Origin of the sequence: Psychroserpens sp. XS_ASV72, from assembly GCF_041224425.1 — a bacterium.
Taxonomy (GTDB): Bacteria; Bacteroidota; Bacteroidia; order Flavobacteriales; family Flavobacteriaceae; genus Psychroserpens.
In genome coordinates, this window is record NZ_JBGFGL010000071.1 from 230,686 (window position 1) to 288,356 (window position 57,671).

Genomic DNA, 57,671 nt, shown 5'->3' on the forward strand with positions numbered 1-57,671 from the left:
GCTTAGCATCAATATCCAGTATCACTTGTTCTGGAGTATTTTCACGAAGAGATAAAAAATGTGCCACATCGTCAACTTTTACCTTTTCCTCAAATAATTGAGGGTCTAAGACGCCTTCCGTATTTTGAATGTGTTGTTTTAAGGCATCATCGATAGTGACACTTTTGTTGACAGAAATATCATCCAAGTCCTTAACTTCAATATTTTTGAGATGTTCGGAATTTTGTTTAATAAGATCAGAAATCTCATTTTGATTAAAAATCTCTGAAGTTATGTAATCAAATAGAATACTGCGATCGGTCGTATAGGCTGCCGTTGTTTTTAATTCTTGATTGTACTTGTAACTTTCCTTGTTCTTTAAACCTTTTAGATACAGAGCTCTTACAGATTGTGCATAGGGAAACTCATTCACAAGCTGTTTGAGTGTTTCTGTCTGTTCAGCTGTGATATGCTGCGGATTTTGAAGTATGTATGTATAATCAGTTGTATTCAAATTGCATTACCATTTTGCTAAAGTAGCATTAAAAACATCTTGGGTGATGCGTTCAAAAATTTCCGCTATAGCAGTGTCTTTTTGTGCGCCAATCAATTGTGCGCTTCCTTGATAATCGTAAAAAAATGAAAACCGTTGTTCAAACTCTTCATCAGGAAGATTTTTGTCATAAAATCGAACATTCACACTTATGGTCAAACGGTTTTGTGCTGCTGTACTATTGGCTTGCGCTGTTGTTGGTGAAATTCGGTATTCGGTAATTTCGCCATCGTATACCAAGTCACCACCTGAATTCACCAAACTTAAATTGGTTTGGTTTTGGATTAGATCTTGTAAAGCTAGAGTGAAGTCTCTATCCAATCCAGGTTCTACCAATGCAGAGGTATTTTGAAAATAATTAACCTGAAAGGTTTCAATATTGTCTGCAATGGATGTTCCAGTGAAAGAATATGGGCCACAACTCGTAAGAATTAGCGGTAAGCAAAGCACAATAAATCTAAGTCCTATTTTTTTTCTCATTTGTATGTTGGTGGTTTTACTTTCATGCTATTGACATGAACGTGCATTGAAATCTCAATATTTTGCTAGCCATCATAAACTTGTCTTAAAGGTCATATTGTTTTATCTTACGATAAAGAGTTCTTTCACTAATACCCAATTCTTGTGCAGCTAACTTACGTTTGCCATTATGACGCTCTAGTGATTTTTTTATGAGTTCCAATTCCTTATCTTGTAAAGATAGGGTTTCTTCCTCTTCAATTTCCTCAGCAAAGTGATATTTGTCCTGACTGGTATCTTCAGAAGTTTCTACAAAATCGTTCTTTTCAGGAATTGATAAAACCTCAAGGTCTTCATAGTCGTTGTTTAAAGCTTCTGTATCGTTTTCACCATAAATTTTTTGGATCAAATGCTCATTGTCCTTTTGAACCTGATTAGCATTACCGCTTTTCATCAATTCCATTGTAAGCTTCTTTAAGTCATTTAAGTCGCTTTTCATATCAAAAAGCACTTTGTAAAGAATCTCACGTTCATTACTGAAATCACTTTCACTCTTGGAGCTGTTAACCACAGCAGGTAAATTATTGGCTTGAGTAGGTAAGTAGCTTCTCAAGGTGTCTGCTGAAATGCTTCTATTTTGCTCCAATACTGAAATTTGCTCAGCCACGTTACGCAATTGTCGGATATTTCCATTCCACCTGTGTTTTTGAAGCACTTGAACAGCATCATCATTGAGCTTAATGGTTGGCATTTTATATTTTAAGGCAAAGTCGCTCGCAAATTTTCTAAACAATAAATGAATATCGTCTTGTCGATCTCTAAGAGGAGGCAAATGGATTTCTATTGTACTTAACCTGTAGTAAAGATCTTCTCTAAACTTTTCTTTTTTTATGGCTTCGAACATATTGACATTCGTTGCGGCAACGATACGCACGTTGGTTTTTTGAACCTTACTTGAACCCACTTTAATAAACTCACCATTTTCAAGTACACGTAGTAAACGTACTTGAGTAGTTAAAGGTAATTCGCCAACTTCATCCAGAAAAATAGTACCACCATCGGCGACTTCAAAATAACCAGAACGTGTTTGGGTTGCACCAGTAAAGGCGCCTTTTTCATGACCAAACAATTCACTGTCGATCGTTCCTTCAGGAATCGCACCGCAATTCACAGCAATATATTTACCGTGTTTCCGATGTGATAACTGGTGTATAATTTTAGGGATGCTCTCTTTACCAACACCACTTTCACCAGTGACTAATACCGAAATGTCGGTAGCAGCAACTTGAATCGCTTTTTCTATGGCGCGATTGAGTTTTGCGTCGTTTCCTATAATTCCGAAACGTTGTTTTATGGCTTGTACTGATTCCATTGATTAATTTTCATAATGTACTTCATAGCTTGCTCCTCCTTCAATATGTCCCCATCCTAATTTAGATGGAAGTTCATTAGACTCTGTAAAGTGCGCTCCATATAAATATCCATAATCAATGGTTCCATCTAGAGTTGAGCCGTTATATAAATAACGAGTTTCAAAATCTGTACTCGTAGCACCTAAATTAGGGAAGAATGTGTGTTGTAATAATGGAGAAGGGTTGGGTAGCAAAAAAATGTTGTTTATTATATTTTGATAAGGGTTGAAAAATATATTTACTAAGTTTTCGCCTTGGTAACTATAGGAGTAATCTTTGGATATTTCAGTATACCAACTGTAACTAAAAGTTTCACCCGTCTCAGGGTTGTAACCTAAAGATTCAGAGAATGATGATAACAAGTTTTCTGAATTAGCATCATAGTCATAGGTTTCTATAACCACATCTACACTGGACAGAAATGTTTGTTTATGAATTAGTTTATTTTGATTATTGAAAGTGAATTTTATTGTATATAAACCTGGTGGTTGATTTCCATCATATGCATACACAATATTTCCATCATGGACTAAAGAATAGCTATAAATGTCACCTTCGTCATCGATGGTAATTTGAGTTATTTCATTGTTAGCATTATAATCGTAAGTAATAGAATAGTTATCTGTATTATTGATATACGTAACAAGCCTATTTTGGTAATCATATTGAAAATCTACAATAATATTATCATTAGAGTCGAATACTTTGTCGAACAAAGTCCCGTCATTTAAAAATGTATATTTTTCGGTATAATTGGATTTTGTGCCTTTATAGATTTCTTTTAAAATTGTGCCAGCACCATCAAAATCTGTTGGATCCAAAAGATCGGTTCCGTCATTCAATTCCCTGCTATTTGTTCTACCATCATTATCACAATCTTCTTCCAGCCAATAGTCAAAAGGTTCTAAATCCTGACTTTCGGTAATAAAATCACAGCCGTCCAATACATTTGTGTTATCAATTTCTTCCTGGCCATTTGAAACAAAGTCAGAGTCACAATTAAGGGATTTCCATTCATCTGTAGGCTCTAAAGTTCGGTCACTCAAAACAAAACTACATCCAACGAGAGGAGAAGTACCGTTGTTATTAACAGTGTTGTCGCCATCAGGATCCAATTCCTTCCAATTGGTAACTCCGTCGCCATCGCAATCGAGAGCTTTCCATGCGTTGGAAATAGATGGATAATATTGGCTAGATTGTCTGAAGTCACAAGGATCGTCAGGGCTTGTATTATCAACAACCTCTTGTTGGTTGGTCACACCATCGCCATCAATATCATTTGGATTGACCTGCTCGGTTTCCTCTTCTTGTGTGTCATCATTGCTAGCACATTGATAAGCAAGTAAAAAGATAAAAAACAGGAATAGAATTTTTTTCATTTTTTAATTGTTGTCGGAAAGGCCAACGGCTTTTCCAATTAAAGTAGCACTTGTACAATCTTCAACATACACATTTACAAATTCGCCGACCTTGTAATGTTCCTTAGGAAACACAACCATGGTATTTTGCTCATTACGACCTGCCCAATGTTCTGAAGATTTTTTAGATTCTTTTTCAATAAGAACTTCAACGATTTGATTCAAAAATTGTTCGGTATTGAACTTACTGTGTTCTTGTTGTAGATCAACAATTTCAGCAAGACGTCTTTTTTTGATAGCTTCTGGAATATCATCTTCCAATTTGCGTTCAGCTAAGGTTCCAGGGCGTTCCGAATAAGCAAACATATATCCAAAGGCATACTTGACTCTTTCCATTAAACTTAATGTATCTTGATGGTCTTCTTCTGTTTCCGTAGGAAAACCAGTAATCATATCATGGGAAATGGCACAGTCTGGAAGGATGCGTTTGATATTATCAATAAGATCAAAGTATTCTTCTCTTGTATGCTGTCTGTTCATGGCTTTCAAAATACGATTACTGCCACTTTGCACAGGAAGGTGAATGTAATTACAGATATTATTGAACTTCGCCATGGTTTCCACCACATCAAGTGTCATGTCTTGAGGGTTTGATGTTGAAAAGCGAATGCGCATTTTGGGTTGTGCTTTTGCGCAAAGCTCCAACAATTGAGAAAAGTTCACTGCAGTTGCTTTTTGCATGTCACTGGCTTTGTCAAAATCTTTTTTGAGTCCGCCACCATACCATAAATAACTATCCACATTCTGACCCAATAAAGTGATTTCCTTATAGCCTTTACTCCATAATTCATTCACCTCTTCAATTATGCTTTGAGGATCACGGCTGCGTTCTCTACCGCGTGTAAAAGGTACAACACAGAAGGTGCACATGTTGTCGCATCCACGTGTTATGGACACAAAAGCGGTCACACCGTTGCTGTTCAATCTTACAGGAGAAATATCGCCATAGGTTTCTTCCTTAGAAAGAATGACGTTAATAGCGTCTCGGCCTTCTTCAACTTCAGATAAGAGATTTGGAAGGTCTTTGTAAGCATCAGGACCGACAACTAGGTCTACGATTTTCTCTTCTTCAAGGAATTTCGTTTTTAAGCGTTCAGCCATACAGCCAAGAACACCAACCTTCATTTTAGGGTTGATACGTTTAACAGCATTGTATTTTTGCAAACGTTTTCTAACAGTTTGTTCGGCTTTATCTCGAATGGAACAGGTATTGACCAAGACCAAGTCGGCTTCTTCCAGTGATTGGGTTGTGTTGAACCCTTCTTCAGACAATATGGAAGCCACAATCTCACTGTCACTAAAATTCATGGCACAACCATAGCTTTCGATAAAAAGCTTGCGTGTATTGCCCTTTTTCTCTTCAAGTACTAGAGATTGTCCTTGTTTGCTCTCGTCTATAGTTTTCTCCATAAGTGCTTTTTGCAATAACGAAATTGTCGTTGACTTTGTGTTTCAATTAGCATGCAAAGATAGCATATTTTAAAGAAATATGACAAAGTGTCAGAATTAATTTTGCTTTGAAACTACGAATTAATTTGCGTTCTTTGATAGACTAACCATCTAAATAATTAGAATTATGTTAATGTCAGAAATTCAACAAAAAATACAACATGCCATTGCACTTGATTTTGGAGAGATTTTTAATGAAAGTATAGAGTTGTTTAAAAAATCTTGGGTTCAAGGTTTGATTATTGTCTTGTTAACATTTGCGCTATCCATTCCTTTTATTGCTGTTATTTATATTCCCATGATAGCATTTGGTATTCTTGGTGAAAGTAATCCAAATGTGTTTGAAGACGTTGCGCCTTTAATTATGATTGTGTTCTTTGTGATTTTTATTTTGATGATGCTTTTTCTAATTGTAATCTCCTTAGGTCTAAAAGCGGCATTTTTTAGAATTTTATACAAATTCGATATGAATACAAATGAAAAAGAAGATTATTTTTTCTTTTTAAGACGCCCTTATTTGATGAAGACCATTAACTTGTCATTGGCCTACTTAGGAATCACACTTTTGGCTGCTATCTTGTGCTATCTGCCATTGTTTTATGTGTTGGTACCGCTAAATTTACTTCTGGTTGTTTATGCGTTTAACCCAGATTTAACAGTTTCAAATCTAGTTAAGTTAAGTTTTGAATTAGGGAACAAAAAATGGCTCATCACCTTTGGGTTGATTTTCGTTTGTAGTTTCTTGGCTCAAATAGTAGGCTTTTTAATGTGTGGTGTGGGTATTCTTGTTACTGCTTCATTTGTTTCGATACCACTATATTTCATTTATAAAAAGGTTATTGGTTTCGAACCGCCAGAATATACTCAAATACAAGGCAATCAGAATTTTTGACGCAACCATTTGATTGCTATTGCATCTAAATGATAAATAGGTATCTATGAAGTGTTTGAGGAATTTAATGTTTTTGGTTTGTATGCCATTATTGCTCATGAATACACAATGCGATGATGATGACATGCAAGTGAGTAACTGTGGCCAGCCTGCTGTTATCGACAGTGCTTTTTTTGATAATGCCGTTTCAGCTGAATTTAATTTAGTGGATTTTGACTTAAATGATGATTGTCTCACGGTTGAAATAGGAGCAAGCGGTTGTGATGGAAGTACTTGGAGTTTGGTTCTGGTAGATTCAGGTGCTGTAGCAGAATCGTCTCCAGAGCAGCGCTTTCTGAAATTGGTTTTTACTAATGATGAGTCCTGTTTGGCGGTATTTACGCAAACAAGGGTTTTCAACCTATCGAATTTGCGTGTGGAAGGATCAAATCAAATAGTACTTCACATTGAAGGTCTTCCCGAATCTCTTGATTATATGTATCCATAAAGACTATAAATAAGTTATTAAAGCTCGATTTTATCGGGCTTTTTTTATGTTTTGTCGTATATTTTATTGTGAATTTTTCTTATCGAAATTTTAAAAATTAGGGAGATAAATTTTTTTTCATATACATTTGTAGCCTGAAAAAATCAAATATGCCGAAGAATTTAGTTATTGTAGAGTCACCAGCAAAAGCCAAAACCATTGAGAAATTTTTAGGAAAGGATTTCAAGGTAGAATCGAGTTTTGGACATATTGCCGATTTGCCTTCAAAAGAATTGGGAGTAGACGTAGATGGTGATTTTAAACCTAAATATCAAGTTTCAAAAGACAAGAAAGAGGTCGTAAAAAAACTAAAGGCTTTAGCAAAGCAAGCTGAAATTGTATGGCTAGCTAGTGATGAGGATCGTGAAGGAGAGGCAATAGCATGGCATCTTGCTGAAACATTGGGTTTAGATAAGTCTAAAACCAAGCGTATTGTTTTTCATGAGATTACAAAATCAGCTATCAAAAAAGCCATTGAAAATCCGAGAGGTATTGATTATGATCTTGTTGATGCACAGCAAGCACGTCGTGTTCTAGATCGTATTGTTGGGTATGAGTTGTCTCCAGTATTATGGAGAAAGGTCAAAGGTGGCTTATCTGCTGGTCGTGTACAATCGGTTTCAGTACGTTTAATAGTTGAGCGCGAACGTGAGATTCAAGACTTTAAGCCAGAAGTGTCTTACAGAATCGATGCTGAATTTTCAAATGAAGATGGCCAAAGCTTTAAAGCGAAACTTCCAAAGAATTTTTCTTCAAAGGAAGAGGCGTACGCTTTTTTGGAAGATAATATCAACGCAAACTTTAAAGTAGCAGATCTGACCAAAAAGCCGGCAAAAAAATCGCCAGCGGCACCATTTACAACTTCTACGCTACAACAGGAGGCTTCAAGAAAACTTGGGTTTTCTGTGAGTAGAACGATGGCAAATGCGCAACGACTTTACGAGGCAGGTTTGATTACATACATGAGAACTGATAGTGTGAACCTTTCAGATGAAGCTAGAAAAGGAGCAGAGGCTGAGATTGTAAATGCCTACGGTTCAGAATTCAGTAAGCCTAGAAATTATAAAGGGAAAACCAAGGGAGCTCAAGAAGCTCACGAAGCGATTCGTCCAACCGATTTCACAAAGCACTCTTTAAATGCAGAGCGTGATCAAGCCAGATTATACGATTTAATTTGGAAGCGTGCCATTGCATCGCAAATGAGCGAGGCCGAATTAGAGCGTACCAATGTTAAAATTGAGGCTTCAACGCATGGTGAAACCTTTACGGCTAATGGTGAGGTCATCACTTTTGAAGGATTTTTGAAAGTCTATCTTGAAGGGACAGATGATGAAGATTTAGAGCAAGATGGGATGTTGCCAGCAATGCGTGTCAATGAGACTTTACTCAATAAATATATTACTGCAACCGAACGTTTCTCGCGTCCACCTTATCGTTATACTGAAGCGTCATTGGTAAAACAATTGGAAGAATTGGGTATTGGTAGACCTTCTACTTACGCGCCTACAATTTCTACCATTCAGAATAGAAATTATGTTGAAAAAGGATCTAATGAAGGTGAAGAGCGAAATTATACACAACTTACTTTAGAAACTGGAAAGATTTCAGATGTCACCCTTACCGAGAAAGTGAATAGTGATAAAGGAAAACTCGTTCCAACAGATATTGGAATGATTGTGACCGATTTTTTAGTAAATCACTTTGGAAACATTTTAGATTATAATTTTACAGCTAAGGTAGAAGCTGATTTTGATGAAATTGCTGAAGGCAAGGAAGATTGGACCCAGATGATGAAGGAGTTTTACGGTAATTTCCATCCGAAGGTTGAGGATGTTGCTGAGAATGCCGAGCGTGAATCTGGTGAACGTATTTTAGGAACCGATCCGAAAACAGGAAAACAAGTAAGTGTTCGTTTAGGCAAATTCGGACCTATGGTTCAAATAGGAACAGTTGACGATGAAGAAAAACCTCAGTTTGCAAGTTTGTCTCCAGATCAGCAATTAACAACCATTACTTATGAAGAAGCAATGGAGTTGTTCAAGCTTCCTAAAGAATTAGGAACCTATGAAGGTGAAACTATAGAGGTTAATAATGGACGTTATGGACCTTATGTGAAATTCGGAAAGAAATTCGTATCCCTTCCAGCAGGAACGAATCCGTTGGATGTAGAATTAGATCAAGCCATTGAACTGATCAAGGAGAAACAAAAAGCTGACGCTCCTATATATATGTATAAAGATTTACCTGTTCAAAAAGGGAAAGGTAGATTTGGTCCTTACATAAAATGGAATAATATGTTTATCAATGTTAATAAGAAATACGATTGGGATCATTTATCCGAAAGTGACATTGAGGAATTAATTGAAGATAAAATCCAAAAAGAAAAGGATAAGCTCATCCATAATTGGGAAGATGAAGGTATACGTGTTGAAAAGGCGCGTTGGGGAAGACACAGAATTATAAAGGGTAAAACCAAAGTTGAGCTTCCAAAAACAATTGACGTTTCAGATATGTCATTAGAAGAAGCAAAATCGTATCTTGCGGAAAAAGCACCTAAGAAAAAAGCGGCTGCTAAAAAAAGAACTACTAAAAAGAAAACGACTTCTAAAAAATAATACGAATGAATTTTAGTTTCCTGTCTCCTGTTTCAGATGATGTTTTAGCTCACAATGAACTACTATCTGAACAAGCGCTGGGCAAAAAAATTAAGATTCACTCTGCACAAAATGGTATTCCAGATTTAGATGGTGTTGAGTTGGTAATCATTGGAGTGAAAGAAAATCGCAATGATGTTAACTATATGGGAGAAGAATTAAACTTTGGTACCATTCGTACAGCATTGTATTCTTTGTTTCCTGGAAATTGGCATACAAATATTGCAGACTTAGGTGATATTCCTTCAGGAGCCACAGTTGAAGATTCGTATTATGCCGTCAAAACAATTATATCAGTTTTACTTGAGAAAAAAATCATTCCTATTATTATAGGTGGAAGTCAAGATTTGACCTATCCAAACTATAGAGCTTACGATACCATGGCTCCAATGGTCAATATAGTGAACGTTGACAGTAACTTCGATCTGGGAGACGCCTCAGTTGAAATGAAGAACAATAGTTTCCTCGGAAAGATCATATTGGAAAAGCCCTATAACCTATTTAATTATTCAGCTATAGGCTATCAAACCTATTTTAATTCGCAAGAGGAAATCGATTTAATGGAAAAGCTCTATTTTGAAGCTTATCGTTTAGGTGAAGTTACCTCTCATATCAATATGGTGGAACCTGTAATGCGTGATGCGCATATCGTTACTATGGATTTGAAATCTATTCGAGCAGCTGAAGTAGGAGCCAAACAGAAGTTTTCACCTAATGGTTTTAGCGGAAAAGAGATTTGTGCTATATCAAGATATGCAGGAATAAGCAATAAAGTATCATCGTTCGGTATTTACGAGTTTAAGTCAACTACTGAATTAGATGCAACACCAATGTTGATATCACAAATTATATGGTATTTTATCGAAGGCGTCAATTGTAGAATTAATGATGATGATTTCACCGACGAAAAGAGTTATCAAAAGTTCAATGTTTTGATTGAAGATGACGAGCTTATTTTTTATAAAAGTATAAAGACTGGGCGTTGGTGGATTGAGATTCCTTTTTTGCCAGATGTTAATAATAAATTAAAAAAGCATACGTTATTACCATGCATGCATGAGGATTATGTTGAGGCAAGTCAAGGAAAAATACCTGAAAGATGGTATAAAGCGTACAAAAAAAACAGTTTTTAGGTGTTTTTCTCCGTAAAAGTTTAACGTTTTTTTAATCGACGAAATGTTAACTTTACAGGATGAAATGCAAAAAAACTGTAAAAAAAATTGTTTTTTACAAAATATATAAATATGTTTACTGCCTTAAAAAAAATAAACCCTTTTCTAAGGTGTAATTTAACAACTAAAATAATTTAACCTCGAGTTTCTATGAATATTAAGAAGTTTGCTTTATTAACCGCTGTTTTAGCTCTATTGGTCAGTTGTGGCTCTGGTGACAGAGGAGAACTGGTAGGAGTTAAAGGAAAGAAATGGCATCCTGAAAAACCTTATGGTATGGCACTTGTTCCAGGTGGAGCATTTATCATGGGTAAATCGGATGATGATCTAGCAGGTGTACAAGATGCACCAACAAAAACAGTTACTGTAAGAGCGTTCTATATGGACGAAACCGAAATAACAAATAGTGAGTACCGCGAGTTTGTATATTGGGTTAGAGACTCCATTTTAAGAACCAAATTGGCAATCTTGGCCGATGAGATTGGTGAAACTCCTGGTAATGGAGGTATTGGAGAATTTGCGTTCAACGATGCGGATCCAGAAAACATGACTGTGTATGAAAAATACATGTACGATAACTATAGCGGACTTGGACCTACAGGATACGAAGGTAGAAAGTTAAATCACGATGTGGATTTGATTTTTGATACTGAAGATTATCCAGATGAGTATTACGCTGAGGTTATGGATACCATGTATCTTCCTATTGAAGAGTCTTACAATGGACAACGTACTTGGGATGTGAAGAAATTCAAGTTCCAATATAAGTATATGGATATTCAAAAAGCTGCTAAAGATAGAAGCTTAAGACGTAGAGATGTGATTGTAACTGAAGAAGTTGAAGTGTATCCAGATACAACGGCTTGGATTCGTGATTTCTCATATTCTTACAACGAGCCAATGCACAATGATTATTTCTGGCATGATGCTTATGGAGATTATCCTGTAGTTGGTGTGTCTTGGAAACAAGCTAATGCGTTCTGTCAGTGGAGAACTCTTAAAAAGAATGCTTATCAAAAAAGTAAAGGAAAACCTTTTGTGAATAAATTTAGATTGCCTTCTGAAGCAGAATGGGAATACGCAGCAAGAGGTGGATTACAAGGAGCAACTTATCCTTGGGGTGGACCTTATGCCAAAAATGACAGAGGTTGTTTTATGGCTAACTTCAAACCTCTTAGAGGTGATTACGCTGCCGATCAAGCATTATATACAGTAGAAGCTGACGCTTATGAGCCAAATGACTTTGATCTGTACAATATGGCTGGTAATGTTTCAGAATGGGTACATGGATCTTACGATCCTGCATCTTATGAATATTCAGCAACTTTTAATCCAACCGTTAATGATCCAGATAACGAGCGTAAAGTTGTTCGTGGTGGTTCTTGGAAAGATGTTGCTTACTTCTTGCAGGTAAGTTCAAGAGATTATGAGTATGCTGATTCAGCAAGAAGCTATATCGGATTTAGAACGGTTCAAGATTATATGGGAACTGAAGTTACTAAAAACGCAGCTACAAACTAAGCAATTAATTAACTAAACTAAATATTTAATCTACTAAGTTCAAGCAACTTAATTAAAACTAAAAAACAGAAATTATGGCACAGAATGGAAAGATAACCTTGACTAATATGATCTACGGATTAGGAGCGGCAATTGTAATCGTAGGAGCTCTATTTAAAATCCAACATTGGCCTTTCGGATCAGAAATCCTTACTCTTGGGATGATTGTTGAGGCATTGGTATTTACGTATTCCGCTTTTGAAAGACAACAATCAGAATTGGATTGGTCTTTAGTATATCCTGAATTAGCAGGTGGAGCATCAACAGGGAAAAAGGCTAAAGAAGAGCCTAAGGATGCTGAAGGTTTATTATCTAAAAAGTTAGATAACTTATTAAAAGAAGCTAAAATCGATGGTGCTTTAATGTCAAGCTTAGGCGAAAGCATCAAAAATTTTGAAGGAGCTGCTAAAGGAATTAGTCCAACTGTTGACGCTATGGCTGCTCAAAAGAAATACAGCGAAGAAATGTCTTTGGCAGCAGCTCAAATGGAATCTTTGAACAGTCTTTACAAAGTTCAGATGGAAAGTGCTAATCGCCAAGCTGCAATCAACGAAGAAGCTGTTGAAAATGCAACTAAATTGAAAGAACAAATGCAATCATTGGCATCAAACCTATCGTCACTTAACGGTGTTTACGGTGGTATGCTTTCTGCAATGAATAAAAGTTAATTAGTTTTTTAAGACTAATCTGATACTAATCTATTAACAACTAAAAAAACTAATTTAAAATGGCAGGAGGAAAATTATCTGCAAGGCAGAAAATGATTAACTTAATGTACTTGGTATTTATCGCGATGATGGCGATGAATATGTCAAAAGAAGTACTGTCCGCTTTCGGATTAATGGAAAAAAAGTTTTCTGATGCAAATGAAGTAACGACTGATATGAATGAGAAGTTACTTGCAAATCTTGAAACGAAAGCCGAAGAAAAGCCAGCTGAATTTGCTGTAGCTGCAAACAAGGCCAAGGAAATCAGCAGAACATCTGAAGATTTTTATAAGTATATTGAAACTCTTAAGGCAGACTTGATCAAGCAAGGACAATACGAAATTGATCCTGAAACTGGTAAATTGCCTTTTGAAGCAATGGACAAAACCGATATTCTTGATGAAGCTTGGTTTACGGGTGACCGTTTAACTAAAAAAGGTCAGGAAGTGATGTCTAAGATTCAAGAATACAAAAGCCAGATCAAAGAAATCATTGGTGAAGATGTAAAGTACACAAAAGCAATTGAGAACTTTGAAAAGCGTTTCAGCACAGAGCCTGTTGAAAACAAAGATGGAAAGAAAATCGATTGGTTAGATTACCACTTTAAGGGATTCCCAGCGATTGCTTCTTACACAAAGTTAACAGCGATGCAAAATGATGTTAAAGTAACTGAAGCGAACATGTTTAATGTTTTCTTGGGTAATACTTTAGATGAAGCGGTTTCACTTAAAAACTACCAAGCTATCGTTATTGCTGACAAATCAGCATTCTTTGCTGGTGAAAAATTCCAAGGTAAAGTTGTTCTTGGAAAATACGCTAATGTAACACCAACAGGATTAAGTATTTCTGGATCTGCAGTTGATTTAGAAAATGCTATCGATTCAACTGGAGCTGCACGTTTGGAATTTAACGTTGGTGGTGTTGGTGAGCATGAAATCGATGGTAACTTTACCTTCTTAGAAGATGGTAAGCCATTAGAAATTCCAATTAAAGGAAACTATGTCGTGGTTCCAAGGCCAAATTCAGCAACGATTTCTGCGGATAAAATGAACGTTGTCTATCGTGGTGTTGTAAATCCAATGACAATCTCATTTGCTGGTGTTCCAGATAACAAAGTATCTGCTTCAGCTGCTGGACTTAAAAGAGCATCAGGAATGGGCAAATATACTATGGTTCCAACTTCCGGTAGAGAAGTTACTATAAATGTAACAGCAACTTTAGACGATGGTTCTAAAGTAAGTGATAAAGCTGTTTTTAGAATCAAGGATATTCCAAAGCCAGCTGGACAGATGGCAGGTCAGATAGGTACTGCTAAATTACCAAGAAATAACGTAGAAATTGGTCGTGTTGAAGCTGTTCTAGAAGATTTCGATTTTGATTTACCGTTAACTGTAACAGGATTTAAAATCAAAGTTGAAGGAAAACCTTCTGTAACTTGTTCTGGAAATAGACTGAATGGTGCAGCGAAAACTGCTTTAAGAAGTGCTAAAAGAGGCTCTCAAGTTCAAATTTTTGATATCAAATCAAGAAGTAATGGTCCTGCTATTAAACCAGCAACACCACTTGTAATTGAGTTGACTAACTAAAACAACCTGCTTTTAGATTAAACCCAAATTAATATTGAGAAAAGATGAATTTTAAATTTTTATTATCAATTTTTGCTACTGTTGGATTCACATTGTGTGTGTCTGCTCAAGCTAATATTTTGAATGCCAAAACGCCAAAAGAGATTGGTGTCAAAACTGAAGCACAGTTGGCACTAGATAACGATAAGCCTTTAGAATATGGCTACGTTGACGATAGAGATATCTTATTCTCAAAAATGACTTGGGAAAAGGTTGTTTTGGATGAACGTGTGAATTTTCCGCTATATTTTCCGGTTGATACCAATAATATTGGAAAAGAAAGACGTTCACTTTATCACACTTTGATAAAAGCAGTGAAAGAAGGTAAAATAAAAAATGTTTACAATGATTCTTATTTTACAGTAAAACGTACACAGAAGGAACTACAAGATATCACTACTAAAATAGATACTTTAGATATTGGTTACGACCAATTAAATGCTGATGGCTATGTTGATCCTGAATACATTACTGTTACGAATATTGAAGCATTCCACATTAGTGCCTACTTAATCAAAGGACTTTGGTATTTTGATAAGCGTCATGGAGAATTGAAGTACAGAATATTAGGGATTGCTCCAGCAGCACCAGATGTTAACTTCTTAGATTCTGAAGATGAATCTTTAAAGACACCTAATGCGTTATTTTGGGTGTTCTTTCCAGAAGCTAGAGAAATACTGCATGAAGCCAAAGCATTTAACAATAAGAACAGTTCGATGCCTATTTCATTTGATCACTTGTTAAACTCTAGACGTTTTAATGGGTATATGTACAAAGAGGAAAATGTATATGGCGATCGTGAAGTAAAAGAATATGTTGCTGATAATGCTTTAATGCAATTGTTGGAATCTGATCGTATTAAAGAAAAGATTCGCAATTTCGAACAAGATATGTGGTCTTACTAAATAAAATTAAATGATAAGAAAACGCTCACTTTTACAGTGGGCGTTTTTTGTTTGTATTCCCTTAACTTTGGAACATGAAACATGTAGATTATATTGTTGTCGGTTGCGGATTGGCAGGTATAGCTTTTTGTGAGCGGTTGTATGCACATCAAAAGTCTTTTATAGTATTTGATAATGCGTCACAGCAATCTTCTAGAGTTGCTGCGGGTTTATATAATCCCGTTGTGCTTAAACGCTTCACTAAGGTCTGGAATGCCAAATCGCAACTAGAATTGGCTATGCCTAAATACAAAGAATTGGAGGAGCGGTTGGAAACAACCTTAAACCATAACATACCTGTGTATAGAAGATTTACTTCTATTGAGGAACAAAACGATTGGTTTACGGCTTCTGATCAACCAGTGTTATGTGATTTTCTTTCCACTCAAATAAAATCGAATTCTAATCCAACTATTAATGCTGAGTTTGGTTTTGGTGAGGTTTTGCACTCTGGACGAATCAATACAACCCAACTTGTAAAATCGTATACAGATGACCTTCAAAAAAACAATCAATACCGTCATGAAGCTTTTCAATATGATAGTCTACAGATTGATGAAGCCGAAGTATCTTATAAAGATCTAAGATCGAAATATATTGTCTTTGCTGAAGGTTTTGGGCTCAAATACAATCCTTTTTTTTCGCATTTGCCACTAAACGGAACCAAAGGAGAAATGTTGACGATAAAAGCGCCTGAACTAAAAATGGATTTTATTTTGAAATCTTCAGTTTTTGTGGTGCCATTAGGACATGATCTGTATTGGATTGGTTCTACTTATGAATGGGACGATAAAACACACAATACCACCGAGGAAGCAAAACAAGAACTGATTCAGAAAGTACAAAAAGTGATTACCTGCGATTTTGAAGTAGTAGATCAAGTAGCTGGTATTCGACCAACCACTAAGGACAGAAGACCTTTGGTTGGAGTCCATTCAAAATACGACCAATTATTCGTTCTTAACGGATTGGGGACAAGAGGAGTCATGATATCACATTATGTTGCCGAACAATTATTTAACTTCATTGAAAATAAGCTGCCTTTGGATGAAGAAATCGATATCAACCGATTTATGGACTAATAATGCCTATTTTTTAACTAGATTTTTATCGTAACTCATAAACATATTGATCCAGATATTTCTAGATAATCGCATAATAATAGGACCTAAAAGAATCATGGTTCCAACAATAGCCATAAAAGCAGTAAACAAGCTACTTCCTAAAAATAAATAGCTTATTACAAAAGCGGCTACGGCAAAGGCAATACCAACAGCATAACTCACATACATCGATCCATAGAAGAAAGAAGGCTCTAAACGATACTTTGTGCCACAATAAGAACATTTTTCATTGATTTTAAGAACATCGGAAAGAGCATAAGGATTTTTGTTCTCATACATTGATTCTTGTTGGCATTTCGGACAAGTGCCAGTAAAAATGCTGTAAATTTTAGTGCCTTTCAACATGATATAAATTTGATTACTTTTACGCTTTGTATTCCATGCAAATTTACGGTTAATTGCACAAAACATTGTAACATAAGTAACAAATGCTCAACATTCATAACCTTTCTATTTCCTTTCAAGGTGAATACTTGTTTCAAGAGATTTCGTTTAAGTTAACACCAGGCGATCGGGTTGGCTTAATAGGAAAGAATGGAGCTGGTAAATCTACATTGCTCAAGATCTTGTCTAAAGAGCTTGAATATGATACAGGACAAATTGCTACAGACAAGGATTTGAGTATTGGTTTTTTGAAACAGGATATCGACTTTGAATTTGGTAGAACCGTTTTGGAAGAATCTTATGAAGCTTTTGAAGAAATTAAAGCTTTAGAAGCTAAGATGGAGCATATTAATACACAGTTAGCCGAACGAGAAGATTATGAAAGTGAAGGATACCATCAATTGATGGTTGATCTCAATGATGTTCAGCATCAATACGAAATTATAGGTGGTTATAATTACCAAGGTGATACCGAAAAGGTGCTTCAAGGTCTAGGATTTAAACGTGAAGATTTCAATAAGTTAACCGACACCTTTTCTGGTGGTTGGCGTATGCGTATTGAACTAGCTAAACTGTTACTTCAAAATAATGATCTGTTGCTTTTGGATGAGCCAACAAACCATTTGGATATTGAATCCATCATTTGGCTTGAGGAGTTTCTACGAAACTATTCCGGAGCTGCAGTTATCGTATCACACGATAAAATGTTTTTGGATAACGTTACGAATAGAACCATTGAAATTTCCTTAGGACGGATTTATGATTACCCAAAACCGTATTCTAAGTTTTTGGTCCTTCGGAAGGAAATAAAGGAGCAACAATTAGCATCCCAAAAAAACCAACAAAAGCAAATAGAGCAAACAGAGAAACTTATTGAAAAGTTTAGAGCCAAAGCGAGTAAAGCATCCATGGCGCAATCGCTTATCAAGAAGTTAGATAGAATGGATCGCATTGAGGTAGATGAAGATGACAATAGCGTTATGACCTTAAATTTTCCGGTATCGATAACGCCTGGAAAAGTGGTAGTTGAAGCTGAAGCTGTCTCAAAAAATTATGGCGATAACCAAGTTTTGAATGATGTCGATTTAATGATTGAACGTCAGAGTAAAATTGCGTTTGTTGGTCAAAACGGACAAGGAAAATCTACTTTGGCAAAAATAATTGTAGGTGAAATTGAGCATCAAGGTCAGCTCAAACAAGGTCATAATGTTCAAATTGGCTATTTTGCCCAAAACCAAGCCGAGTATCTTGATGGTAACAAAACCGTTCTAGACACAATGATTGATGAAGCCAATGAGAGTAATAGAACCAAAGTTAGGGATATTTTAGGTGCTTTTTTGTTCCGTGGAGAAGAGGTAGAAAAGTATGTTAAAGTACTTTCTGGAGGTGAGCGTAACCGATTGGCACTGGCTAAGCTGATGCTTCAACCGATCAATGTGTTGATCATGGATGAGCCAACCAACCATTTGGATATCAAATCTAAAAATGTACTTAAAGAGGCTTTGAAGAAATATGAAGGTACTTTGGTTTTAGTATCTCATGATAGGGATTTCCTCCAAGGATTGGTTGATAAGGTTTATGAATTCAAAGACCGAAATATCAAGGAATACCTAGGTGATATCGATTTTTATTTAGAGCAGCGTAACGTTGAGAACCTTCGTGAAGTAGAGAAACGAACAGTGATTAAGGAAGCGCCTAAGCAAAGTAATAAGCAGTCTTATGAAGATCAAAAGAAACTGAAGTCGCTTAAGAATAAGTTGAGCAATATCGAATCTCAAATCAATAGTTTGGAAAAGGACATCAAAAATGACGATGTTGAATTGGCTACAAACTATGATGCTACAGTCGCCGATACATCTTTTTTTGACCGCTATCAAAAGAAAAAAGACACCTTAGACCAACTAATGGGTGAATGGGAAGAGATCCAACATGAAATAGAAACCTTCGATTAGTATTCTTTCAAAATTGTTTTAAGTTTTTTTTAACTGCTAGCCATAGTGTATTTAGATACTTTTGTATTGTAAGTTTCAGCTTCTGCTTTTAGACTTACATAACGCTAACCATCTATACTTATGCGAAACATTATTCTTTCCATCATAGGAATAATTCTAATTGTTGGCTCGTTTCTTTTTGCAAAACGATTGATCGATAATAAGACCAAACCCAAACCTGTTCCTGAAAAAGTTTATAAAACGGTTTTTACGGATACCGTAGAAAATGGAACCGTTCAAATTGTGGTTCCTGCAAATGGGAATTTAGTAGCGAAACAACGAGTCGAGTTGTATGCTGAAGTGCAAGGCGTTTTTAGAACTAGTGGAAAACTGTTTAAGGCCGGACAAGAGTACAAAAAAGGCGAAACCCTTATCAGGATTGATGCTTCAGAATATTATGCCAGTGTGCAATCTTCAAAAAGTAATCTTTACAACTCGATTGCAGCTATAATGCCTGATTTAAGATTGGATTTTCCAGAGGTGTACCCGAAATGGCAAAATTATCTCAATGGCTTCGACCTAAATAAAACGACGCCAAAATTACCTGAAATGACTTCTGAAAAGGAGAATTATTTTATTACAGGTCGTGGTATTGTATCAAATTATTACAATGTCAAAAATCTTGAACAACGACTTGCCAAATATACCATAAGAGCTCCTTTTAATGGAATTTTAACTGAAGCTTTGGCAACTGAAGGCTCTCTTATTAGAAGCGGACAGAAACTAGGTGAATTCATTGATCCATCGATTTATGAAATGGAAGTCGCTTTGAGTAAGTCCTATGCTAGCTTATTAAAAGTAGGAGAAAAGGTTCAACTTAACAATCTTGAAAACACCGAGGAATTTAATGGTACAGTATCGCGTGTGAATGGAAGTATTGATGCTACAACGCAAACAATCACAGCATTTATTGAAGTTAAGGATGAGCGACTTAAAGAAGGTATGTATTTGGAAGCAAACCTAAATGCCAAAGAAGAACCTAATGCTTTTGAAATCAATCGTAACCTGATGCTTGATAACGGTCAAATTTATGTGGTCAAGGATAGTATTCTGGATATTGTTGATGTAAAACCTGTGTATTTTTCAGACACAAAAGTAGTGTTGAAAAATATTCCTGATGGAACGGTTATTTTATCGAAACCTGTACCAGGATCATATGCTGGAATGTTAGTGAAGCCCTTTGAAGATAAGGTTTCCAGTACTTCTGAAAGTAATTCCGATTCAAAAAAACAGTAGGTCATGAGAAAGATAATGGCCTATTTTATTCGTTACCATGTTGCTGTAGATGTGTTCATCTTAGCATTTTTTGTATTTGGTTTACTTGGTGTTACCTCATTAAAATCATCTTTTTTTCCGTTAGTAGATTCTAAAATCATCAATATCAACATTACCTATCCTGGTGCTTCACCACAAGAAATTGAAGAGGGTATTGTACTTCAAATTGAAGATAATCTTAAAGGCTTAAAAGGTATTGATCGTGTTACTTCAACCTCACGTGAAAACAGTGGTACCATAACCGTAGAAATTGAAAAAGGAGAGAACATCGATTTCATGCTTCTTGAGGTTAAGAATGCTGTCGACCGTGTACCAACCTTTCCAACTGGTATGGAACCATTGGTGGTGGCTAAACAGGAAGCCGTTCGTGAAACGATTTCCTTTGCTTTAAGTGGAAAAGAGGTGCCGTTGGCAACACTCAAGCAAATTGGTAGGCAAGTTGAAAATGACTTGCGTGCTATTGACGGTATTTCGCAAGTGGAAGTAACTGGCTATCCAGATGAAGAAATTGAAATTGCGGTCAACGAGACCAGTTTATTAGCATATAACCTTACGTTTAGTGAAGTGGCTAATGCCGTAAGCATGTCCAATATTTTGGTGACGGGTGGAAATATCAAGACCAATGCCGAAGAGTACTTGATTCGTGCCAATAACCGTTCATATTATGGTGATGAGCTTTCCAACTTGATTGTAAGGGCAACACCTAATGGAAAAACCGTTCGGTTGAAGGACGTGGCTATTGTAAGGGATCGTTTTTCGGAAACACCCAATGCGACGTATTTCAATCAAGATTTATCTGTTAATATCTCTATAACAAGTACCAATAACGAAGATTTGATTTCCTCTGCAGATAAAGTTAAATCGTATATAGAAGAGTACAATCAAAAATATGAGAATGTACGTTTGGATGTGGTTCGCGATTTATCTATTACATTGAACCAACGTACACAACTTTTAGCTGAGAATGCCGTAGTAGGAATGATTTTAGTGCTTATTTTTCTATCCTTATTCCTAAATACACGATTGGCATTTTGGGTGGCGTTCGGATTGCCAATTTCTTTTTTGGGAATGTTCATATTTGCAGGTCAATTTGACGTAACCATTAATGTGTTATCGCTCTTCGGAATGATTATCGTTATCGGTATTTTAGTTGATGATGGAATTGTAATTGCCGAAAATATCTATCAGCATTACGAAAAAGGGAAACCACCTATCCAGGCTGCTATTGATGGTACTATGGAAGTGATTCCTCCAGTAGTTTCAGCAATTATAACCACCTTATTGGCGTTCTCGTTATTTCTCTTTTTAGACAGTAGAATAGGTGAATTTTTTAGTGAAGTGTCCGTGATTGTGATTTTAACTTTAACCATTTCACTTGTGGAAGCCTTAATCATACTTCCTGCGCATTTGGCACACTCAAAGGCATTGCGAAAACCTAAGGTCGAAGAAAACCCTTCTAAGTTAAAGTTGTTCTTTTCAAAAATGAGGAGTGTCAATTCGGTTGGTGATAAAATCATGGCATTTTTAAGAGATCGGGTTTATGCGCCAGTTTTAGACTTTGTCCTCAAGTTTCGTGTATTGGCATTGGGTATCTTTATTTCTTTATTGATATTGACATTTGGGTCTATTGGTGGTGGAATTATTGGAGTCACAATATTTCCTTCTATTGCTAGTGATCGTGTGTCTGTTGAATTGGATATGCCTAATGGGACCAATGAAAAAATCACGGATTCCATTATTTCAATGATCGAGGAAAAATCGTTATTGGTGAATCAAGAGTTTACCGAAAAGTATTTAAAAAATACCGATAAGGAACTTTTTGAAAATACCATATTAACTATTAACAGTAGTTCTAGTGCTCGATTGGTTATTAATATGCTACCTGGAGAGGAGCGACCAGATGAAATCACCTCTTCTTTGGTTGCCAACCGCTTACGTGAGTTGGTTGGACCTGTTGTTGGTACAGAACGGTTAATTTTTGGTTCTGGAGGAAACTTTGGTGGTAGTCCTGTTTCTGTGGCTTTATTGGGCAATAATATTGAAGAATTAAAAGCAGCTAAGGGTGAGCTTAAGCAAATACTCCAAGAAAATCCGTTGTTAAAAGATGTCGAAGACAATGATCCTGCAGGTATTAAGGAAATTCGTCTGCAACTTAAGGAAAGCGCTTATTTGTTAGGCTTAGATTTAAGGTCTGTGATGACGCAGGTGCGTTCGGGTTTCTTTGGAACACAAGCGCAACGTTTCCAAAGAGGTCAGGATGAGATTCGCGTTTGGGTTCGTTATGACAGAACCAATAGAGCGTCTATAAACGATTTGGACGATATGCGCATTTTGACACCTTCAGGACAGCGTGTAACATTAAAGGATATTGCCACTTATACCATCGAACGAGGTGACGTGGCCATCAATCACTTGGAAGGGCAACGGGAAATCCGTATTTCAGCCGATTTGAAGAATCCGAGTGAAAGTGCTACCGATATTTTAGAGGATTTAAAAGCAAATGCCATAAGAGAGCTACAATCGAAGTATCCAACAATTTCCGCATCTTACGAAGGGCAAAATCGTGAGGCACAAAAACTTACAACGTCTTTAAGAGCGGCTGGAATCCCAATTTTATTACTTATTTACATTACAATTGCGTTTACGTTCAGAAGTTATAGCCAACCAATATTACTCATACTGTTGGTGCCTTTTAGTTTAACTGCTGTGGCTTGGGGACATTGGTTGTTTGATTTTCCTGTCAATGTCTTATCGCTCTTAGGTATTATTGCTCTCATTGGAATTATGGTCAATGATGGATTGGTACTCATTGGTAAATTCAATAGTAATTTACGGGAAGGTATGAACTTTGACTTAGCTATTTCTGAAGCTGGAAAATCCCGTTTTAGAGCCATATTTTTAACATCATTGACTACCGTTGCTGGATTGGCACCTCTGTTGTTGGAAAAGAGCAGACAAGCTCAATTTTTAAAGCCAATGGCTATCTCGATCTCCTTCGGAATCGCATATGCAACTGTCTTGACCTTATTGGTTTTACCTTTATTTTTATCCTTTAGCAATAGTGTTAAGAAAAATGCAAAATGGCTTTGGACTAACAAAGATGTTACTAAGGAAGAAGTCGAGCGTGCTATCAAAGAACAAAAGGAAGGATTGCATTTAAAAGGAAATTCTGAAAATCGTCTTGATCAAGACAATGGTCATACAGAATTCTTGAATTAAACAATATACAATGAAGATCAAACCTTACATATTGATGAATTTCTTGTTGTTTAGCCTTTTTGGGCACGCACAAGAAATTTTGAACAAGGAAGAGGCTATCAAACTGACTCTAGAACATAATTATGGCATCAAAATCGCTAAGAATAGTATAGAGGTAGCTGAAAACAACTCTGATGTTTTAAACTCTGGATATTTGCCTACGCTTACAGGAAATGCTGGTGCTTCAATTGATAAACAGGATACTGAAGGTTCATTGTCAAATGGTGATACCCGAATTGCTAATGGCGCTGAAACGAGACGATATAGTGCTTCAGTAAATCTAAACTATACCTTGTTTGATGGTTTGGGACGTTTATACAATTACCGAAGATTGAAAGAAGAGCACCAACTATCTGAATTAGAAGCTCGTGAAACTATTGAAAACACGATACTTCAGTTGTTTACAGTGTATTATAGTGTAGCTGAACTTTCAGAAAACAACACAGCTTTGAAAGAAACCATGACCATTTCCAAAGATCGATTAACGCGTGCTGGTTACCAGTTTGATTATGGTCAAAATACAAAACTGGAAGTATTGAATGCTGAAGTCGATATCAATAATGATAGCATAAATCTCATAAATGCTGAACAGTTGCTTAGGAATACAAAGCGTGATTTAAATGTCATTTTAGGAAATCAATTGAATCAAGATTTTGATGTGGATACAGATGTCAACTTTCTGTTTCAATTAGATAAAACCGATCTCTTGGAAAAGACTAAAACGAATAATGTAACCTTACTTCAGGCTGAAAAAAACATAGCTATCAGCCAATTGGATATCAAAACCAACAAAGCTCAATATTTACCTACGGTTGGTTTGGTTGGTTCTTATGGTTGGAATGAATCTACAAATAATAGTCCGTTAGCATTTGTACTCCAAAACACTACAACAGGCGTATCTGCAGGATTGAATTTGAGTTGGAATTTGTTTGATGGTGGAACAACGATTACACGTGTAAAAAATGCTCAGATCAATTTAGAAAACCAAAAATTATTGAAAGAGCAGTTGCTTGTTGAAATTGAACGAAATTTCAATAATGCTTGGGATGATTATCAAAATAAACTGGTTATTTATCAAGTTCAGGAAAATAATATAAAAACCGCCCAAAATAATTTTGAACGTACACAGGAAAAGTTTAAGATTGGACAGGTTACTTCTATTGAATTCAGACAAGCACAACTCAATCTCCTCAATGCCGAACTCAGTCGAAATCAAGCTAAATACGATGCGAAATTGGCTGAACTAAATGTACTTCAATTAAGTGGCGAGTTACTCAATGTTCAGATATAATTCAGTCGTATGGAAGAGTATTTTTTTCAATGTCCATATTGCTGGGAAACCATCTCAATGCTGATTGATGTATCACAGCACAAGCAAACCTATATTGAAGATTGTGAGGTTTGTTGCAACCCAATTCAAGTCGAAATCACTACTGAAAACAGTGAAATTATTGGATTTGAAGCCCAAAATATTGAACAATAGCTATTTTTTAAACATCTGAAAAACAGTATATTACAAAATATTCGATGAACGACTATGCATTTCATCGAAAAAAATTGCTAGATAATCGATATTCTGTTATTTTCGTTACAAATAGATTGCCCTCAAAAAATCTACTATTATGAAAACCGCTAAAATTACATTACTGTTATGCTTGGTTACGCTACTGTCTTTTGGTAGTGTCTCAACCAAAGAAAAAGAGGCTTTAGTTGCTCTCTATAACGCTACCAAAGGAACATCTTGGAATACCACTTGGGATTTAACTAGTCCTGTCTCAACATGGTATGGTGTTACCGTTGAAAATGATCAGGTTGTAGCCTTACATCTTGGGTATAATAATCTCGAAGGTCAGTTGCCTGATGCTATTGGAGATTTAACAGCCTTAAGGGAAATGGATTTCTTTAGAAATAACCTTTCAGGATCAATTCCAGCTACTATTGGGAATTTGAAAGCTTTGAAAGTGTTGAATGTCGCATTCAATAAATTAGATGGCCAATTGCCAAATACCATTGGAGATTTGTCGTCTCTTGAAACATTGCAATTATTCATGAATAAAATTGAAGGTTCCATTCCAGAGTCTATCGGACAATTAAGTGAGTTGAAAACCTTAGAATTGTATAACAATAACCTTAGTGGAAATTTACCAGAAACTTTAGGAAATCTTTCAAACCTAGAATCTTTATTGGTTAGTAGTAATAAGCTATCAGGAAAATTGCCTTACGCTCTCGGAAACCTATCCCAATTAAAGGTTTTAAGTGTGTTTGACAATACATTACTAGGCGTTGTGCCAAATTCAATTTCAAATCTATCAAAGTTAGAAGAATTGGTTTTAGCCAATAATGCTTTTTATGGTAATCTACCAACTGACTTGGCAAGCTTAACCAATTTGAAGGTTTTAATGTTAGGAAACAATGAGTTTAAAGGTGACTTAGCCAGTTTGGAAGCACAGTTTCCTAATATGGAACAATTTGACTTTGTGAACAATAGCGATGTTGGTGTACTGGCTACCTTAGATACAGAAGATTGATAATTTTATATAGTTTTAATTTACATAACCCTTATCCGAATTTGGCTGAGGGTTATTTTTTTGAGTATTATTATTGTTAAAAGAAAAAAGCATTGTATATTTGCAGTCCAATATCGCGGGATAGAGCAGCAGGTAGCTCGTCGGGCTCATAACCCGAAGGTCACTGGTTCGAGTCCAGTTCCCGCTACAACAAGCCAAATACGAAAGTGTTTGGCTTTTTTTGTAAATGAGATTTTAGAACGTATACGTTCTAAAATTGAAATGTCAAAAAATAAATTTTGATTTAAAATTTGGGTTGTTGTACAAGCTTCTCTTTTGGGTCCAACGAGCTTTAGCGAGTTAATCCAGTTCCCGCTACAAAGAAGCTCCTTGAGAAATCAAGGAGCTTTTATTTTTCCTCAAGTTTTTCAATTTCCTTTTGCGAAACGTCACAAGAAGCGCCTTTTTTTGAAGCGACCAAGGCGCCAACCTTACATGCAAAGTCTAAAGCAATGTGAGGTTCAGATTTTTTAAATAGCAACTTATAAACTAAAGCTGCTAAAAAGGAATCACCTGCACCAACCGTGTCTTTTACCTTTACCTTATATCCTGTATTGTTATAAAAAAGTCCGTCTAAAAACAACAATGCACCTTTACTTCCTTTGGTGACACAAATGTTTTTGGTTTGGGTATGTTTTGCTAAAGATTTTACTTGGTCTTCCATAGATTTGTTTTCAAAACCTAAATGCGTACTTATTAAATGTAATTCTTCATCATTCAGTTTTATAAAATCTGATCGATTCATTAGCTCTAAAACGAATGCTATGGTATAATCAGGAGGCCTTAAGTTCACATCAAAGACAGTAAAATTAGCTTTTGATAATAGCTCCATAAGAGTATCCCTAGACCTTATGTTTCTACAGGCAAGACTTCCAAAAATCAACACTTCAGCTTCTGAAACCGCTTTACTATTTTTATCATTATGTAGAATGTAATCCCAAGCAACAGGCTTTTTTATTTTATATGACGCTGAACCTTCAGTATCTAAAAACACTTCAACAGTTCCTGTAGGATATTGTTCAGAATATTGAATTAAATTGGTTTGAAGCCCGTGTTCAGAAATAAATGAAATCAGATTTTTACCTAACTTGTCTTGTCCAATAGCGCTAATAATACTAGTGTCAATTTCAAAGGATTGAAGTCGCAAAGCCACATTCAATGGTGCGCCTCCAATGACTTTTTTATCAGGAAACACATCCCAAAGGACTTCCCCAAAGCATATTGCACTAGTTGCTATGAAAGTCATCTTCGATTAATTGCTTTTCCAAATCTTCCAATGAAATACCTTTGGTTTCTGGCATTTTGAAAATAGCCCATAACAATTGAAGCACCATCATACCAGCAAAGAAATAGTAAATGATTTCTAGATTATCTCTGAATAGACCTTCTTTGTCATCAATGAAAAAAGGCGTCACAAGAGTAATGATGGCAGCAAATACCCAATGGGTTCCAGTTCCCCAACTTTGTCCGTAGGAGCGTACACGATTTGGGAAAATTTCTGAAATAAACACCCAAATTACAGCCCCTTGTCCGATGGCGTGTGAAGCCACAAACAAACAAATAAAGGTTAGTAATAAAGTGGAACTCAAATCCATTTGAAAGCAAACACCAACCATAATCAAACTAAAAATGTATCCAATGGAGCCTATGATGATGAGTTGGCGTCGTCCTAATTTATCAATAAGTCTCACACCCAAAAGCGTAAATAGCAAATTAACGATTCCAATAGCAATGGCATTAAACAACGAATCTGATCCACCAAGTCCAGCTTGTTCCAGAATTTGTGGCGCGTAATACAAAACGAAATTTATACCAGATAGCTGATTGAAGAAGGCAATAAAAAAACCTAACCAAAGTACGCGATTGTATTTTTTGTTGAAGAGGTTGTCATTGCTTTTAGGCAAGATTGCATTAGCTTTGATTTCAAGAAGTTTTGATTTAGCGATTTCCAAATTCCCATAAATGGTATTTAAAATGGGTAATGCATTTTCTTCGTCACTTTTCTGTAGAATCAACCAACGTGGACTTTTAGGGACTTTAAGTACCATAAGCGTATAAAAGAATGCTGGAATCGCTTCAACACCAAGCATCCATCTCCAATCGTTATCGCCTCCAACACCTTTTAAAGTCCAATTGCTCACAAAGGCGATTAAAATGCCAAACACTAAGCAAAACTGATAAAGTGCTCCTAAACGACCTCTGTTTTCTGGTGAGGTAATTTCGGAAATATAAATTGGAGCAGCCACAGAACTAACACCAACACCAATACCTCCAATAAATCTAAAAAACGAAAAGACATAAGGGTCATTGGCTAAAGCGCTTCCTAAAGCAGATGCTAAAAACAAAATACCAATCCAAATTAAAGTGGTTTTTCTACCAATTTTTTTCGTTGGAATACCACCAAGTAAAGCCCCTAAAACGGTTCCCCAAAGTGCCATAGACATGATGAATGTACCATGGTTTATGGGTGATAATTGCCATAATTCTTGCAACGGTTTATTGGCACCAGATATAACAACCGTATCAAACCCAAATAAAAATCCGGCAAGAGCTACAGTTGCCGACCAGAAAACGACTTTTTTATTCATTCCAAATTGAATTAATTGTATGTATCACTAAAATATTGAAACATTCTATACTTTAAGCTTATTATCATGAGGAAATGACTAGAGGTAATCTGAACAAGGCTTTTGTAAATTTCATTTAGACTAATATACCAAATTAAATATACGGTTTTTACTTTAATTCAATCTTAGAATCTATTTTTGTTAATGTCATGAATGATAATTTTATAAATGAATTCTTCGGAATCGGTATTCAAAATGGTAAGACTCCTGAAAACTTAGGTGTCCTTTGGCGTTCAGCACAAAATCTTGGAGCCAGTTTTATCTTTACCATTGGAAATCGTTATGCCAAACAAGCTTGTGATACCCATAATGCTGTAAAGGCCATGCCTTATTTTCATTATGAGACATTTGATGATTTTTTTGCTAATCTTCCCAAAGGCGCACGATTGGTTGGTGTTGAAATGACTGAGAATGCAGAAGATTTGGAAACCTTCCATCATCCTAGGCGCTGTGTTTACCTATTAGGCGCAGAAGACCATGGGTTATCAAAACAAGCCATTGAAAACAGTCATTTTTTGGTTAAATTCAAGTCTGAGTTGAGTTTAAATGTTTCTGTAGCTGGAACTATCGTGATGTACGATCGAGGTATTCAAAAGCCTCGTCAGTAATCAGAAAAGGCCTGAAATATCTCCCTTATCACTAATGTCAATGCCTTCTGAAGCTGGATGTGCAGGTAATCCTGGCATTCGCATGATGTCCCCTGTAATTGGAATCAAAAATCCAGCACCTGAAGCAATTTCAATCTCCCGAACTGTGATGATGAAATCTTTTGGTCTTCCTAAAAGTTTAGGATTATCAGATAATGATTTTTGGGTTTTAGCGATACAGATTGGTAAATGTCCCAATTTAAGTTCCTTGATTTGTTTGAGCTGTCGCTTGGCTTTTGAATTGTAATCGACATGTTCTGCGCCATAAATCTTTTGGGCTATGGTTTCAATTTTATCTTCAATAGGTGTTTTCCATTTGTATAATGGTTCAAATTTAGAGGCATTGCTTTCAGCGATATCTATAACATGCTGTGCTAAAACCTTAGCGCCAGCTCCACCTTTTGCCCAAACATTAGTAATAGCAACTCTAATATTCTTAATCTTTGCGAAATCTTTTATGAGTTGTATTTCTTCTTTACTGTCGTGTTTAAATTTATTGATGGCTATGATTGGTGTAACTTTAAATCGTTGAATGTTTTCTAGATGTTTTTCCAAATTAGGCAAACCTAGTCTTAAAGCTTCAATGTTTGGTATGTCTAATGATTTCAAATCAGCACCTCCATGATATTTCAATGCTCTGATGGTAGTTGTCAATACTACTGCTTTAGGTGAAATATTGGCACTTTGACATTTGATATCAAAGAATTTCTCGGCTCCTAAATCAAATCCGAAACCGGCTTCGGTAATGGTGTATTCTGAATGCGACATACCCATTAGAGTGCCTATCACAGAGTTGGTGCCTTGAGCAATATTAGCAAAAGGTCCACCATGAATGATGGCTGGATTACCTTCTATGGTCTGTACCAAATTGGGTTTGATGGCGTGTTTCAAAAGGGTTGCCATAGCTCCAGCAACTTTTAGGTCTTTTGCATAAATAGGATTTTTATCAAAGGTGTAGCCTATAAAGATATTCCCAAGACGTTTTTTTAAATCACTCAAACCAGTTGTGATACACAAAATGGCCATAATTTCAGAAGCAGCAGTAATGTCAAATCCTGTTTCCCTTGGAATTCCAGAAGAAGTTCCTCCCAATCCAACAATAACACGTCGCAGTGCACGATCGTTCATGTCTATCACACGTTTCCATGTGATGGTTCGAGGATCCAGACCTAAGGAATTGGACTTGCTTTGAATATTATTATCAATTACAGCTGCTAATAGATTGTGAGCTTTTTCAACAGCTGAAAAATCACCTGTAAAATGAAGGTTGATATCTTCTAATGGAAGCACTTGTGAGTATCCACCTCCTGTTGCACCACCTTTAATGCCAAAAACAGGACCTAAAGAAGGCTCTCTCAAAACCACAGTGCTTTTTTTGCTGAGTTGATTTAAAGCTTCCGATAAACCAATAGATACAGTGGTTTTTCCTTCTCCAGCTGGTGTTGGTGAAATGGCTGAAACCAGTATCAGATTGCTTTGCTTGGCTTTCTTTCGGTTGATATATGACAGAGGAATCTTAGCTTTGTCATTACCGTACAATTCAATTTTTTTAGGATCGACTCCTAAGGTTGTTGCAATTTCGGTAATAGGCTTTAACTTAACTTTTTTGGCAATCTGTAAATCGGTCATGATGAAGAAGTACTTTATTATGGTCTATCAAATGTATTGATTAATACTCATGAAAAGGCTGATTTTTATCATGTTAAGCCTCATTTTATGGCTAATTATAAGAAAGCGAATTAAAGGTCGTAACTTTGTAAAAAAATTACTCTATGCACAAAGCAGGTTTTGTCAATATCATCGGAAATCCCAACGTTGGGAAGTCCACATTAATGAATGCATTTGTTGGTGAGAAGCTCTCTATTATAACCTCAAAAGCCCAAACCACCAGACATCGCATTTTAGGGATTGTCAATGGCGATGATTTTCAAATGATTTTAAGTGATACACCAGGTATTATTAAGCCAGCTTACGAATTGCAAGAGTCTATGATGGACTTTGTTAAAACTGCTTTTGAGGATGCAGATGTTTTGGTGTATATGGTTGAAATAGGAGAGAAGGATTTAAAAGATGAGGCCTTTTTCAAAAAGATTACCAATTCAAAAATTCCTGTATTGCTACTTCTGAATAAAATAGATAAGTCAAACCAGGAGCAATTGGAAAGCCAAGCCGAATTTTGGCAAGCTAAAGTTCCAAATGCAGAGTTTTATCCTATTTCAGCAATTAACGGATTTAACGTCCAAAACGTATTTGATCGTATAGTGGAATTATTACCAGAATCGCCTCCATTCTATCCAAAAGACCAGCTTACGGATAAACCTGAACGTTTTTTTGTGAATGAAGCCATTCGTGAAAAAATCCTATTGCATTACAAAAAGGAAGTGCCTTATGCTGTTGAGGTTGATACTGAAGAGTTTTTTGAAGAAGAAGATATCATCAGGATTCGTTCTGTCATCATGGTAGAACGCGAAACCCAAAAAGGAATCATCATTGGGCATAAAGGCTCAGCAATAAAACGAGTTGGTATGGAAGCGCGAAAAGACTTGGAAAAATTCTTCGGAAAGCAAGTCCATATCGAGCTTTATGTCAAAGTCAATAAAAATTGGCGTTCAGATCAACGGCAGTTGAAACGTTTTGGTTACAATCAGAAATAACCTAATCCAAGGCATGAATACCCTTACTTCTTAAAGTATCTCTCATAAAGTGGTGCAGTTCATGCATTTGTTCCATTCCTGTTCGTTTTCCCAAACGCCCAGCAAAGTAGAGAGCAAACCAAATTACAATCATGAATAGTGCTACAAATAGCTGAATGGCATAATTGTCGCCTAATGACCAATTGACGTAAGCCCAAATTCCGAAGGCAATAAACAATCCTGCGACAAAAAAATGGAAAAACATAAACATGGTCCAAACGGTTGGATTGGGTCCAAACAATCCGTAAACGGTACTGCCATCATTTTCATAAGACTTGTTGATCTCTAAATGCAGTTGAGGCGACCAAAAGTGTTGCTTGGCTTTTGGGATTTTAATGAAAATATGGTCATCAACACGAGACACTATAAAGTCAGATTGAAGGTTTTTTTTACCTTCAAAAAGTTTTAGAACCGATTCGTTGTCATGCTTTATGTCGAATTTAAAGCGTGGCCTTAATACGATTTCATTAGATAAAGCCATTGTTGTTAGGTCAGGTTTAATGTTATCAAGGTACTATTTTTTCTTTAATGTTTTGATGTTGCATTTGGATTTAATCTTTTGTGAAAAAATGAGTTAGTAATGGATATTTCCTATTTTTGCACAAAATTTAAGCACTATGTGAGTAGTCGCTTCCGTATTAATTAAATGAAATGGGAAATATTGTAGCTATTGTTGGTCGTCCAAATGTTGGTAAATCCACGTTCTTTAATCGATTGATTCAAAGACGTGAAGCGATTGTTGATGCTGTAAGTGGTGTTACAAGAGATCGTCATTATGGTAAAAGTGATTGGAATGGAAAAGAGTTTTCCCTAATTGATACAGGAGGTTATGTAAAGGGTAGTGACGATGTTTTTGAAGCTGAAATCGATAAACAAGTAGAGTTGGCTATCGATGAAGCTGATGCTATCATTTTTATGGTCGATGTTGAAACAGGTGTTACTGGAATGGATGAGGATGTCGCTAAGCTTCTTAGAAAAGTAGACAAGCCAGTGTTTTTGGCTGTGAACAAGGTTGATAATGCGAAACGTGCTGAAGATGCGGTAGAATTCTATTCCTTGGGTTTAGGTGATTATTTTACCATTGCCAGTATCAATGGAAGTGGCACAGGAGATTTACTCGATGCCTTGGTTGAGGCTTTACCTGAAAAGGAAGAAGAGGAAGAGGAAGATGAATTACCACGTTTTGCAGTGGTTGGACGTCCAAATGCAGGAAAGTCGTCACTAATTAATGCTTTGATTGGTGAAGATAGATATATAGTTACTGATATCGCTGGAACGACTAGAGATGCCATTGATACCAAATACAATCGTTTCGGATTTGAATTTAATCTCGTCGATACTGCTGGAATCAGAAGAAAATCGAAAGTTAAGGAAGACTTGGAATTCTATTCCGTGATGCGAAGTATTCGAGCTATTGAACATTGCGATGTTTGTCTTTTGGTTCTGGATGCAACGAGAGGCTTCGACGGACAAGTACAAAATATATTTTGGTTGGCCGAACGCAACAGAAAAGGGATTGTTATTTTGGTCAATAAGTGGGATTTAGTCGAAAAGGATACTATGACCACTAAAGATTTTGAAAAACGCATCCGTAAGGAAATAGAACCCTTTACCGATGTACCTATTGTTTTTATTTCTGTTCTGAATAAGCAACGAATTTATAGAGCTATTGAAACGGCAGTTGAGGTGTACAAAAATCGCAGTAAAAAAATAAAGACCAGTAAACTGAACGAGGTACTCTTACCTTTAATTGAAAATTATCCACCTCCAGCTTACAAAGGTAAATTTGTGAAGATTAAGTATATTATGCAATTGCCTACACCACAACCACAATTTGCCTTCTTCTGTAATTTACCACAATATGTAAGACCACCTTACAAGCGCTATTTGGAAAACCAATTACGTGAAAAGTTCGATTTTCACGGCGTACCAATTAGTGTCTATATGCGAAAAAAATAATAAAGATTAAACTATTGTATATCAGTCTATTGGTGTGCATAAAATAAATTATTTTTTACAAAAAGTAAAGTAAAGTTTACATATTGTAAATATTTGTTTACATTTGTAGTGTCAATATTAATTGAGATTTCGATGAAAACAGAATATTTACTTTCCAATAAGTTTAAGATTCCAGGATGGATTTTATTAATTTTAGGTTTGGTATTGGGTGTTTATGAAAGCTATGCCGAATTTGAGTCTGATATATTTGTCACAAAGGTCTTAGCTGTCTTTTCAAGTGGACTCGGGTTTTTAGGATCGTCTTCTGAAGAGAACAATACGTTTTTTAGAATTATTGAAAATAGCATTATTGATGAAATTGCTGCATTAGCAATTATCTTTGGTGGCTTACTAGTTGGATTTTCAAGAGAAAAAGTAGAAGATGAATTTATTTATAAACTGAGAAAGGACTCCTTGGTATGGGCAATCATTTTCAATTATGTAATTCTTGCGCTCACTGTTGTTTTTGTTTATGAGTTTTCATTTTTCAATGTGTTGGTCTATAATATGTTTACACCACTATTGTTCTTCATTATCCGATTTAATTTTTTAAAAGCTAGAGCGTAAATGAAAAATAACATCAAAATAGAACGTGCGAGACATGATATGACACAAGCAGATTTGGCTGATAAAATAGGCGTGAGTCGGCAATCCATCAATGCCATAGAAAAAGGGAAATACATTCCGTCAGCTTTACTGGCAATCAAGATCGCACAATTGTTTAAACTTTCTGTAGAAGAACTCTTTTTTCCAGAGCCAGGAGAATAAAAAAAATCAAATATTAAGAAAATTCATACGAAATTAATTTTCTATTCGTTTGCTATCTAAACTATCATCAATCAATCAACTATTATGAGGCAATTCATTATTTTTTCTGCATTTATACTATGCGGATTACTTTCCTTTTCACAATCTAAAACATTTAAAATTACTGGAACAGTTATCGCTCAAGATAACAAAGAACCTTTAGAATCGGCTACAGTTTACCTGGAGCGTGTCAAAGATAGTAGCTTGGTGAGCTATACAATTTCTGATAGAAATGGGAATTTTGAAATCAATCATGAAACCTACGACAAGGAACTCAACTTTCATGTCGATTTTGTGGGTTATCAATCGTATGCAAAAACATTGGTTATTGATAAAGAGCATATTGATTTAAAAACCATTGAACTAAATATTGGTAATACACTTGATGAAGTTGTTATCAAATCTAGAGCGCCAATTACGATTAAAAAAGACACGCTTGAATTCAATGTGAAATCCTTTAAGACAAAAAAAGATGCCAATGTAGAAGACCTCTTAAGGCTATTGCCAGGTGTTGAAGTGGATCAAGATGGAAAGATAAAAGTGAACGGTAAGGACGTGAGTAATATTTTGGTCAATGGAAAGCCTTTCTTTGGAAACGATCCAACCATAACCACTCGAAATCTTACCAAAGATATTATTGAAAAAGTTCAAATTACTGATACCAAAACCAAATCGGAAGCTTTTGCAGGAGAGGAAGGCGACAAGGAAAGCAAAACCATTAACCTTACCATAAAAGAGGAAAACAATAAAGGTGTTTTTGGTCGCTTGGCAGCTGGAACAGGAACAGATGAACGTTATGAGTTTGCTGGTATGGTAAACCTATTCGATAACGATAGACGTGTTAGTGTGCTTGCTGGAGGAAATAACACTAACTCTCCAGGATTCAGTTTTGGAGAAATCCAAAAAATGTTTGGTGGAGGTTACAGTTTGAGCATGAGCAGTAATGGCTCGTTTACTATCGACGGAAGATCATTTGGTTCAGGTCAAGGTATTACAACTTCCAGAAATGCAGGAGCAAACTATGCCGATGTTATAAATGAAAATGTAGATGTCAATGCCGATTATTTTTATTCTGGTGCTGATTCTGAAAACGAAACCATTACCGAACGCGAAAATATATTACCAGATTCCCGATTTTTTTCAAGCTCGAGGTCAAAGTCTATAAACGAGAATCATAACCACAGTGCCAATTTAGGTTTTGATATTGAAATCGATTCTACGTTTCTGATCAATATTCAGCCGTCATTTCGATGGTCAGTTCAAAAAAGAACATTTTCTGAAAATGAATCCACTCGAAACGAAGACAATGAGTTGACGAACCAGTCTGTAGTGAATTCTTATGATGAGGAAGAAGCCAGGAATTTTGGAAATCAATTCAACGTTACCAAGCGTTTTGGTAGCAATGGGTCTTTTTTGAAATTTGAAATTGACAACGAATTCAATAAAAATGCCTCTGATGATTTATTGACTTCTGAAACCAATTTTTTTAATTCAACTGATGAAGATGTTATTAGAGATCAGCTCACCACAACTGAAACTGAGTTTAGACGATTTGGTTCTTCTGTGACCTACAGAATACCTATTGTTGCTAAAAAACTCTTTTTTGATGTGGAATATAGGTATAGAGATGATAAACGTAATAACTTGAGAAGTACTTTTGATTTTGATGAAAGCTCTAATGCCTATGACGATTTCAATTTAGATTTGAGTACCGATTTTGAATATTTAAACCAAGAGAGTGCTCCTTCAGCTAAAATTACCTATAGACAAGAAAAATGGTCTACTAGTTTTACGATGCGTTATGTATTTAGAACGCTTGAAAACAAGGATTTTCTCAGACCAGAACTCAACTTGAAACGACGATTTAATGCCATTGAATTGCGTTCGTATTTCAATTATAGGTTTAGTGATAAAGCCTCAATGTATTCAGGCTATTCCTTAAATAATTCAGCGCCAAGTATCAATCAGTTGCAACCCTTTCAAAATGTAACGAACCCTTTAAATACTGTCACAGGTAATCCAAATCTAAAACCAACCAATAGCCATCGTATTTACTTTGGATATAATGCCTTCGATTTTCAGAAAAAAACAGGTACCTATAGTTATGTGAGTGTTAATTTAACTGATGACCAAGTGGTTTCTAAAACAGAGGTGAATCCTGAAACCTTGAAAAGAACTACTACTTATGCCAACGTAAGTGGAGGCTATGATATTTATGGGAATATTAATTACAGCAAAACAATTAAAGCTGATTCCCTAAGAACAATCAAGTATGATATTGGTATTTCTGGAAGTGCCAATAGGAATATTAATTTTAATAATGGCGTACAATATGAAAGCAATGTCACAAATCTAAGACCTGGATTGGGCTTGCGTTTTACATGGAAGGAGGTCATGGAGTTTCGACCAAGATATCGACTCAATCTTACTAAAAACACTTATGACATAGAAACGTTTGAAGATGTCGATTTTGTAAGACATGACTTATCAATGAAATTCACAACCTTTGTGCCTAAACGTTTTGAATGGACGAACACCGTAGATTTTAGCTGTAATCCAAATGTGGCTGAAGGCTTTCAGAAGAGTGTTTGGTTTTGGAACTCAACTTTGGCGTATTCCATGTTTAATGATAATGGTTTGCTGACGCTAAAGGTTTATGACCTCTTGAACCAAAATAATAACGCGCGCAGAGTTGCCACTCAAAATTATATTCAGGATTCTCAAAGTACGGTTTTACAACAGTATTTTATGTTGAGCTTCAGTTGGAAATTCAATAGTCTTGGTTCTAAAGGTGAAACAGGGAGTAGTAATTTTTATATTATGGATTAAGAGCTTACCAGCTTCCTCCAGCACCACCACCTGAGAAGCCGCCTCCTCCGAAGCCTCCTCCGAATCCGCCACCTCCAAAACTACCTCCGGAACTGCTTCCAAATCCACCAGAACTTCTGCCATAGCTACCTCGACCCATATTGCTCAAAATGATGGCATCTAGAATACTGGTACCATTGGTTTTGTGTCCACCACTTCCATTGTTGCCACCTCCACGTCTGTTTTTGGTTATGGCTATTATGAATACAATAAATACAAAGAATAATAGGAGAAACACCACAATAGGTACAAAACTACTACCATTGGAGTTGGATTTTCTGGTGCCTTGATAAGCACCATTCAAGACTTGAAAGATGGCATCAGAGCCTTTGTTCAAGCCTTGATAATAATCACCTTTTTTGAATTCAGGAATAATAACATTTCTCACAATGTCACCAGTAATTCCAGCAGTCAGTCGGTCTTCAACACCATAACCAGGCGAAATCCATATTTTACGATCATCTCTAGCCAATAAAACAAAGACACCATTATCTTCTTTTTTTTGACCAATTCCCCATTCATGGGCCCATTTTGGAGTTAAAAGCCCAATGTTTTCTCCTTTAGTAGTGGCAATTATTGCTACTACAATTTGAGTTGAGGTTGTATCTGAATAACGTATTAGTTTTTGTTCGAGATTGTTTTTTTCTGAACTTGATAATAATCCAATATAATCATAAACACTGGTTTGTTCTTCAGGAATTGGAGGAATGTCAAATTGCGCAAAACTTGAGAATGAAGTAAGTAGGCAAAACAATATCAGGCCCAAACCAAGTTTAAAATTCAACTTAGGTTTCATAGGTGGTTTGATGGCGTTTTGGACTTTCATCATTTATCCTTTAGAAATGGCATCTGGTAATTCGTTTTGGTCAGTATGAATCCAAGGAAAATGACTTTCCAATTGCTCTCCAGCTTTTAAAATACCTTCAATTAGACCCTCTTTAAATCGACCATGTTTGAAATGCGTTTGAATGATATCTTTGGTACTGTCCCAAAAATCATCGGAAACCACATCATTGATACCTTTATCACCATAAATAACAAAGGTTTTGTCTTCTACTGCTACATAGATCAATACACCGTTTTGTTGTTTGGTGTTATCCATTTTCAAATAATGAAATACTTCCATGGCACGTTCAAAAGGATCTATTTTTGAGCTAGCTTCAATGTGGACGCGAATTTCGCCAGAAGTGTTTTGTTCTGCAGTTCGAATGGCAGAAATAATCGAATCTTCTTCTTGTGCAGTTAAAAAATCTTCAATTTTAGACATCTCTTTATCAGTCAAAATCGAATTCTACATCTACAGGTTTTTCAGCTCCTGCTTCAGCATCGAAATAAGGCTTGTCGTCAAAACCTAAGATACCAGCTAAAATAGAATTTGGAAATTCCTTCACGTGAATGTTGTATGGTTTAATGGCTTCATTATATCGTGTTCTGGCAGTTTGAATCGTATTTTCAGTACTGGTCAATTCATCTTGAAGTTTAAGGAAGTTCTGATTGGACTTCAAATCAGGATACCGTTCAACAGTAACAAGTAAACTTTTCAAAGCACCTGAAAGACCGCCTTGTACTTCGTTGTACTTTGCCAATTGTTCAGGCGTCACATTCGATGGGTCAATGTTAATGGAAGTAGCTTTTGCTCTGGCTTCGATAACATCGGTTAAGGTGTTGCGTTCAAAATCGGCAGCGCCTTTAACGGTGTTTACTAAATTTCCAATGAGATCGTTTCTTCGTTGGTAAGCGGTTTGAACATTTCCCCAAGCTTCACTCACCTCTTCATTAAGTTGAACAGCGGTGTTGTTGAATCCTTTTCCCCAAGAATAAAATCCGAATACGACGATTAGGATAATAATTACTGGAATGAGCCATTTTTTCATGATATGATAGTTTTAAAGTTGTGATTTGATTTTGATAAGTTGTGCTTTTATACCTTCTAACTTACTGATAATCTCGAAGTTATTCAAACTTTTTTTACGGTCTTCCTTTAAATGTGTTTTGGCACCTTCAAGTGTGAAGCCTCGTTCTTTTACCAAATGGTAAATAAATTGAAGATTTTTAACATCTTCAGGTGTAAACTTTCGATTGCCTTTAGCATTTTTTTTGGGCTTAATGGCATCGAATTCTTTTTCCCAAAACCGAATCAGAGAAGTATTCACACCAAAGGCTTTAGCGACTTCACCAATACTGTAATATCTTTTTTCAGGTAAATCTAAATGCATTAGTCTAAAGATTGATTTTCTAAGGATGCCTTTTCCAGTAAACGAGCATATTCGTCTGCTGTTAAGTTTCCGTAGTAAAAATTGATAGGATTAATACGTTCACCATCCTTAAAAACCTCATAATGTAAATGAGGCGCTTCAGAACGACCAGTGCTACCTACATAACCTATTAAGTCACCACGTTTAACACGTTGGTTTGAACGTACGTTGTATTTGTAAAGATGCGCATATAATGAGATATAACCGTAGCCATGATCTATTCTGATATGCTTTCCGTATCCTGAAGCATTGTTATCGGCTCGTGTGACAATACCATCACCTGTTGCGTAAACTGGAGTCCCACGAGGTGCTGTGAAATCCATTCCAAAATGGAATTTTCGAACTTTCGTGAACGGGTCGGTTCTGTAACCATAACCAGAAGCCATGTGTTTCAAATCTTCATTTTTCACAGGTTGAATAGCAGGTATCGCAGAAAGGAATTTCTCTTTGTCTTCGGCTAAAACAGCTATTTCGTCTAAGGACTTGGATTGTACCACAATGGCTTTTTGAAGTTTGTCTAACTTCTTATTGGTTTCAATGATGAGTTTTGAATTGTCATAGCCTTCATATTTTTGATAACGGTTTACACCTCCAAATCCAGCTCTACGTTGTTCAATAGGAATAGGATTGGCTTCAAAATACAAACGGTAAATGGCGTTATCGCGCTCTTCAACACTTTCGAGAGCAGCAAAGGCATTATCGAGTCGTTTATTCAATAACTTATATTGTAATTCCAAATTGGTTAGCTCGCGCTTAAGTTCTCGTTCTTTAGGAGATTCAATATATTGACTGGCAATAAAAACGAAGAGAAAACCAAATAGGGCTGAGGCTAGTAAAAATAGGAAAGCAAACTTAATTGTAGTTCTCTTTTTACGCTCTATTTTTCGATAGGAAAGCGTTTCAGAATCGTAATAATATTTTACTTTAGCCATAATCTAAAAAGTTCTATTTTTGCAAGAATAATAGAACGAAACACAAATATATAAATTGTTTCACACATTGAAGCTCTCATTAACTTTAGTTTTAGACCTGAAGATAATATAACGTACTTCAATGGGTTTAGATACAAGGAATTAAAAACACAATATGAAGTCTCAAGACATTCGCAAAACCTTTCTGGATTTCTTCGAAAAAAAGCAGCACCAAATAGTGCCTTCAGCTCCTATGGTCACGAAAAATGATCCAACACTCATGTTTGTCAATTCTGGTATGGCGCCATTTAAGGAATATTTTCTAGGAAATGCAGAGCCTAAACACAATCGTATTGCCGATACTCAAAAATGTTTACGTGTTTCAGGTAAACATAACGACTTGGAAGAAGTAGGTTATGATACCTATCACCACACATTATTTGAAATGTTGGGTAATTGGAGTTTTGGCGATTATTTCAAAAAAGAAGCGATTGCTTGGGCTTGGGAGTTATTGACGGAAGTTTACAAAATAGATAAAAATATTTTATATGTAACAGTCTTTGAAGGTAGTGAAGATGATAACCTTCCTATGGATAAGGAAGCGTATGATTTCTGGAAAGCTTTTGTTCCTGAAGATCGTATCCTAATGGGAAACAAAAAGGATAACTTCTGGGAAATGGGAGATCAAGGGCCTTGCGGACCTTGTAGTGAAATCCATGTCGATATTCGTTCCGAAGAAGAGAAAGCTAAAGTCGATGGAAAATCCTTAGTCAACATGGACCATCCGCAAGTAGTGGAAATCTGGAACTTGGTTTTTATGCAATACAACAGAAAAGCCAACGGTAGCCTTGAAAACCTTCCAGCCAAGCATATCGATACAGGTATGGGGTTTGAACGTCTTTGTATGGTGTTGCAAAATGTGCAATCTAATTACGATACAGATGTGTTCACACCGTTGATTCGCGAGATTGAAACCATTTCTGATACAAAGTATGGAACAAATGATAAAATAGATGTAGCCATAAGAGTGATTGTAGATCATGTGAGAGCTGTGGCGTTTTCTATTGCTGATGGTCAGTTACCAAGTAATACAGGTGCAGGTTATGTTATCAGACGAATTTTGAGACGTGCCATTCGTTACGGATTTACCTTTTTAGATCAGAAATCACCTTTCATCTATAAGCTAACGGAAACCTTAAGCAGTCAAATGGGTAAGGCGTTTCCTGGTTTGAAAGAACAGGAAATCCTGGTCCAAAATGTGATAAAGGAAGAAGAACATTCGTTTTTGAGAACCTTAGAACAAGGGTTATTGCTTTTAGATAAAGTAATAGAAATGGAAACCTCAAAAACCATTAATGGCGCTAAGGCCTTTGAATTGTACGACACCTACGGTTTTCCATTAGACCTTACGCAACTTATTGCTAGGGAAAATGGTTACAGTGTTGACACAAAAGGTTTTGAAGTTGAAATGCAAAAGCAGAAAGAACGTTCTCGAGCAGCTTCAGCCTCTGAAACTTCAGATTGGGTCATTGTTAAAGAAGATGATACACAAGAATTCATTGGTTATGACACACTTGAAGCAGATGTCAAGTTAACGCGCTACCGCAAAATAGAATCCAAAAAAGATGGTGAGCAATATCAATTGGTATTCAATATGACACCATTTTATCCTGAAGGCGGTGGACAAGTTGGAGATAAAGGTTCTATTGAAGCACCTAATGGTGATGTGATTTATATTACTGATACTAAAAAAGAGAATAATGTCATTATTCATTTTGCGAAGCATTTGCCGAAGCATTTGAATGAAACTTTTAAGGCTATTGTCAATACCGAATTTAGAAAACTATCACAATGTAATCATACCGCAACCCATTTATTGCATCAAGCCTTGCGCAAAATTCTGGGAACACATGTCGAGCAAAAAGGTTCTTTGGTGAAACCTAAATATCTCAGATTTGATTTTTCTCATTTTTCTAAAGTCGACTCAGATCAATTGCAAGAGATCGAAGATTTTGTCAATGCTAGAATACGTGAAAATTTACCATTGGAAGAACAACGCAATATACCAATGCAAAAGGCATTAGATGAAGGAGCTATTGCACTCTTTGGTGAAAAATATGGCGATAGTGTTAGAGCCGTACGATTTGGTAAATCCATCGAATTGTGTGGTGGTACGCATGTTCAAAACACTGGTGATATCTGGCATTTTAAAATCCAATCGGAAAGTGCTGTGGCTGCTGGAGTAAGACGAATTGAAGCCATTACCAATGTTGCTGTAACGAATTATTTTGAGAGTATAGACAAGCAATTTGAAGCCATAAAGCAATTACTTAAAAGTCCGAATGAACCTGTCAAGTCTGTTCAAAGTTTACAAGAGGAAAATACAGCACTCAAAAAGCAAATCGAATCATTGCTTAAGGATAAAGCGCAAAACTTAAAAGGCGATTTAAAAAATGAAATTACCGAAGTGAATGGTGTTCAGTTTTTAGCCAAGAAAATTGATTTAGATGCAGCTGGGATGAAAGATTTATGTTTTGAATTAGGAAGTCAATACGATAATTTATTTGTACTGTTCGGAGCTGAAAATGACGGAAAAGCCTTATTGTCATGCTATATTTCTAAAGAATTGGTCACTAGTAAAAATTTGAACGCTGGAACCATTGTTCGTGAACTTGGTAAGCATATCCAAGGAGGTGGTGGCGGACAACCATTCTTTGCGACAGCTGGAGGTAAAAATCCACAAGGTATAGACGAGGCTTTATCTGTTGTGAGAACATATATTGAATAAAGGGAACCCTTTCAAATCATTTATGATGAATGTACATTTTATTGCCATAGGAGGTGCTGCCATGCATAACCTTGCTATCGCATTACATAATAAAGGTTATCAGGTTACAGGAAGTGATGATACCATTTTTGATCCTTCTAAATCACGATTGGAAGCCAAAGGTCTCTTACCTGAATCTTTTGGATGGTTTCCTGAAAAGATAACAGCTCAATTAGACGCCATCGTTTTAGGGATGCATGCCAAAGCAGATAATCCTGAACTGTTGAAAGCCCAAGAACTAGGTCTTAAAATTTACAGTTATCCAGAATTTCTATACGAACAATCCAAAGATAAAACACGTGTGGTTATTGGTGGTAGCCATGGAAAGACAACAATTACCTCCATGATTTTGCATGTGATGCACTATCACGATCGCGATGTCGATTATATGGTTGGTGCCCAATTGGAAGGGTTTGATGTCATGGTAAAGTTAACAGAAGACAATGATTTTATGGTTTTGGAAGGTGATGAGTATTTGAGTTCACCCATAGATAGACGACCAAAATTTCATTTGTATCAGCCTAATATAGCTCTTTTGAGTGGTATTGCTTGGGATCATATCAATGTGTTTCCAACCTATGAAAACTACGTAGAGCAGTTTTCCATTTTTGTCGATAGTATTGTTGATGGAGGAAGTATTAATTACAATGAAGAAGATCCTGAAGTGAAGCGTGTAGTTGAAGCCAGCCAAAATCCGATTCGAAAGTTAGCTTATCGAACACCTGAATATCGTGTTGAAAACGGACAAACCTTATTAATGACTTCAGAAGGCGAGTTGCCAATTGAAATCTTCGGAAAGCACAACCTTAATAATTTGGCTGGTGCTAAATGGATTTGCCAGCACATGGGAATTGACGAAGACGATTTTTATGAAGCCATTGCGACCTTTAAAGGTGCAAGCAAACGTATGGAAAAGATTGCTGAATCCAGTTCTAGTGTTGCTTTTAAGGATTTTGCCCATTCACCAAGTAAGGTTCAGGCTACCACCAAGGCTGTTAAAGAACAGTATAGCGATAAAACCCTAATTGCTTGTTTAGAATTGCATACCTATAGTAGTTTGAATGCTAAATTTCTTAAAGAATACAAAGGTGCATTGGATGCTGCAGATCAAGCTGTTGTTTTTTATTCACCTCATGCTGTGGAAATCAAAAAGTTGGATGAAGTCACCACAGATCAAATTGCTGAAGCTTTTCAGCGTGAGGACCTGATCATTTATACCAATCCAGAGGATTTTAAAAATTTCTTATTTCAAAAAGACTTTCAAAACACAGCCTTGCTTTTGATGAGCTCTGGAAATTATGGAGGTTTGGATTTTGATGAGGTTCAAACCCAGTTTTCTTAATTTATTATTGATTTAAAATTGATTTTTTGTAGATGTCATTGGGTTTACAAAATCCTATTCCTTTAAATGCTTATTAAAAAAAGCAATGGTGCGTTCCCAAGATAATTCCGCAGCTTCCTTATCGTAACGTGGTGTCGTATTGTTGTGAAATCCATGATTAACACCTGGATACATGTAAGCTTGGTATTCAATATTGTTTTCCTGTAAGGCTTTTTCGTAAGCTGGCCAGCCTGCATTAACTCTTGTATCCAATTCAGCATATTGAAGTAAAAGAGGTGATTTTATCTTTTTGGCGTCATCGTCCTCTGGCTGTCTACCATAATAAGGTACTGCAGCTCCCAAATCAGGTATACGTACAGCCATCATATTAGACATGTAGCCACCAAAGCAAAAACCAACAACACCGACTTTACCATTACAATCTTCATGGTTTTTAAGATAATGATAGGCTGCAATAAAGTCTTCTAGCATTTCATTTCTATCACGCTTTTTTTGCATGGTTCGACCATCATCGTCATTTCCAGGGTAACCGCCTAATGGAGAAAGTGCATCTGGAGCCAATGAGATAAAATTGGCTTTTGCAGTACGTCTGCCAACATCTTCTACATAAGGGTTAAGCCCTCTATTTTCGTGAATGACTACAACACCTGGTAATTTACCTTTCATGTTTTTAGGCATGGATAGTAGGCCTTTTGTAGTTCCGCCGCCTTTAGGAGATGGATATTCAATGAATTTGGAATCTAAGTTGGGATCATCTGGGTCTACTAAAAGTGTATCAACATAATTGGGTGATATAAAACTTAAAAGTGACGATACCGTAATACCTCCAACAGCATAGAGTGACAGTTTTTCAACAAATTGTCTGCGATTGAGTTTGTTGTGTGCGTAGTCGTCGTACAAGTCAAATACTTCTTGTTGGATGTCTTCTTTTTTAAGTTGTTTCATAATTCTGATATATTAGCTAACAACTAAAGTTACTGATTTTCAGAATACCTTATCCAAAAATTGTTTGATACTGTCCTGATTGGTCTTTATCAAATGTGCTCTGGCAGCCTTAGTGTCTTTCGGGTTTTTGTCTTGGGATAACTTGAATTTACCTTCCCATTCAACAATGTCAATCTCAAACATTTTGATGTAATCTAAATTACGTTCCATTCTTGGATTGTCGGGTTCTAAAATGTAGTTATGTTCTGGTGCTTCCAAAAATTCAGTCATGGTAATCAATGATTGTTTTAAAGCTGACTTGCTTTCGATGGCTTTGACTTTTCCTTTTAAATGGACTTTAATATAGTTCCAGGTTGGGAGTTGGGTAGTCGAGTAAACACTCGGGGAAATATAACATTGTGGTCCAGAAAAAATCACGGTAACATCTCTGTTGTCTTTCAGAAATGGTGTTTGCGGATTGTAAATATCGATATGGCCAATCAATTTATCGTTTTCCAATATCAAAGGCAAATGGGTTATGAATGGTTGATTGTTCCCTACAGAAATAAGTGTAGCCAACGGATAGGTTTTGATGACCTCAATAAGATGCTCTTTGTTTGAGTCCTGATGGTGTTTTGGTGGATAATTGCTCAAACTCCAAATTGTTTTAGATGATGATCCAAGTGTTTATACTGCATCTTTCCCCATTGTTCAGAAGTAAATTCTCCAAACATTGGGTGAGGAGGCCATTCGGTTTTGTGCTTTTCAGAATGGAATGCCTTGATCTTGTGTTCTAGAATTTCTTTCTCTTTCGAAAATTCCTTTTCTGATGTTACAATAAATTCTTTGGATGTTGGTAAACCTGGCTTCCATGGTTTGTCATTGTAAAGAGACGATTTGAACATTGAAAACAATGTTCGCTTAAATAAATTCGGACGTTCAAGCCTCAATTCTTGCAAGGCTACCTGAAGAGGGAATTGACAATGCGCCAACATTTGGGATACATTCATCTTTCCCCACTCTGCCGTGGAATTTTTATCGACTTGATTTAAACGATTGAGAATCTCATCATAAGCATCTTCAGAGAATAAAGATTTCATAGATATAGTATTTTTTCTATATATTAACTTATTTTTACTGTTGCAGAAAGTTACGACATTAAATATTACCATGACAGAAAAATCAAAGTCCTTTTCAATTAAACATTGGTCTCAAAATGACCAACCAAGGGAAAAACTTCGTGATAAAGGGAAAGCCATTCTCAGTGATGCTGAACTTCTCGCTATCTTATTGGGTTCTGGAAACAGAGATGAAAGTGCAGTTGCTTTAAGTCAGCGTATTTTGGGGAGTGTTGATCATAATCTGAAGGAATTAGGTAAGCGTTCCTTAAAACAGTTGATGCAATTCAAAGGGATTGGAGAAGCTAAGGCAATTACTATTGCTGCTGCCATGGAACTAGGAAGGCGAAGACAAAGTGAAGAATCTATTGAACTTCAAGCGATTCAATCCAGTCGCTCGGTTTATGATTTGATGCAGCCTATTTTAGGTGAATTGCCTCATGAGGAATTTTGGATTTTATATTTGAACAACTCCAACAAAGTATTGCTTAAACAGCAATTAAGTAAAGGAGGTATCACTGGTACGTTGGTCGATGTACGATTGGTTTTGAAAACAGCACTTGAAGTTGGAGCAGTAGCATTAATATTGACTCACAACCATCCTTCTGGAAATTTAAAGCCTAGCCAATCAGACAAGGCTTTGACCCAAAAACTAAAACAAGCCACAGAAAGCTTGGACATAAAAATCCTTGATCACTTGATAATCACTGAAAACGCATACCTAAGTTTTGCCGATGAATCGCTCTTGTAAAAAATCCGATGCTTTACTAAGGTTTGCATTTAGAATTTGGTACTTTTAGACATTAGAATTTAAATCAGAAAATGCTTCTTGTCTATACGCATAAAATTACGCCAAGGGTTCGCTATGCCTTTAAGCATGTGTGTACAAGAATTTTGGGTATTCCTGTTGACTTCACAACAGTAATAGAAGATTTTATAGCGCATGATAGCCTAAAAATGTCATACACTAAACAACCTCTAAGTAATGAGGTTTTTATACGAAGTCATGACTTGCTATTTGAACAAGGACTGTCTGATTTAGATATCAATGTTCAGGATTGGGACAATACAAAAGGCTTCTTTCCAACTGGAGAGAAAAGTGCCTTACCATTTGATATTTTTGCTGCTTCTTTTTATTTGTTAAGTCGGTATGAAGAATATTTGCCACATGTCAAGGATGATTACGGACGTTTTTTGGCTTCGGAAAGCTTGGCGTTTAAAAATGATTTCCTTGAACAACCTGTTGTAGATATTTGGGCATACAAACTGAAGGCAATCTTAGTAACCAAGTTTGAAGAATTTGAGTTTCCGAAGCAATCTTTTTCAATTCAACCTGTAATTGATGTGCCAATGGCCTATTATTACAGAAATAAAGGCTTGATTAGAACAATAGGAGGTATTTCCAATGATTTGTTCAGACTAAGACTCAGAAAATTGTACCAAAGGATTTTAGTGTTGTTTGGGTTTAAGCGTGATCCATACGATACCTTTAAATGGATCATAACGAAACAAAAAAGTTCCAGATTTAAGTTTTTAGTGTTTTTCTTGATTGGTGATTATTCTACTTATGATAAAAACATCAGTGTCAATAAAAAAGAGTTTGTGTCGTTAATCAAATCTGTTGCAGATTATTCACATGTTGGTTTAAAGGCGTCTTATTTTTCGCTTGAGGATATTTCAATCTTGAACAAGGAGAAGAAAAAAATGGAGGCTATTGTGAATTATGACCTAAAGGCCTCAAGACACTCTTTCTCTAAACTCAACCTACCTAATTCATATAGAAACTTAATCGAGTTGGAAATACATCAGGATTTTACCATGGGTTATATTAATCAACTCGGATTTAGAGCTGGAACTTGTACACCATTCCTGTTTTATGATTTAGATTACGAAATCCAAACACCATTGCAAATCCATTCGTTTCATTGTTTGGATGCCGCATTGCTAAAACACCATTCCCAATTGGACAAAAAGGAAGCCTTGCAACGCTTAATTCAAACTGTTAAGCAAGTGAACGGCACATTTACACCTGTGTTTCACAATTACAGTTTTAGTAATTTGGGTCCTTGGATTGGTTTCAGAAAATTATTTACCATAATTTTAGATTCTGCCGATGAAGATTAATAATATCAAACATGTGTTTTTTGATTTGGATCATACCCTTTGGGACTTTGATAAAAATTCAGAATTGACATTTCAGAAATTGTTCGAGTTGCACGATTTAAAGGTTGATAAAGATGCGTTTCTATCGGTTTATGAACCCATCAATCTTAACTATTGGAAACTCTATCGCGAAGAAAAAATCGATAAGGCCAACTTGCGTTACAAACGTTTGAAAGACACATTTGATAGCATAGCCTTTGAAGTCTCAGATGATACAATCAACCAACTTTCCGAAGATTATATCAAATACTTGACAACCTTTAACCATTTATTTGAAGGCACTTTTGATATATTGAAACATTTAAAACCCAAATATCAATTGCACATCATAACCAATGGTTTTGAAGAAGCACAAAATAGAAAGATGATCAATGCTAATATTTCAGGTTTTTTTGAAACAGTGACGAATTCTGAAATGGCTGGTGTTAAAAAACCAAACCCTATCATCTTTAATCATGCTTTGGAAGTCGCTAAGGCAATACCAGAAGAAAGTGTTATGATAGGTGATAATATCGAAGCCGATATTCAAGGTGCTATCGACGTTGGTTTTGAAGCCATTTTGTTTAATTATCATAATATTAATGTCGAACCACATATCAAACAAGTGAAGCATTTGATGGATTTAAAGCTGTATCTTTAAAGACCGAATGCATTCCTAATTAATATCAATATGAAATCCTTATTCCTGAAATCAATTCTCTTTTTCTTGGTGGTCAATTTATTGCCAGCACAAGATGAATCACAAAACCTAGAAGCAATAAACAATTACAAGTATGTCATCGTACCTTTGAAATATGATTTTCTCAAGGAAGATGATCAGTATCAGTTGAATTCCTTAACCAAATTTTTATTCAACAAGTATGGCTATATGGCTTTTCTTGATAATGAACCGTTTCCAGAAGACCTTAATCAAAATAGGTGTTTGGCATTGAAATCAGAGGTGGTTAAAGCTAAAGGAGGGTTTTTAGACAATAGAGTTCAGATAAACTTGGTCGATTGCAAAGGCAATTTAGTCACCACTTCAAAAGTTGGTATCTCACGAGAAAAAAGATATGAAATAGGATTCAATTTAGCTTTGAGAGATGCCTTTGAAACGTTTCAGTTCTATAATTATAAATACATTCCTAGTGAAGATCAAATGGAAATGAAATCAGCTGTCACAATTTCAAAGATGCCTTCTAAAAAAAGTGTCGATGTACAAGATACTACCAATGAAGTAAAACTGCCAAGTGACGGACTTCTATATGCGCAAGCAACGGAAACTGGGTATCAAGTGGTTGATAGCTCACCAAAAGTTGTGATGATGTTGTTAAGCACTCCTAAGGAAAACCTCTTTATGGTTAAAGATCAAAACGCGGTCGTTTTCAAGTCTGATGGCATGTGGTATTTGTCAGAAAACAAAGACGGTTCTGTAGTTACAAAACCAATAGAGATAAAATTTTAATAGTTGTATTTGTCTTTCCAGCGTTGTTTTAAATAGTCTCGTTGTGCATTTTCCCTAGCGTTGTTTCCTGGTTCATAAAGCGTCGTGTTTTTTATATCATCTGGAAGAAACTCATGGCTCACAAAATTACCTTCGTATTTGTGTGCATACTTGTAATTATCGCCATAACCTAGTTCCTTCATCAGCTTTGTTGGTGCATTTCTCAATGAAAGCGGAACAGGTAAGTCACCAGTTTCCTTAACCAATTGTTGTGCTTTACCAATAGCTTCATAAGCAGCATTGCTTTTTGGTGAGGATGCTAAATAAGTAGCACATTGACTCAAAATGATTCTGGATTCTGGGTTTCCGATTACAGAAACCGCTTGAAAGGTATTGTTGGCAATAACCAAGGCTGTCGGATTGGCATTTCCAATGTCTTCACTAGCCAAGATAAGTAAACGCCTAGCAATAAACTTCACGTCTTCGCCGCCTTCAATCATTCTCGCTAGCCAATAGACTGCAGCATTGGGATCGCTACCTCTAATCGACTTGATAAAAGCCGAAATGATATCGTAATGTTGCTCACCAGTTTTATCATAACGAACCGTATTGTTTTGAACTTTCTGAAACACCATATCATTGGTTATGACTATTGTTTCATCAACATTAAATGAGGTAATAATCAATTCAAAAATGTTAAGAAGTTTTCTGGCGTCACCTCCAGAAATTCTCAGTAAAGCTTCTGTTTCCTTTAGTTCGATTTGACGTTTCGATAATTCCGTATCTTGAGTGATGGCACGTTTTAAAAGTGCTTCCAAATCCTTTTTTTCAAAAGCATTTAAAGTATAAACCTGACATCTTGAAAGTAAGGCTGGAATGACTTCAAAACTCGGGTTTTCGGTTGTGGCTCCAATTAAGGTAACCCAACCTTTTTCAACCGCTTGAAGCAAGGAATCTTGTTGCGATTTACTAAACCTATGGATTTCATCAATGAATAGTATGGGGTTTTTAGTCGTAAACAAACCACCACTTTGTTTGGCTTTGTCTATGACCTCACGAACATCCTTAACACCTGAGTTTATGGCACTCAAAGTATAAAAAGGTCTATCAGAAGCCTTAGCTATAATGTTTGCCAATGTTGTTTTTCCAGTTCCTGGTGGTCCCCAAAAAATCATGGATGCGATGGCGCCATGTTCCAATTGTTGTGTCAGCACACCTGTTTTGCCAACTAAATGAGTCTGACTCAAATAGTCCTCTAAGGTTTGCGGTCGAAGTCGTTCTGCTAAGGGTTCGTTCATGTTGTAAAATTAAAAAAACGATGTGACAATATTTCATACATTTAACAATTGGAGAGTATTTTGTAGGTGAATGACCAAAATCCAGCTTATGAGTAATCAGCAACATTTCAAATATTCAACAGGTGTCATCGCTTATCCTGTCTTTTTTATCATGCTGATTTGGATTGTATTTTGGTTACAAGTACGATTTTTTCCTTGGATTAAAAAACTTGGAGTATATCCACTTGAGCCTGAAGGACTATTAGGCATATTTACCAGTCCGTTGGTTCATTCAGATATTCAGCATTTATACCATAACTCAATTCCGTTATTTATCCTTTCGGTTGCCTTATTTTATTTCTACCGAAAAATAGCATGGAAAGTTCTCTTGTATGGTATTTTGTTGTCTGGATTGATAACCTGGTTCATAGGAAGGCCATCCAATCATATTGGAGCCAGTGGCTTGGTGTATGTGCTCGTGAGCTTTGTTTTCTTTAAAGGTGTTTTTGCTAAACATTATCGCTTAGTAGCCTTGTCGCTTATGGTTGTTTTTCTCTATGGAAGTATGATTTGGTATGTGTTTCCAGTGAAAGAAGGCATGTCATGGGAAGGACATTTAGGCGGATTGATATCTGGTTTTGTGTTTGCACTGATCTTTCGGAAATCTGTTGCAAAACCGGAACGCTATGTATGGCAAGAACCCGATTACAATGAAGAGGATGATCCGTTCTTAAGGCATTTTGATGAAAACGGGAATTTTATCGAAAACCCAGAACCTGTAGAAGAGGATATAGAAACTTCAGAAGAAAATCAGGTGCAAATCAAGTACACCTTCAAAGGTAATAAGGACTAAAGACGTTGGCGAACCGCTTCGTACAAAAACGCACCACAAGCAACAGAAACATTAAGAGAAGCAATCTCACCTAAAATTGGCAGTTTGGCTTTTTGGTCGACCACTTTTAAAACAGATGGATTGATACCTTTTCCTTCAGATCCCATGATTATAGCGCAAGGTTCTGTAAAAGAAATATCATAAACTTGGTCCTCAGCTTTTTCAGTAGCAGCAATAACCTTGATGCCAGAAGCTTGCATGTAAAAAACAGCATCCTTAACATGGTCTACTTTGCAAATAGGAATTTTAAAAATGGCTCCAGCACTAGTTTTAACGGTGTCACCATTCACAGGCGCACCACCTTTTTTCTGGATGATAATTCCCGAAACACCAGTACATTCAGCAGTTCTGATAATAGCTCCAAAGTTTCGGACATCACTTAATTGGTCCAAGATGAGAAAAAGAGGTGTTTTACCAGATTCAACAACCTCCATGACCAAATTTTCCAAGTCATGAAAGGCGATAGGAGCAATTTGAGCCACAGCACCTTGATGATTTTTCTTGGTGAGTCGATTGAGTTTTTCTACAGGCACATAAGAAGTGTTTAAACCTTCACTTCTGACTAAATTCTCTAACTCAGAAAATAAGTCACCTCGAAGTCCTTTTTGCAAAAAAACCTTGTCGATATTTTCTCCTGAGTGTATGGCTTCAATAATGGCTCTAATGCCAAATATGGTTGTCTCTTTTTCCATGCGGTAAAGGTAGAAAAACGATTTCAATCAAATGCTTATTCGTTAATAGAAATTGTAGGAGTTAGAAAGTAGCTATAAGACTGATATGAACTTTTGAGTCTGATAATTTGAAACTCTGGTTTTCACTCTTGCCACTAGAATAGTTGAAACGGAATAATCCAGCCTTGCTCAAAAAGCCAAACCCAAACCCAAAGCCAAATAGTTTTCCTTTTTGCTCACTCACTTCATTTTCAAAATACGCAGCATCAATTACCGAATGAACATAGAAATTACGATTCAGACGATAACGGTATTCTGTATTTAAAACACCAAATAGATTGGCAAATAAACTGTTTTCCTCAAAACCTCTTATAGAATTAATACCACCAAAACGCGGCAATTCATTTTCTAGATAGGAATCAGAATCAATAAGCTGGCTATTCATTCGTAAATAAATACTATTTCTATCGTTGAGGTTGAAAATCTTAAACGTATTGATCGCAAACTTTACCTGGTCTTCATCTGCATCATCAAAGTTTCTGCTTCCAAATCCACCAGTGATATCAAAGAGGAAATTTATAGGGAACAAAAAATCATAGTTCTGTCTCTTCGTGTATATGTAGTTAGCGAAATAGTAATTAGATTTAAAATCATCAATAGATGAGATTTCAGTATCTAATAAATTCGATGAACTCACAGAGCTAAGTCCTAGGCCTACCGAATGATTGGCATTTATTAAATAGTTCAATTTTGCCGATTGCCTTGCGGTTACAAATGAGGAATCTTTTCGGAAAATATTGAGGTTGGCTTCCACTCCTAAGGGTGTCCCAAACAGATAAGGCATAATGACATTGCCATCAAAGGTTTGTTGGTCATTTTCATCACTTTTGTAAAGCAATTCCAATGTTTCACCATAATTGAGATTATTTGTTAGTTTGAGATTCAGGTATCCATCAAACTCAATTTTATTGGTGTCCTCATTGGTGCCAAAACCTAGAAATCCATCAAAAGTATTGCTCTTGGTTTTTTCTATATACATATATAATATGGTAGAGTCTTTCGTGAAAAGCACTTCAGGTTCTTTAATTTGATTTGCAAAACGGAGACTGGTTAGCTGCTCAGTTTTTGTTTTGATTTTTGATAGATTGAACTCTTGTCCAGGACTGATTCTTAAATACCGTTTGATGAATGATTTTGGAAACTTTTCATAACCCTTAATGATAATCTTGTCAATATGTCTCAATTCCTGATCTGATATGTCCAGTTCAGCAGACAAAGAATTGTCTTTGTGTTTTTGAATGTTTACCAATTGTAGTTTTGAAAAGGGATTACCTCTATTGGCAATTTCAGCATTAATGAGTTTGAGGCTAGACTCTAATTTTGAAATTGGTAATGTGATGGTGTTGTTTTCATTATTAAGACCAAGAAAGCGTAATATAGTAGCTTCAATTAATCCCTTGTGATCTATACTGATGTATTGATAACGCGTCTTTAAATGAAAGTTGGCATTGAACAGGCTATCGTTTATTTTTTCAAGGGATTTGAGATCACTGTCAATAAAACCTATGGAAAGCAATCTGCTTTTAAGGGAATCAACCTCTTTTTGTAAGGCGCTAAAATCTTTAAATGAATTCTTGTAATTTAAAGAATCAATAATTTCGGTTTCTTGATCTGAAGAACCTAAAGCCTTTAGCTTTAAATTTTGCCCTTCCATATTAAGGCAGAATAAAAGTAAATAAATAGGTATGTAAAGCCGAAAGCTATGAAACATGCAGTAAAATATTTTTCAAAACTAACGCAAATTAGTCACTAAAAATATGCTGGTATGAAATTAATTTGGCAAAGTTTTTAAAATTAATAGCTTGGCGTTTGAAAAATTCATATTTATTTCTACCTTTGCAGCCCTCAAAGTGAGGGATTAGTAAAATTTATAGAAATATATGCCAACAATTTCACAATTAGTACGAAAAGGAAGAGCCAAAATAACTAAGAAGAGTAAATCGGCTGCTTTAGATTCGTGTCCACAAAGACGTGGTGTATGTACTCGTGTTTATACAACGACACCTAAAAAACCAAACTCAGCAATGCGTAAGGTAGCTAGGGTTCGTTTAACAAACGGAAAAGAGGTTAACGCATACATTGGTGGTGAAGGACACAATTTACAAGAGCACTCGATAGTATTAGTTAGAGGTGGAAGGGTAAAAGATTTGCCAGGAGTTAGATATCACATCGTTCGTGGTGCCTTAGACACAGCAGGTGTTGCAGGTAGAACACAACGTAGATCTAAGTATGGTGCAAAACGCCCTAAGAAGTAATTTAAAAACTTTAAGAAGAAGACATGAGAAAAAGACAAGCGAAAAAAAGACCGCTTTTACCAGATCCACGTTTTAACGATCAGTTAGTGACTCGTTTCGTTAACATGATGATGTGGGATGGGAAAAAGTCTGTGGCGTTTAAAGTATTCTACGATGCTATTGATATTGTAGAGTCAAAAAAGACCGATGACGAAAAAACAGCTTTAGAGCTTTGGAAAGATGCCTTATCAAATGTGATGCCTCACGTAGAAGTACGTAGCCGTCGTGTTGGTGGTGCTACATTCCAAATCCCAATGCAAATTCGTCCAGATCGTAAAGTGTCAACTGCAATGAAGTGGTTGATTGGTTACGCAAGAAAAAGAAATGAAAAATCTATGCCTCAAAAGTTAGCTGCAGAAATTTTAGCTGCTGCTAAAGAAGAAGGTGCGGCTGTTAAGAAAAGAGTAGATACTCATAAAATGGCAGAAGCAAACAAGGCATTCTCTCACTTTAGATTTTAATTAGCGACATGGGAAGAGATTTAAATTATACAAGAAATATAGGTATTGCGGCTCATATTGACGCAGGGAAAACAACAACAACAGAACGTATTCTTTACTATACAGGTGTGTCTCACAAGATTGGTGAGGTGCATGATGGTGCGGCTACTATGGACTGGATGGAGCAAGAGCAGGAAAGAGGTATTACCATTACATCTGCAGCGACAACATGTACATGGAAGTTTCCATTGGAAAATGCTGAACCAACTCCTGATACTAAAGATTACCATTTTAACATTATCGATACTCCAGGTCACGTTGACTTTACCGTTGAGGTAAACCGTTCTTTACGTGTACTTGACGGATTGGTATTTTTGTTTAGTGCTGTTGATGGTGTTGAGCCACAATCAGAAACAAACTGGAGACTTGCCGATAACTATAAAGTGCCAAGAATTGGTTTCGTTAACAAAATGGACCGTCAAGGGTCTAACTTCTTAGCGGTTTGTCAGCAAGTTAAAGATATGTTGAAATCAAATGCAGTGCCAATCGTATTGAACATTGGTGATGAAGCAGATTTCAAAGGTATTATCGACTTGGTAAAGAACAGAGCTATTGTATGGCATGACGAAACTCAAGGTGCTACATTTGATGTTATCGATATTCCTGAAGAATTAAAAGCAGAGGCGCGTAAGTACCGTGCACTTTTAATCGAGGAAGTTGCAACTTACGATGAGAACCTTTTAGAGAAGTTCATGGAAGATGAAGATTCTATTACAGAAGAGGAAGTGCATGCTGCGCTTAGAGCTGCTGTTATGGATATGGCTATCATTCCAATGATCTGTGGTTCTGCTTTTAAAAACAAAGGTGTTCAATTCTTGTTAGATGCGGTTTGTCGTTACTTACCGTCTCCACTTGATAGAGATAACATTAAAGGAACAGATCCTGAAACAGGTGAAACGATTTCACGTAAGCCAGATGTAAAAGAGCCATTTTCGGCTTTAGCATTTAAAATTGCTACAGATCCATTCGTTGGACGTTTAGCATTCTTTAGAGCGTATTCTGGTCGTTTAGATGCAGGTTCTTATATCTTGAATAACCGTTCAGGTAAAAAAGAGCGTATCTCACGTATTTACCAAATGCACTCCAACAAACAAAATGCTATCGAATATATCGAAGCTGGTGATATTGGAGCTGCTGTAGGATTTAAAGATATTAAGACTGGTGATACCATGTCTGATGAAAAACATCCTATCGTTTTAGAATCTATGGAATTCCCTGATCCAGTAATCGGTATCGCTGTGGAGCCTAAGACTAAAGCTGATGTTGATAAATTAGGTATGGCTTTAGCTAAGTTAGCTGAAGAAGATCCAACATTTACAGCTAGAACTGACGAAGCTTCAGGACAGACTATTATTTCTGGAATGGGTGAGCTTCACTTAGATATTATCGTTGACCGTTTGAAACGTGAGTTCAAGGTTGAAGTAA

At 36.2% G+C, this 57,671-nt stretch carries 52 protein-coding genes and 1 tRNA gene (2 of these 53 only partly in view); 32 read left to right on the plus strand and 21 right to left on the minus strand.

Annotation, left to right across the window (positions count from 1 at the left end; all coding sequences use genetic code 11):
* The 5 genes from AB9K26_RS04800 to miaB all read right to left on the minus strand — a co-directional run.
* On the minus strand, positions 1 to 493 hold the 5' portion of the coding sequence (locus AB9K26_RS04800; RefSeq protein ID WP_369971404.1) for a hypothetical protein. It extends 461 nt beyond the left edge of the window; only the first 493 of its 954 coding nucleotides appear in the window; its start codon is at positions 491 to 493; its stop codon lies beyond the left edge, outside the window.
* A 6-nt stretch (positions 494 to 499) separates the two neighbouring features.
* Positions 500 to 1,012 (minus strand): LPS assembly lipoprotein LptE, encoded by a 513-nt coding sequence (gene lptE, locus AB9K26_RS04805; RefSeq protein ID WP_369971405.1) that lies wholly within the window; start codon positions 1,010 to 1,012, stop codon positions 500 to 502.
* Positions 1,013 to 1,097: 85 nt separating this feature from the next.
* A complete protein-coding gene (locus AB9K26_RS04810) occupies positions 1,098 to 2,363 on the minus strand; it encodes a sigma-54 interaction domain-containing protein (protein WP_369971406.1) in 1,266 nt (421 codons plus the stop codon).
* Between the two features lie 3 nt (positions 2,364 to 2,366).
* Positions 2,367 to 3,782, minus strand: coding sequence for a hypothetical protein (locus AB9K26_RS04815; RefSeq protein ID WP_369971407.1), 1,416 nt, complete (start codon positions 3,780 to 3,782; stop codon positions 2,367 to 2,369).
* 3 nt (positions 3,783 to 3,785) lie between these two features.
* A complete protein-coding gene (gene miaB / locus AB9K26_RS04820) occupies positions 3,786 to 5,231 on the minus strand; it encodes a tRNA (N6-isopentenyl adenosine(37)-C2)-methylthiotransferase MiaB (RefSeq protein ID WP_369971408.1) in 1,446 nt (481 codons plus the stop codon).
* 172 nt (positions 5,232 to 5,403) lie between these two features.
* Between miaB and AB9K26_RS04825 the strand changes: the two genes are divergently transcribed.
* The 9 genes from AB9K26_RS04825 to AB9K26_RS04865 all read left to right on the plus strand — a co-directional run bounded on the left by AB9K26_RS04825 (position 5,404) and on the right by AB9K26_RS04865 (position 16,432).
* Entirely contained in the window at positions 5,404 to 6,162 is a 759-nt protein-coding gene (locus AB9K26_RS04825; protein WP_369971409.1) for a hypothetical protein, read from the plus strand.
* Between the two features lie 46 nt (positions 6,163 to 6,208).
* The gene (locus AB9K26_RS04830; protein ID WP_369971410.1) at positions 6,209 to 6,649 is read left to right on the plus strand and encodes a hypothetical protein; all 441 of its coding nucleotides are present in this window, start codon (positions 6,209 to 6,211) and stop codon (positions 6,647 to 6,649) included.
* 149 nt (positions 6,650 to 6,798) lie between these two features.
* Complete coding sequence (topA, locus tag AB9K26_RS04835) at positions 6,799 to 9,303, plus strand: type I DNA topoisomerase (RefSeq protein WP_369971411.1); 2,505 nt, start codon at positions 6,799 to 6,801, stop codon at positions 9,301 to 9,303.
* A 5-nt stretch (positions 9,304 to 9,308) separates the two neighbouring features.
* The gene (locus AB9K26_RS04840; RefSeq protein ID WP_369971412.1) at positions 9,309 to 10,475 is read left to right on the plus strand and encodes a formimidoylglutamase; all 1,167 of its coding nucleotides are present in this window, start codon (positions 9,309 to 9,311) and stop codon (positions 10,473 to 10,475) included.
* Positions 10,476 to 10,664: 189 nt separating this feature from the next.
* On the plus strand, positions 10,665 to 12,035 hold the full coding sequence (gldK, locus tag AB9K26_RS04845; RefSeq protein ID WP_369971413.1) for a gliding motility lipoprotein GldK: 1,371 nt from the start codon (positions 10,665 to 10,667) through the stop codon (positions 12,033 to 12,035).
* Positions 12,036 to 12,109: 74 nt separating this feature from the next.
* Complete coding sequence (gene gldL, locus AB9K26_RS04850) at positions 12,110 to 12,742, plus strand: gliding motility protein GldL (RefSeq protein ID WP_369971414.1); 633 nt, start codon at positions 12,110 to 12,112, stop codon at positions 12,740 to 12,742.
* A gap of 59 nt (positions 12,743 to 12,801) precedes the next feature.
* Positions 12,802 to 14,367, plus strand: coding sequence for a gliding motility protein GldM (gldM, locus tag AB9K26_RS04855; protein WP_369971415.1), 1,566 nt, complete (start codon positions 12,802 to 12,804; stop codon positions 14,365 to 14,367).
* 44 nt (positions 14,368 to 14,411) lie between these two features.
* Entirely contained in the window at positions 14,412 to 15,311 is a 900-nt protein-coding gene (gldN, locus tag AB9K26_RS04860) for a gliding motility protein GldN (RefSeq protein ID WP_369971416.1), read from the plus strand.
* A 74-nt stretch (positions 15,312 to 15,385) separates the two neighbouring features.
* Positions 15,386 to 16,432: an NAD(P)/FAD-dependent oxidoreductase gene (locus AB9K26_RS04865; RefSeq protein WP_369971417.1), complete on the plus strand. Its 1,047-nt coding sequence runs from the start codon at positions 15,386 to 15,388 to the stop codon at positions 16,430 to 16,432.
* Between the two features lie 6 nt (positions 16,433 to 16,438).
* On the opposite strand, the gene AB9K26_RS04870 is transcribed toward AB9K26_RS04865, so the two are convergent.
* Positions 16,439 to 16,822, minus strand: coding sequence for a DUF983 domain-containing protein (locus AB9K26_RS04870; RefSeq protein WP_369971542.1), 384 nt, complete (start codon positions 16,820 to 16,822; stop codon positions 16,439 to 16,441).
* A gap of 80 nt (positions 16,823 to 16,902) precedes the next feature.
* Between AB9K26_RS04870 and AB9K26_RS04875 the strand changes: the two genes are divergently transcribed.
* The 7 genes from AB9K26_RS04875 (at position 16,903) to AB9K26_RS04905 (ending at position 26,097) form a co-directional block, all read left to right on the plus strand.
* Positions 16,903 to 18,810: an ABC-F family ATP-binding cassette domain-containing protein gene (locus tag AB9K26_RS04875; RefSeq protein WP_369971418.1), complete on the plus strand. Its 1,908-nt coding sequence runs from the start codon at positions 16,903 to 16,905 to the stop codon at positions 18,808 to 18,810.
* A 120-nt stretch (positions 18,811 to 18,930) separates the two neighbouring features.
* A complete protein-coding gene (locus AB9K26_RS04880; protein ID WP_369971419.1) occupies positions 18,931 to 20,085 on the plus strand; it encodes an efflux RND transporter periplasmic adaptor subunit in 1,155 nt (384 codons plus the stop codon).
* A gap of 3 nt (positions 20,086 to 20,088) precedes the next feature.
* Complete coding sequence (locus AB9K26_RS04885; protein WP_369971420.1) at positions 20,089 to 23,343, plus strand: efflux RND transporter permease subunit; 3,255 nt, start codon at positions 20,089 to 20,091, stop codon at positions 23,341 to 23,343.
* 10 nt (positions 23,344 to 23,353) lie between these two features.
* On the plus strand, positions 23,354 to 24,673 hold the full coding sequence (locus AB9K26_RS04890) for a TolC family protein (RefSeq protein ID WP_369971421.1): 1,320 nt from the start codon (positions 23,354 to 23,356) through the stop codon (positions 24,671 to 24,673).
* A gap of 9 nt (positions 24,674 to 24,682) precedes the next feature.
* A complete protein-coding gene (locus tag AB9K26_RS04895; RefSeq protein ID WP_369971422.1) occupies positions 24,683 to 24,865 on the plus strand; it encodes a CPXCG motif-containing cysteine-rich protein in 183 nt (60 codons plus the stop codon).
* A 139-nt stretch (positions 24,866 to 25,004) separates the two neighbouring features.
* Positions 25,005 to 25,910, plus strand: a complete 906-nt coding sequence (locus tag AB9K26_RS04900; protein WP_369971423.1) for a Two component regulator three Y domain protein — start codon at positions 25,005 to 25,007, stop codon at positions 25,908 to 25,910.
* A 114-nt stretch (positions 25,911 to 26,024) separates the two neighbouring features.
* A tRNA-Met gene (locus AB9K26_RS04905) sits at positions 26,025 to 26,097 on the plus strand.
* A gap of 201 nt (positions 26,098 to 26,298) precedes the next feature.
* On the opposite strand, the gene AB9K26_RS04910 is transcribed toward AB9K26_RS04905, so the two are convergent.
* Complete coding sequence (locus AB9K26_RS04910) at positions 26,299 to 27,195, minus strand: carbohydrate kinase (RefSeq protein ID WP_369971424.1); 897 nt, start codon at positions 27,193 to 27,195, stop codon at positions 26,299 to 26,301.
* Positions 27,176 to 28,537 carry a sugar porter family MFS transporter gene (locus tag AB9K26_RS04915; RefSeq protein WP_369971425.1) on the minus strand — a complete coding sequence of 454 codons (1,362 nt, stop codon included), beginning with the start codon at positions 28,535 to 28,537 and terminating at the stop codon, positions 27,176 to 27,178. The genes AB9K26_RS04910 and AB9K26_RS04915 overlap by 20 nt, the downstream gene beginning before the upstream one ends.
* A gap of 188 nt (positions 28,538 to 28,725) precedes the next feature.
* Between AB9K26_RS04915 and AB9K26_RS04920 the strand changes: the two genes are divergently transcribed.
* Positions 28,726 to 29,184: an RNA methyltransferase gene (locus AB9K26_RS04920; protein ID WP_369971426.1), complete on the plus strand. Its 459-nt coding sequence runs from the start codon at positions 28,726 to 28,728 to the stop codon at positions 29,182 to 29,184.
* Here AB9K26_RS04920 and AB9K26_RS04925 read toward each other — a convergent pair whose 3' ends face one another.
* Positions 29,185 to 30,852 carry a formate--tetrahydrofolate ligase gene (locus AB9K26_RS04925; RefSeq protein WP_369971427.1) on the minus strand — a complete coding sequence of 556 codons (1,668 nt, stop codon included), beginning with the start codon at positions 30,850 to 30,852 and terminating at the stop codon, positions 29,185 to 29,187. It abuts the gene before it with no gap.
* A gap of 143 nt (positions 30,853 to 30,995) precedes the next feature.
* Between AB9K26_RS04925 and era the strand changes: the two genes are divergently transcribed.
* Positions 30,996 to 31,877 carry a GTPase Era gene (gene era, locus AB9K26_RS04930; RefSeq protein ID WP_369971428.1) on the plus strand — a complete coding sequence of 294 codons (882 nt, stop codon included), beginning with the start codon at positions 30,996 to 30,998 and terminating at the stop codon, positions 31,875 to 31,877.
* A 1-nt stretch (position 31,878) separates the two neighbouring features.
* On the opposite strand, the gene AB9K26_RS04935 is transcribed toward era, so the two are convergent.
* Entirely contained in the window at positions 31,879 to 32,397 is a 519-nt protein-coding gene (locus tag AB9K26_RS04935; protein ID WP_369971429.1) for a GTP-binding protein, read from the minus strand.
* 170 nt (positions 32,398 to 32,567) lie between these two features.
* Here AB9K26_RS04935 and der point away from each other — a divergent pair, with 170 nt between their 5' ends.
* The 4 genes from der to AB9K26_RS04955 all read left to right on the plus strand — a co-directional run bounded on the left by der (position 32,568) and on the right by AB9K26_RS04955 (position 37,550).
* Complete coding sequence (gene der / locus AB9K26_RS04940) at positions 32,568 to 33,875, plus strand: ribosome biogenesis GTPase Der (protein WP_369971430.1); 1,308 nt, start codon at positions 32,568 to 32,570, stop codon at positions 33,873 to 33,875.
* A 132-nt stretch (positions 33,876 to 34,007) separates the two neighbouring features.
* A complete protein-coding gene (locus AB9K26_RS04945; protein WP_369971431.1) occupies positions 34,008 to 34,481 on the plus strand; it encodes a hypothetical protein in 474 nt (157 codons plus the stop codon).
* On the plus strand, positions 34,482 to 34,682 hold the full coding sequence (locus AB9K26_RS04950; protein WP_369971432.1) for a helix-turn-helix transcriptional regulator: 201 nt from the start codon (positions 34,482 to 34,484) through the stop codon (positions 34,680 to 34,682).
* 84 nt (positions 34,683 to 34,766) lie between these two features.
* Positions 34,767 to 37,550 (plus strand): outer membrane beta-barrel protein, encoded by a 2,784-nt coding sequence (locus tag AB9K26_RS04955; RefSeq protein ID WP_369971433.1) that lies wholly within the window; start codon positions 34,767 to 34,769, stop codon positions 37,548 to 37,550.
* Between the two features lie 4 nt (positions 37,551 to 37,554).
* Here the strand turns inward: AB9K26_RS04955 and AB9K26_RS04960 are convergent, their stop codons facing one another.
* From AB9K26_RS04960 to AB9K26_RS04980, 5 genes are read right to left on the minus strand one after another with little or no spacing between them, the layout of a single operon-like run.
* On the minus strand, positions 37,555 to 38,385 hold the full coding sequence (locus AB9K26_RS04960) for a YgcG family protein (RefSeq protein ID WP_369971543.1): 831 nt from the start codon (positions 38,383 to 38,385) through the stop codon (positions 37,555 to 37,557).
* A 33-nt stretch (positions 38,386 to 38,418) separates the two neighbouring features.
* Positions 38,419 to 38,856: a TPM domain-containing protein gene (locus tag AB9K26_RS04965; protein WP_369971434.1), complete on the minus strand. Its 438-nt coding sequence runs from the start codon at positions 38,854 to 38,856 to the stop codon at positions 38,419 to 38,421.
* Positions 38,857 to 38,863: 7 nt separating this feature from the next.
* Positions 38,864 to 39,463, minus strand: coding sequence for a LemA family protein (locus AB9K26_RS04970; RefSeq protein WP_369971435.1), 600 nt, complete (start codon positions 39,461 to 39,463; stop codon positions 38,864 to 38,866).
* Positions 39,464 to 39,475: 12 nt separating this feature from the next.
* The gene (locus AB9K26_RS04975; RefSeq protein ID WP_369971436.1) at positions 39,476 to 39,805 is read right to left on the minus strand and encodes a MerR family transcriptional regulator; all 330 of its coding nucleotides are present in this window, start codon (positions 39,803 to 39,805) and stop codon (positions 39,476 to 39,478) included.
* On the minus strand, positions 39,805 to 40,776 hold the full coding sequence (locus tag AB9K26_RS04980; protein ID WP_369971437.1) for a M23 family metallopeptidase: 972 nt from the start codon (positions 40,774 to 40,776) through the stop codon (positions 39,805 to 39,807). The genes AB9K26_RS04975 and AB9K26_RS04980 overlap by 1 nt, the downstream gene beginning before the upstream one ends.
* 154 nt (positions 40,777 to 40,930) lie before the next feature.
* Between AB9K26_RS04980 and alaS the strand changes: the two genes are divergently transcribed.
* Both alaS and murC read left to right on the plus strand, forming a co-directional pair.
* On the plus strand, positions 40,931 to 43,543 hold the full coding sequence (gene alaS / locus AB9K26_RS04985) for an alanine--tRNA ligase (RefSeq protein ID WP_369971438.1): 2,613 nt from the start codon (positions 40,931 to 40,933) through the stop codon (positions 43,541 to 43,543).
* A 25-nt stretch (positions 43,544 to 43,568) separates the two neighbouring features.
* Positions 43,569 to 44,924, plus strand: coding sequence for a UDP-N-acetylmuramate--L-alanine ligase (gene murC, locus AB9K26_RS04990; protein WP_369971439.1), 1,356 nt, complete (start codon positions 43,569 to 43,571; stop codon positions 44,922 to 44,924).
* Between the two features lie 54 nt (positions 44,925 to 44,978).
* On the opposite strand, the gene AB9K26_RS04995 is transcribed toward murC, so the two are convergent.
* From AB9K26_RS04995 to AB9K26_RS05005, 3 genes are read right to left on the minus strand one after another with little or no spacing between them, the layout of a single operon-like run.
* Complete coding sequence (locus tag AB9K26_RS04995) at positions 44,979 to 45,869, minus strand: dienelactone hydrolase family protein (protein WP_369971440.1); 891 nt, start codon at positions 45,867 to 45,869, stop codon at positions 44,979 to 44,981.
* Positions 45,870 to 45,908: 39 nt separating this feature from the next.
* Entirely contained in the window at positions 45,909 to 46,502 is a 594-nt protein-coding gene (locus AB9K26_RS05000) for an FMN-binding negative transcriptional regulator (protein WP_369971441.1), read from the minus strand.
* A complete protein-coding gene (locus AB9K26_RS05005) occupies positions 46,499 to 46,948 on the minus strand; it encodes a DUF1569 domain-containing protein (RefSeq protein WP_369971442.1) in 450 nt (149 codons plus the stop codon). Before AB9K26_RS05005 ends, AB9K26_RS05000 begins: the two co-directional genes overlap by 4 nt.
* Before the next feature lie 70 nt (positions 46,949 to 47,018).
* Between AB9K26_RS05005 and radC the strand changes: the two genes are divergently transcribed.
* The 4 genes from radC to AB9K26_RS05025 all read left to right on the plus strand — a co-directional run bounded on the left by radC (position 47,019) and on the right by AB9K26_RS05025 (position 50,573).
* Positions 47,019 to 47,717 carry a DNA repair protein RadC gene (gene radC / locus AB9K26_RS05010; protein WP_369971443.1) on the plus strand — a complete coding sequence of 233 codons (699 nt, stop codon included), beginning with the start codon at positions 47,019 to 47,021 and terminating at the stop codon, positions 47,715 to 47,717.
* Positions 47,718 to 47,788: 71 nt separating this feature from the next.
* A complete protein-coding gene (locus AB9K26_RS05015) occupies positions 47,789 to 49,090 on the plus strand; it encodes a polysaccharide deacetylase family protein (protein ID WP_369971444.1) in 1,302 nt (433 codons plus the stop codon).
* The gene (locus tag AB9K26_RS05020) at positions 49,080 to 49,769 is read left to right on the plus strand and encodes a YjjG family noncanonical pyrimidine nucleotidase (RefSeq protein ID WP_369971445.1); all 690 of its coding nucleotides are present in this window, start codon (positions 49,080 to 49,082) and stop codon (positions 49,767 to 49,769) included. Before AB9K26_RS05015 ends, AB9K26_RS05020 begins: the two co-directional genes overlap by 11 nt.
* A 30-nt stretch (positions 49,770 to 49,799) precedes the next feature.
* Positions 49,800 to 50,573: a hypothetical protein gene (locus AB9K26_RS05025; RefSeq protein WP_369971446.1), complete on the plus strand. Its 774-nt coding sequence runs from the start codon at positions 49,800 to 49,802 to the stop codon at positions 50,571 to 50,573.
* Here AB9K26_RS05025 and AB9K26_RS05030 read toward each other — a convergent pair.
* On the minus strand, positions 50,570 to 51,850 hold the full coding sequence (locus tag AB9K26_RS05030) for a replication-associated recombination protein A (protein WP_369971447.1): 1,281 nt from the start codon (positions 51,848 to 51,850) through the stop codon (positions 50,570 to 50,572). The genes AB9K26_RS05025 and AB9K26_RS05030 overlap by 4 nt on opposite strands.
* Positions 51,851 to 51,938: 88 nt before the next feature.
* On the opposite strand from AB9K26_RS05030, the gene AB9K26_RS05035 reads away from it, so the two are divergent.
* Positions 51,939 to 52,682 carry a rhomboid family intramembrane serine protease gene (locus AB9K26_RS05035; protein WP_369971448.1) on the plus strand — a complete coding sequence of 248 codons (744 nt, stop codon included), beginning with the start codon at positions 51,939 to 51,941 and terminating at the stop codon, positions 52,680 to 52,682.
* Here the strand turns inward: AB9K26_RS05035 and rlmB are convergent.
* Together rlmB and AB9K26_RS05045 are read right to left on the minus strand one after the other, a co-directional pair.
* On the minus strand, positions 52,679 to 53,413 hold the full coding sequence (gene rlmB / locus AB9K26_RS05040) for a 23S rRNA (guanosine(2251)-2'-O)-methyltransferase RlmB (RefSeq protein ID WP_369971449.1): 735 nt from the start codon (positions 53,411 to 53,413) through the stop codon (positions 52,679 to 52,681). The genes AB9K26_RS05035 and rlmB overlap by 4 nt on opposite strands.
* Before the next feature lie 61 nt (positions 53,414 to 53,474).
* Entirely contained in the window at positions 53,475 to 55,106 is a 1,632-nt protein-coding gene (locus tag AB9K26_RS05045) for a POTRA domain-containing protein (protein WP_369971450.1), read from the minus strand.
* A 226-nt stretch (positions 55,107 to 55,332) separates the two neighbouring features.
* Between AB9K26_RS05045 and rpsL the strand changes: the two genes are divergently transcribed.
* The 3 genes in view from rpsL to fusA are tightly spaced (at most 23 nt apart) and all read left to right on the plus strand, a layout consistent with a single transcriptional unit that may run on beyond the window.
* A complete protein-coding gene (rpsL, locus tag AB9K26_RS05050) occupies positions 55,333 to 55,707 on the plus strand; it encodes a 30S ribosomal protein S12 (RefSeq protein ID WP_010181934.1) in 375 nt (124 codons plus the stop codon).
* A 23-nt stretch (positions 55,708 to 55,730) separates the two neighbouring features.
* A complete protein-coding gene (gene rpsG, locus AB9K26_RS05055) occupies positions 55,731 to 56,207 on the plus strand; it encodes a 30S ribosomal protein S7 (protein WP_369971451.1) in 477 nt (158 codons plus the stop codon).
* A gap of 8 nt (positions 56,208 to 56,215) precedes the next feature.
* On the plus strand, positions 56,216 to 57,671 hold the 5' portion of the coding sequence (gene fusA / locus AB9K26_RS05060) for an elongation factor G (protein ID WP_369971452.1). The gene runs 671 nt beyond the window's last position; 1,456 of the gene's 2,127 nt are visible here — the first part of the coding sequence; the start codon lies at positions 56,216 to 56,218; its stop codon lies beyond the right edge, outside the window.

What these genes read in the sequence shown, in the direction of transcription:
- gldL (WP_369971414.1), top strand. Translation starts at nt 12,110, where the DNA reads ATGGCACAGAATGGAAAGATAACCTTGACTAATATGATCTACGGATTA.
- AB9K26_RS04935 (WP_369971429.1), bottom strand. Translation starts at nt 32,397, where the DNA reads ATGGCTTTATCTAATGAAATCGTATTAAGGCCACGCTTTAAATTCGAC.
- AB9K26_RS04885 (WP_369971420.1), top strand. Translation starts at nt 20,089, where the DNA reads ATGAGAAAGATAATGGCCTATTTTATTCGTTACCATGTTGCTGTAGAT.
- AB9K26_RS04865 (WP_369971417.1), top strand. Translation starts at nt 15,386, where the DNA reads ATGAAACATGTAGATTATATTGTTGTCGGTTGCGGATTGGCAGGTATA.
- AB9K26_RS04825 (WP_369971409.1), top strand. Translation starts at nt 5,404, where the DNA reads ATGTCAGAAATTCAACAAAAAATACAACATGCCATTGCACTTGATTTT.
- AB9K26_RS05015 (WP_369971444.1), top strand. Translation starts at nt 47,789, where the DNA reads ATGCTTCTTGTCTATACGCATAAAATTACGCCAAGGGTTCGCTATGCC.
- radC (WP_369971443.1), top strand. Translation starts at nt 47,019, where the DNA reads ATGACAGAAAAATCAAAGTCCTTTTCAATTAAACATTGGTCTCAAAAT.
- gldM (WP_369971415.1), top strand. Translation starts at nt 12,802, where the DNA reads ATGGCAGGAGGAAAATTATCTGCAAGGCAGAAAATGATTAACTTAATG.
- AB9K26_RS04945 (WP_369971431.1), top strand. Translation starts at nt 34,008, where the DNA reads ATGAAAACAGAATATTTACTTTCCAATAAGTTTAAGATTCCAGGATGG.
- AB9K26_RS04925 (WP_369971427.1), bottom strand. Translation starts at nt 30,852, where the DNA reads ATGACCGATTTACAGATTGCCAAAAAAGTTAAGTTAAAGCCTATTACC.
- AB9K26_RS04890 (WP_369971421.1), top strand. Translation starts at nt 23,354, where the DNA reads ATGAAGATCAAACCTTACATATTGATGAATTTCTTGTTGTTTAGCCTT.
- AB9K26_RS05005 (WP_369971442.1), bottom strand. Translation starts at nt 46,948, where the DNA reads ATGAAATCTTTATTCTCTGAAGATGCTTATGATGAGATTCTCAATCGT.
- topA (WP_369971411.1), top strand. Translation starts at nt 6,799, where the DNA reads ATGCCGAAGAATTTAGTTATTGTAGAGTCACCAGCAAAAGCCAAAACC.
- era (WP_369971428.1), top strand. Translation starts at nt 30,996, where the DNA reads ATGCACAAAGCAGGTTTTGTCAATATCATCGGAAATCCCAACGTTGGG.
- AB9K26_RS04960 (WP_369971543.1), bottom strand. Translation starts at nt 38,385, where the DNA reads ATGAAACCTAAGTTGAATTTTAAACTTGGTTTGGGCCTGATATTGTTT.
- AB9K26_RS04995 (WP_369971440.1), bottom strand. Translation starts at nt 45,869, where the DNA reads ATGAAACAACTTAAAAAAGAAGACATCCAACAAGAAGTATTTGACTTG.
- lptE (WP_369971405.1), bottom strand. Translation starts at nt 1,012, where the DNA reads ATGAGAAAAAAAATAGGACTTAGATTTATTGTGCTTTGCTTACCGCTA.
- AB9K26_RS04965 (WP_369971434.1), bottom strand. Translation starts at nt 38,856, where the DNA reads ATGTCTAAAATTGAAGATTTTTTAACTGCACAAGAAGAAGATTCGATT.
- rlmB (WP_369971449.1), bottom strand. Translation starts at nt 53,413, where the DNA reads ATGGAAAAAGAGACAACCATATTTGGCATTAGAGCCATTATTGAAGCC.
- AB9K26_RS04880 (WP_369971419.1), top strand. Translation starts at nt 18,931, where the DNA reads ATGCGAAACATTATTCTTTCCATCATAGGAATAATTCTAATTGTTGGC.
- miaB (WP_369971408.1), bottom strand. Translation starts at nt 5,231, where the DNA reads ATGGAGAAAACTATAGACGAGAGCAAACAAGGACAATCTCTAGTACTT.
- AB9K26_RS04840 (WP_369971412.1), top strand. Translation starts at nt 9,309, where the DNA reads ATGAATTTTAGTTTCCTGTCTCCTGTTTCAGATGATGTTTTAGCTCAC.
- AB9K26_RS04815 (WP_369971407.1), bottom strand. Translation starts at nt 3,782, where the DNA reads ATGAAAAAAATTCTATTCCTGTTTTTTATCTTTTTACTTGCTTATCAA.
- AB9K26_RS04910 (WP_369971424.1), bottom strand. Translation starts at nt 27,195, where the DNA reads ATGACTTTCATAGCAACTAGTGCAATATGCTTTGGGGAAGTCCTTTGG.
- AB9K26_RS04895 (WP_369971422.1), top strand. Translation starts at nt 24,683, where the DNA reads ATGGAAGAGTATTTTTTTCAATGTCCATATTGCTGGGAAACCATCTCA.
- alaS (WP_369971438.1), top strand. Translation starts at nt 40,931, where the DNA reads ATGAAGTCTCAAGACATTCGCAAAACCTTTCTGGATTTCTTCGAAAAA.
- AB9K26_RS04915 (WP_369971425.1), bottom strand. Translation starts at nt 28,537, where the DNA reads ATGAATAAAAAAGTCGTTTTCTGGTCGGCAACTGTAGCTCTTGCCGGA.
- AB9K26_RS04830 (WP_369971410.1), top strand. Translation starts at nt 6,209, where the DNA reads ATGAAGTGTTTGAGGAATTTAATGTTTTTGGTTTGTATGCCATTATTG.
- rpsL (WP_010181934.1), top strand. Translation starts at nt 55,333, where the DNA reads ATGCCAACAATTTCACAATTAGTACGAAAAGGAAGAGCCAAAATAACT.
- AB9K26_RS05025 (WP_369971446.1), top strand. Translation starts at nt 49,800, where the DNA reads ATGAAATCCTTATTCCTGAAATCAATTCTCTTTTTCTTGGTGGTCAAT.
- AB9K26_RS05030 (WP_369971447.1), bottom strand. Translation starts at nt 51,850, where the DNA reads ATGAACGAACCCTTAGCAGAACGACTTCGACCGCAAACCTTAGAGGAC.
- AB9K26_RS04875 (WP_369971418.1), top strand. Translation starts at nt 16,903, where the DNA reads ATGCTCAACATTCATAACCTTTCTATTTCCTTTCAAGGTGAATACTTG.
- AB9K26_RS04900 (WP_369971423.1), top strand. Translation starts at nt 25,005, where the DNA reads ATGAAAACCGCTAAAATTACATTACTGTTATGCTTGGTTACGCTACTG.
- AB9K26_RS04955 (WP_369971433.1), top strand. Translation starts at nt 34,767, where the DNA reads ATGAGGCAATTCATTATTTTTTCTGCATTTATACTATGCGGATTACTT.
- der (WP_369971430.1), top strand. Translation starts at nt 32,568, where the DNA reads ATGGGAAATATTGTAGCTATTGTTGGTCGTCCAAATGTTGGTAAATCC.
- AB9K26_RS04980 (WP_369971437.1), bottom strand. Translation starts at nt 40,776, where the DNA reads ATGGCTAAAGTAAAATATTATTACGATTCTGAAACGCTTTCCTATCGA.
- AB9K26_RS04920 (WP_369971426.1), top strand. Translation starts at nt 28,726, where the DNA reads ATGAATGATAATTTTATAAATGAATTCTTCGGAATCGGTATTCAAAAT.
- gldK (WP_369971413.1), top strand. Translation starts at nt 10,665, where the DNA reads ATGAATATTAAGAAGTTTGCTTTATTAACCGCTGTTTTAGCTCTATTG.
- AB9K26_RS05045 (WP_369971450.1), bottom strand. Translation starts at nt 55,106, where the DNA reads ATGGAAGGGCAAAATTTAAAGCTAAAGGCTTTAGGTTCTTCAGATCAA.
- AB9K26_RS05035 (WP_369971448.1), top strand. Translation starts at nt 51,939, where the DNA reads ATGAGTAATCAGCAACATTTCAAATATTCAACAGGTGTCATCGCTTAT.
- AB9K26_RS04970 (WP_369971435.1), bottom strand. Translation starts at nt 39,463, where the DNA reads ATGAAAAAATGGCTCATTCCAGTAATTATTATCCTAATCGTCGTATTC.
- gldN (WP_369971416.1), top strand. Translation starts at nt 14,412, where the DNA reads ATGAATTTTAAATTTTTATTATCAATTTTTGCTACTGTTGGATTCACA.
- AB9K26_RS05020 (WP_369971445.1), top strand. Translation starts at nt 49,080, where the DNA reads ATGAAGATTAATAATATCAAACATGTGTTTTTTGATTTGGATCATACC.
- rpsG (WP_369971451.1), top strand. Translation starts at nt 55,731, where the DNA reads ATGAGAAAAAGACAAGCGAAAAAAAGACCGCTTTTACCAGATCCACGT.
- AB9K26_RS04950 (WP_369971432.1), top strand. Translation starts at nt 34,482, where the DNA reads ATGAAAAATAACATCAAAATAGAACGTGCGAGACATGATATGACACAA.
- AB9K26_RS04975 (WP_369971436.1), bottom strand. Translation starts at nt 39,805, where the DNA reads ATGCATTTAGATTTACCTGAAAAAAGATATTACAGTATTGGTGAAGTC.
- AB9K26_RS04810 (WP_369971406.1), bottom strand. Translation starts at nt 2,363, where the DNA reads ATGGAATCAGTACAAGCCATAAAACAACGTTTCGGAATTATAGGAAAC.
- murC (WP_369971439.1), top strand. Translation starts at nt 43,569, where the DNA reads ATGAATGTACATTTTATTGCCATAGGAGGTGCTGCCATGCATAACCTT.